This window comes from Longimonas haloalkaliphila (assembly GCF_055379825.1).
In genome coordinates this window covers 2445487-2503157 of the sequence record NZ_AP043948.1, presented here as the reverse complement: position 1 = coordinate 2503157, position 57671 = coordinate 2445487, and the positions used below count along the sequence as shown (strand labels likewise).

Genomic DNA, 57671 nt, shown 5'->3' with positions numbered 1-57671 from the left:
GGCAGCAGCCCCAGGGCAACGGCACGACCGACGACGGCGACGTGCGCGATGCCGACTTCGAAGTCGTGGACGAAGGCGACGATAAGAAGTAGCATCTCGCGACAGCGCGAGGTGCTCTTGAACACAACGGGCGCGCAGCGCTGATCACGGATGATACAACACAGCAGAACAACGTCTCATCGGCCCCTGGGTCGGTGAGACGTTGTTGTTTTAGGGGGATGTAAGCTCCTGACTGAAGACATTACTGCTCTGGCAGGCGCTGGACTTGGTGGGACGTGTAACTCTTTCGTCGTGTCTGCTGGCACACGGCGATGACACAGGCGTTACAAAATGAGCTTGTGCAGGATCTGGCTCACCGAAAGCCAGAAAGAAGATAGGGATTCAGCGTGTCACTCTGTGCTGCTCTTGTGTGTTGACAGACACGCAGCGGAAACGCCATGGTGGAAATCCAACAGCGGATCCGTTATAATTCGTATTGCCAGCAGTACAAAAATAAGCCCCACGCCGCGCATGAGTGGCCCTTCCGCCTCTTCCTCGTCCGACTCCGATACATCGGAGTCTGGCTCCTCTGACAGGACCAACGCTTCTGCATCCCCTGGTGCGCCAAATGAACAGCGTGAAGACACCCGGTTGAGCGAGGCGGTGCGCCGTACCGCACCCCTCAATAACGCCGCGGAGATTGATGCGAGGCAGGCAGAAGATAGACGAAGCGAGGGCCGCAGCGCGTCGCTATGGACCTACAACTGGTCGCGCGTGCAAGCGGTGGCGCTCTACTACATCTATGGGCTGGTTGAGGAGCTGCAGAAAAAAGACATTGTACTCTGGTCGCAGGCCATTGCGTTCAAGGTGCTGATTACGATCGTACCTATCCTGCTGCTTGGCATTGGCCTGCTGGGACGCGTTCTTCGGGGCGACGCTGCATTCAATGCGGTAATCCGGATCGTGCGCGACTTCCTTCCTGAAGGGCAAGAAGAGCAGGTTATCCAGTTTCTGGACCAGCTCCAAGAAATCAGCGGAGCAGTCATTGGAATCGGTGGAATTGGGCTCTTTCTGTCGGCGTTTTCGCTATTTATCACGCTGCGCATTGTAGTGCGTAATGCATTTGCGCAGACATGGCACGAAGAGCGCTCCATTCTCGGGGGCTATCTATTTGATGCCCGTATGGTCTTGCAGGTCGGGATGCTCTTTCTGGCTACCGTGTTCATCTCGTTTATATTTACAACCCGGATGAGCACCTCTATGCTTGCGTCGTTGGGCATCCAGGCACCGTGGCTTATTGGATTCCTCACTGCGCTGACGCAATTTCTGGTAGTGCTTCTTCCTTTCGTCATAACGACAGCAATGTTCTTCCAGCTGTACTATCTCGTGCCGCTTCCGCATCCGCGCAAACGGAGCGCGCTGGTAGGGGCCGTTGTGGCAGCCGGGATGTGGGAGGTTCTTAAGTACGCATTCACATACTACGCTGTGTATGTTGGCCGTTTTGAACAGTACGCCATGGGTGAAGAGAGCTTCTCTGCTCTTGGGAATACGTTCGGTCTAATGGTCGCTTTTGTGTTCTGGGTCTACTTCTCAGGCATGGTGTTCATGCTGGGGGCCGTCGTTGCATCGCTGCACGAGCACCGTCACGTGATGGCCAAACAGCCATACCGTCCGATAAAGCCCCAAGCAAGGTCTCCAAAATCGGAATAGGGGTCAAAACTGGCCCTGCGTCCCGCCACTGCCTCCGCACTCGCTACCATCCCATTATTTTCGTACTGCCATTGCTGCCTGATCTCCTGTCTCTTCGAGTAACTCCTTTTTCATCTATGGCGGATACGGCAGATCGCGCGCTCCGGGACGGCATGCTCCAGCAATGCATTGCCCAACGGTGTATTCCGCTGCTCATGGTGTTCGCGATACTGACACTGGGACTGGCAGGGCCGTCGTATGCCCAGGATCCGCTCTCGATGGTTGATAGCAACACCGAGGTGCGCAGCATCGACTTTCGGTTCGTGGATCAGCAGACGTTTCCCGATGAACGCCTGCTACGGCGGATGGCCACGCAGCAGCCCTCTGTGTGGGATCGGTGGCAGCGCCGCCTCCCGCTGTTGCAGCCAACGCCGCGTTTTTTCGATCCAGTCACGTTCCAGCGCGATATTGCCCGTCTTCGTAGTTTCTACCGCGAAAACGGATTTCCATCACCGCGCATCGACTACCCAGCTACGCAGTTCAACGCCACCGAAAACCGCATCCGGCTCGTGATCACGATCGAAGAGGGAGAGCCGCTTATCATCCAGGATGCCGTTTTTCTGGATGCCGACGGCGAGCGCTACGCGGTCGAGGCGTTCGAGCCTGAGATGCGCGAGGAGTGGCGCGACTTTCAACGTGACATGTCTGTAGAGGTGGGTACCCGGTACACCGACTTCAACCGGCAACGTATCGAAGACGATGTCGTTCGGTGGCTCCGTAATCAGGGCTATGCATTTGCAACACTACGCTCTGAGGTAGAAACCGATACAGAGGCGCGTACCGCCGACCTGCGTTTCTTTGTCGATCCGGGACCGCGCGCCCGGGTTGGCCACATCGAGATTAGCGGTAACGAGACCGTAGAGCGGCGCATCATCGAGCGGAGCCTGGCGCTCCGTGAAGGCGATATCTTCTCAGCCGACAAAATCTCAGAAGGCCAGCGCAATCTGTTCAATCTAAACCTGTTCCGCGTAGCGCTTGCCGACGTACCCGAGCAGCCGCGCGACTCGACCGTCGCTATCCGATACCGGGTGCGAGAAGCCAACATGCGAACCCTGTCAGGCGAGGTCGGATACGGCACCACCGTAGGCACAACCGCTGAGGGGCGTTGGAGCCACCGCAACTTCTTTGGAAATGCACGCTCGTTTACAGCCAGCGTAGTTGCCGAAACAGGATATCCCAACGACGCGCGCTTTCTGCCAAACTTCCTGGCAGGCACCGGTGGAAGCACCGTCACAGAGCGTCGCTTCCGAGGGGGACTGCTCGTGCGCGAGCCGTATGTCTTTTCGCCTGACCTCTCCGCCTCTGTCGAGCCGTTTGGCGAAATCCGTCGAAATCCGCGTCTGCCCGGCGTGTCGCGAAGCGGACTGGGTATCAACGAGACTACCATCGGAATTGAATCGCGGCTCACCTATGAGGTCTTCTCTTTCCGAACCATAACCCTGCGCCACAGCCTGCAGCGGCGCCGCCAGTTTGTGCCTGAAGAACTGCAGTCGGGAGCGGTCGCCGATCCAGAAGATCCTATCGAGACGTTTGGCGATGGCGGGTTCAACCGCAGCGTTTTTACGCTGTCGGCCAACCTGGGCCGCACCGACGACTACGTGAGTCCGAACGTCGGATTTATGGTGCGCCCCACTGCGGAAGTAGCCGGAGCGCTCATTCCCTCGGGCGTGCAGTACGGGAAGCTCTCCGTGGAGCTGGCCGCCTACCAGCCGCTCACGACGTCGGTCGACCTTGCGGCTCGGCTCTTTGCAGGACGGGTGTTTCCATTTGGCGAGAGCCGCGACGCGCTCACTGCCGAGCCCTCGCTCCGTAACTCTGTCTTCCTGAACCGCTTCAACGATGTGCTCTACTACGCAGGAGGTGGCACCGACCTGCGCGGGTGGCCCGCCAACCAGGCCGGGGGCAAGTTCATAAACTCAACGGATGTGGAAGGAACCGCTTCGCTCCTGGCGCCCATCGGAGGCATGTCGAAAGCCGCCGCAAACGTAGAGCTGCGCCTGCCCTTTCCCGGGTTAGGAGATAGCTGGCGCACCGCCGCCTTTGTCGATGCCGCCGTGCTTGGCACCGAAGGGTTCTCGCTCGTCCCGGCCCCGCCTACCAGCGATCTCGACCGCTTCCCAACCGAAACCGACGCGCTGCGTATCAGCATTGGAGCAGGGGTCCGCTACCAGACGCCATTCGGGTTCCTCCGGTTCGACATCGCCATACCCCTCAATCCCGACCCGCTCGACGTGCGCGATCCGCGCGAGGTCAGCGATGCCATAAGCGAGGGCCGTCCACCCACCGATGTCTCGCCCTCGTTCACCCGTCAGTTTCGCTTTCATCTTGGCATCGGACGCACCTTTTAGGGGCGTTCGCACCGCATCCTCCTACCGCTGTCACCGACAGACCCGACCGCACACGCCGTGACCCAATCCAACGCTTCGTCATCGTCAACGCCAAGCGCTGCGCCGCAGTCCAGGCTGCGTACCATCGGGCGCCGCGCCGCGCAGGGACTCGGCGGGGTCGTGGCTCTTGTGCTGCTGCTTGGACTGGGTCTGTTGCTGTTCCTGCAGACCGAGTCTGGCGCCACCCGCGTCGCACAGTGGGCTCTCGACCGCTTCAACCCGGTCGAAGAAACCACGATCACGATCGACCGGGCGTCCGGGTCGTGGCTGGGTGGACTTACGCTCTACGGAGTGGTATTTGAGCGGGATGCGGAGCCGGTGCGCCCCGATGAACATCCCGATGCGATCCCCGATACGCTGCGTACCCATCGGCAAGGGCCCACTTTTGGCGTGGCCGCCCCGCGCGATCAACAGCTGGTCGCTGTGGATACAGTCTCCGTGTCATACCGGCTCACGGCCCTGCTTGGGGGCACGTTGCACCTTACCAATGCCCACCTTGGGGGGCCTGCCGTATACGTGACCCAGGCCCCCGACGCAACCTGGAACTGGGATGCCGTGCTCGCGCAGTTCGCCGCCGACCCTGATGACGAGCCGACCGACCTGCGCATCCAGATAGACCGTGCCGAGGTGTCGCGCGGCTATGCCGAAATCGCGTTCTGGGGCAGCGAGGCCGACTCAACTGCCTTCATTGATCCGCTCACGCTGCGCCTGAGCGATGTCTACATCGGCGAGACAACCCAGGCTACGCTCGACACGCTCCACGTGCGTGGCGAACTGCCCGACGACAGCGCCATGCCCCTCACGCTTGCAGCCAGTGCCACCCTCAGCCCCGACATGCTGACCGTGAACACGCTGCAGCTGGATGCTCCTCGCAGCCGCCTGCGGAGCTACGGCACCCTGCAGTTTGCCGCAGCCCCCTCAGCGGATAAAGCCCCTCCGACAAACGATGCAGGGGCATCGACAGATGCGCCGTCAGGTGCGCTCGATGAGGCAGCATTCGCTATCCATGCCGACTCAATTGCGATCGCCGACATCGCCCCGTTCGTGCCTGCTCTGGCGCCAGCAATCGACGAAGTGCACCGGTTTACGCTGGCCCTCACGCAGCGTGCAGGGCACTGGCAGGCCGAGGGGAACGGACAGGTCAACGATGCTGGTACGTGGCGCCTCAACGCGGAAGCTACCCTCCCGGATGCTGACACCACGCGCCTCCACTACCGGGCCGCCCTCGACATCGACCAGTACGTGACCCGCCTTACCGGAACGCCTACCCGTGTAAATGCCTCGCTTGATGCCGACTTGAGTGGTACCACCCTTCAAACCCTTAGCGGCACCACCCGGCTTTCCGTTCGCGATACACGCTTTGAAACGCTGACGATCGAGACCCTCGACCTGTTGGCTACTACAACCAGCGGAACGGTTGACCTGGAGAGCCAGGGGCGCATCAACGCCACCGAAGTGCAGCTCAGTGGCACCACGACACCGTTCGAGGAGGTACCCGCCTACGACCTGACGGCCCGTGCCGCCGGACTCGACCTGGCCGAGTGGCTTCCTGATACTGAACTAACATCGGCGCTCAATCTCGACCTGACGCTGACCGGTAGCGGAATCGATCTGGCTACCGCCGACCTCTCGACCACGCTTACCCTGCGGCCCTCTACGATAAATGGATTTCCCATTGATGCGCTTACTGCCACCACAACCCTGCAGCGCGAAACCGTACAGTCCGATTTGCAGGTGAGCCTGCCGGGCGGACGCGTCGAAGGGCGCGGACGGGCGGCCCTCGACGAAACGGAGACATTTGCGCTCGAAGCACTGCGCACTACCGACTTCCACCTGAACGCTTTCCTCGATGCGCTCCAGGTCGCTCCCGACCTGCCCGATACACGCATCAGCGGGCGCATATCCGCTGAAGGACAGGGCTTTGACCCGCAGGAAACCGCGCTTTCAGGAAACGCTGAGGTTAGTCGCCTAACGCACGGGCTGGTGCAGATGGATGTGCTACAGGCCGCGCTGTCGTTCGAGTCAGGTGCGCTGCAGGCCGACATAGGTGCTGAAGGCAATATTGGACGTGTACAGACGCAGATGGGAATAGAACCTTTTGCGGAGACGTTCACCTTAGAGCTACGCGATGGACGTCTCAACAACGTAAACATCGGTCCGCTGCTGCAAGACGAAAGCCAGGAGAGCGACCTCAATGGTACGTTCAGTGCGCGCGCAACGCTGGCAGAAGATCGTCCTATGGAAGCGCGACTCCAGACCGACCTGGCCCAGTCGCGCCTCAACGAGCAGGCTATTGAGGCGCTGAGCCTGATCGTGAGTCTTGATAATGATGAGCGGCTCACCTTCGACACGACCCTGCGCGTTCCCGGTGGAGAAACACGCCTGGCGGGTACAGCCCGCCCGTTCGACGAGCGTCCGTCGGTCAACGTAACGGAGGGCACGATTCGCGCGCTCAATGTGGGCGCACTGGCCGGCATTCCCAATCTCGATACCGACTTGAATGGCACGCTCGACTTTCGTGGAGCGGGGCAGTCGCTTGACGTACTCTCGTTTGACGGGCGGCTGGCGCTGTCTGATTCGCGCATCAACGAGGCCAGGCTCAACGAAAGTCAACTTACGCTGCAGGCGGATCAGGGGCAGGTCGAGAGCGACATGCGCGCTCAGTTCGACGTAGGCGAAGCACAGGCGACGCTCAATGCCTCGCTCCCCGACTCCTCGTACACGCTTACCGCCCGCGCGACTCAGTTCGATGGAGCAGCGCTGACCGGGCAGGATACGCTGCAGGCCGATCTGGGGGCGCTGGAGTTTGCCATTGAGGGGAGGGGGTGGACCGCCGAAACGGCATCGTTTACGGCAACGCTCGATGCCGCTGCTGCAGGGTACGGTCCGCTTCTGCTGGAGTCGGCTATGCTGCGATCGTCGTACGACGCCGGACGTGTGCGCATCGATACGCTCAGCGTCAACTCGAATGTGTTTACGGCGACTGCAGGAGGCACCGCTTCGTTCTTAGGCGAGGATGCCGAGGCGAACATCGTGCTCAACGCGAATCTTGTGTCGTTAGAGCCGCTCGAAACGTTCACGCCCCTGCAGACGCTTGCTGCGGACACCGGCTCGCTAACCGGGCGCCTGCGTGGGGAAGCCGGACAGCTGCGTTTCAACGGGCGCCTCAATCTGGAGAACCTGGTTGCCGATGATGCGCGCGTCACCAACTCTGAAGTCATCCTGGCAGGGGCCTTGGCAGAAGACCGCAGCATCGACCGCGTGGAAGGACGCACGCGCCTGCAGTTCGTAGAGTGGACTACGCTTGCGGCCGACGAAGTACGGGCCAACGGTACGTATAGCGCAGCCGAGGGGGCGTCGCTATCCACCAACATACAAGCGAGTGCCGATCAGCGAGCCCGCCTCGACCTGTCCGTTCCATCGTTCGACGAACCCTTCCGGGCCTCGCTCACACGCATGGACCTGGATCTCGGCTCCGACGCGTGGCGACTGCTCCAGCCGGTTTCCATTGCACAAGAGGAGACCGCGATCCGCATCCGCAACTTCCTGCTGATGGCTTCAGACCAGCAGATAGCTGTGGATGGCCGCATCGACCCCGAGGGCGATCAAAGCCTGGTCGCTACGCTCGAAAACGTGAATGCTGGTCCCTTTGCAGAGCTGATGCAGATTGAGGGGCTCGGAGGCCGTGCAAACGCAACGATCGACCTCTCTGGACCCGCCGACGCCCCCATCATAACCATGGGACTTGATACCGACGTTTGCAGTGAAGGGCGTGAGGTGGGAACGCTCAACACAGAGCTGCGCTACGCCGATCTCGCGCTCCACCTTAACGCCAACCTTGAACATGCCGATGGGAGCACACTGACACTCAGTGGCGACTTTCCGATCGACTTGCGCCTTCGTGCCCCCGAACCGGCAGACGTAATGAGCACGCCGGTTGATTTGCAGTTGGACGCCGACGCCTTTGCCGTTGGGTGGATTGATCCCTTTCTGGATCCGGATGTGATGCAAGACCTGAGTGGACGTCTCGACGCTGCGGTCCAGATTGGCGGCACACGTACCGATCCGAATCTGCAGGGGGATGCAACCCTGAGCGCCCTGAGCATTGTGCTTACCGACCTGAACAACCGGTTTACAGAGGGGCGTGCCGTGCTCCGCCTTGAAGATGATCGCATCGAGATTACCGAGTCGTCGATTCGTTCGCCCCGCCGCGGACGCATGTCGGCTACTGGATCGATCGAGCTGGCCGAACTGGGCCTGGGCGAGATGGACTTGCAAATCCGGGCCGATGAGTTCCAGGCGATCAACACGCGCCCGTATCGGCGAGGCACCATTAACGGCGACATGGTGCTTACAGGCACCACCGAGCGTCCACGGCTCACCGGTACCGTGCAGGTCGTGCGTGCCGACATTTTCTTTGATGAGCTGGACGACGCGGCTGCTGCGGATCTTGAAGCCGTCTCGTTGACCGACGAAGACCGCTCTGTACTGGAACGCCGGTTTGGCATCCGCCTGGCCGATGCTGATACAACGGTGTATGACACGTACCAGGCTATGGCGATCGACATGGAGGTGGAGATCCGGCGCGAAACGTGGCTCCGGTCGCGATCGGGGCTTGGCCTGAACATCCAGTTCAATGGAGACCTCGACCTGCGCAAAGAGCATGACGAGGATGTGGAGGTCTTTGGGACGATCGATATTGTGCCGGAGCGCAGCACTGTTGAGCAGTTCGGACAGCTCTTTCGGGTCGATGAGGGTACGCTCACCTTTAACGGACCGGCCGACGATCCGCAGATGTCGTTCACGGCGGTCTACGAGCAGCGAGCGCGCGAAACAAGGGACACAGAGGTGACGATCACGTTGAATGCTGACGGACGCCTGGGAGACCTCGAGATTGGCTTCAGCTCGGAGCCTCCCATGTCAACGTCTAACATTCTGTCCTATCTCGCCACAGGACGTCCGGCCGACAGCTTTCTGGGAGGAGGAGGGGGGGCTGGCAGCGGAGGCGATCTTGCCGCACAGCTGGCGATCGGGCAGGCCTCAAACTTTGTAGAGAACCTTGCTGCAACCCAGTTGGGACTTGACGTGGTGCGCTTGCAGGTGCGTCCTAACGGAATATCGTACCTGACGTTGGGACGTTACATTACGCCGCGTTTCTATGCATCCATAGAGCAGCCGATCGACACGGGCAGCAGCCAGACAGAGGTGCTGGAGCCCGATCTGCTGCTGGAGTACGAACTCACCAACACGTTTATGGCGCGTCTGCTGCGTAGACAGTCAAGCCTGCGGCTTAACTTCCTGTACGAGCGGGCGTATTGATGGGCATACCGGGCACTGGCCTCAGGCCCTCCGTTTAGGTGCTGATTCGTAGGCGAGAACAAGCAGAAGAGCAGACCGCCTTGCGTGAATGGCTGTGCGTTGCTGAAGGTATCTTCATGGCATCGCAGATGCGACTGGTTTACCACTTTTGGAGATCCAGTTCCACGTGCCTCCCCCGAATCTACTGGGCTGTGGGATGAGTCTTTAAACACCAGGCAAAAGCATAAAACAGAACGAGGGAGACGTGGATACGTCCCCCTCATTGTTGGAAATGTTAAATAGGTCTACAAACGAATCTTCGAGTCTGTCACTGCGAGGCGCGTCAGCGACGCGTCGGTCCCAGGCCCCTCGCGATGACAAGGGGTAAACGTATTTTCGCTGACTTATCTTAATTGGCGGAACCGCTGTATTTCGTTCTTAGCAGACAACCGGTACCGTACTAATTTTAAGAGCCTGTTTGGGTTTTGGTTTGTAGGCGAGAGCGAGCGCCGCTGAAGCGAAAATTGGACCCCGATGGCGGTTCGTAGCCGGGGCTACGGGCCGATATCGGGGGCAATTTGCACCAGGGGCATGCCCTTCGGCCCCAGTCCAGCGCCGCCGCTCGGAGCCCAAATTAAGAAATCAAAACAGGTTCTAAGGTGCTAATTTAAGATAGCCTCGCAGCGGCGATAGGTTGACGTTCCCTGGGGCGTGTGTAAGCGTACGACCGACTGCGCTTTGGGCACCCCTGCTTCGTATGTTTCTGTGGGGGCAAGCGAGATGGGGGCGCCTCGGTGCTCGGCCAGCATGAGCCAGGTGCCTGAGTGCACGTCAATGGATGTCGTTTCGTAGACGATCTGGCACTGTGCAGGCATCCGAGCCGAACGCGTACGATACCGGTAGTACGACCATCCCACCAGTCCGAGAGGGAGAAGCCAGCAGATGCCGAGAAGCAGGAGTGAGGCAGCCATGAGTGGTATCAATTGATGCAAAAATGTGGATGTAAACGTGCGCCTCTCTATATCTCAAAGATGATACCAGGGAATCTTTGGCGCACAAGAAGTTTGCTTTTGGCGCATGCTGGTGCATATATGTGCGGTAAAGAGGCAATACACAGGTCAAAAACCCGATTTAAAATGGTAAGTTGTTCGAGCTGACGTCTTAAAAAGGTACAAAAAGAAACGATATGTAACGGAAGGAAAGGAGGTGTACCTCTTATGCCCATGTCATGGAATGGCGACACAGGGCCGGGCCAATTCTACGATGGATGCCATCGCCTGTAAGCGGACTGACGACTGCCTGGTGCTGCTCCAGTCCTGAATTCAGCCTTGAATGATCGGGGTAATCGAGCATTTCCTCTCTATCGAGACCATTTCATGCGCTGCGGATGCGTTCTGTACGTGTCTTGCAGACGGTCCGCAACCGCAGGAAAGATCCAATTTGGAATGCAGGGGCGCTCGCCTTACCTTAGAGGTACTGCTACTCATAGCAGGTCGATAGCTGCCCCGAATTCAACGATATAGCGCGTATGCCCCCTGTTGTATCTCCTGTAACCGGTATCCACCACGTTACGGCCTATGCGAGCAACCCACAGCTCACCATCGATTTCTACCGCGATGTGCTCGGGCTGCGGCTCGTAAAGCAAACGGTCCTCTTCAACAACCCCTCAGAAGCATTTCGGGGGCCGACCATGTACCATTTCTACTTCGCCGACGGACAAGGCACGCCGGGCACCGTCATGACGCTGAAGCCCCACCAGAGCATTCAGCGTGGACAGGTGGGGCGGGGGCAGGCTACAGCCACGTCGTTCACGGTGCCCACCGGCTCGATGCTCTACTGGCAGGAGCGTCTTGAGGCGTACGGCATACGCACCTACCCGCTCACCGAGCGCTTCGGAGAGCCGGTGCTTCGCCTGCAAGACCCTGACGGACAGCCCCTGGAGCTCATCGCGAGCACTTCCGACATTGAGCCGTGGACGGGAGGCGACGTGCCACACGAGCATGGCATTCGTGGATTCCACAGTGTGACACTGCACCCCAACAATGCCCGCGAAGCCATGACGGCACTGCGCACGCTGGGCTACGAAGAGGAAGACACCGAGCCTACGCCGCAAGATGGCGACTGGACGCGCTTTACCGTGCCCACTGCCAGGCATGCATGCCACGTGGACGTATACAACGAGCCCAATATGCACGAGGGGCGATGGGGATACGGTACCGTGCACCACGTGGCTTTTCGAGCGCAAGACGATGCCCACCAGGAAAAAATCCGCGAAGCGCTTCTGGCAGCCGGATATGGACCAACAACTATGAAAGACCGCAACTACTTCCATTCGATCTACTTCCGCACCCCCAGTGGCATTAACATCGAGATTGCGACCGATCCGCCCGGCTTTCTGCACGATGAGCCGGAGGACGCGCTGGGCGAGCAGTTGCAGCTACCTCCGTTCTTGAGACCACGTCGCGCTGAGGTTGAAGCTCAGTTGGCCGACGTTACGCTGTAGCACTCCCTACGAGCCTCTTGGGAGGCTCTCCCGCTGTTAATGCTCCCTCACGGATTTCTCGCTGGTGTATGTCCTCTTCATCAACAGATCGCTTCTCAACGCGCTGGGCCCTCATTCTAAGCGTGCTCGGTATTGCCGTAGGCACCGGTAACATATGGCGCTTCCCACGGATTGCCGCAGAAACCAGCGGGGAAACCGGGGCGGGGGCCTTCCTCGTGGCCTGGATTCTCTTCCTGTTTATGTGGAGCATCCCCCTGATCATTGCTGAGTATGCGATGGGGCGTAAGGGTCGTATGGGGATCGTGGGGTCTTACGCAAAGGTAGCCGGGCGCCACCGCGGATGGATGGGCGGGTTTATCGGGGTGGTAACAACGGCGATCATGTTCTATTACGCAGTGGTGGCGGGGTGGTGCTTATTCTATTTCTGGCAGATGCTCGCCCATCCGCTTCCGCTCTCAAACGAAGCCGCCCAGGAAGGGTGGGAGGCCTTCCAGGCAGGAGGCACGCCTGTGTTCTTTCATGCAATCGCTGTAGGCGTTGGAGCACTCGCCGTGTGGAAGGGCGTATCCTCCATTGAGCGCGTCAATCGTGTTCTCATCCCCACGCTACTCGGGGTGTTACTGCTGGCCCTGGCCCGTACCTTTACGCTACCAGGAGCGTGGGAGGGCATCGCCTTTCTATTTACCCCTGAGTGGGCACTGCTGGGCAACCCGGAGCTCTGGCTGCAGGCCCTCACGCAGAATGCGTGGGATACGGGCGCCGGGTGGGGACTCATTCTTACGTATGGGGCATACATGCAGGCCAAGCACGGGGTTGTCTCCAACGCGTTTATTACGGGGATTGGCAACAACATCGTGTCACTCATCGCGGCCATCATCATTTTCGGGACGGTCTTTGCCGTGCTGGGTACGACCATGTCGCAGAGCGAAGTGCTTAACGTGATGCAGACAAGCGGTCCGGCCGGTACCGGGCTTACCTTTATCTGGATGCCGCAGCTTTTCGAGCAGATGGCATTCGGTCGCCCGCTTGCCATGCTCTTCTTCCTCGGCCTCTCGTTTGCCGCGCTCAGCTCGCTCATCTCGATGATTGAGCTGGCCACGCGCTCCTTCGTTGATGCGGGTGTGACACGCGCCACTGCTGTGAGCTGGGTGGCCGGGCTTGGCTTCGTGTTGGGCATCCCCTCAGCGGTAAGCCTCGACATCTTCGCGAATCAGGATTTCGTATGGGGCGTGGGGCTTCTCATTTCAGGCGCGTTGATTGCCCTGGCTGTGCTTACGTACGGGCCGCGTGCCTTCCGGACTGAAACCATGGGCCACGGCGGCGAGCGCAATCCAGGAGCGGCCTGGGACGTGCTCATTACGTACTTTGTGCCGCTTCAGGCCGTCGTTGTGCTGGGCTGGTGGATCTACCAGTCGATCTTCGTGTTTGCCCCCGATACGTGGTTTAACCCACTCGATCCCTTCAGCATCATGACCTGTCTGGTGCAGTGGACGCTGGCAGCGGTGGTGCTCTGGGCGCTCAATGACCAGTATGTAAACCGCATGTTCGCTCGCGAGTCGTCTCTCTAAGGCGCTGCATCGCTTTTTGGCTTCCTGTTACGTTTGTAGTACATATTTTGCAATACACATGAGATGAGAAAGAACGCGTGTATCGGACGCAAGTGCTGTACGCTACCGAGTGCTTCGTTGTCTGGCACGATACATGCCTTTCAGAGGCGTCCACAGCCACGCTTCATTTGGCTCCCCCTCATTAGCAATCGAGGATGATATGCGACACGTTACACAGGCCGTTAGGAAGGCGGTGCTCGGACTCGTGGCGGTTGTTCTGCTTACAGTAGCTACGACAGGGGCCGTGCACGCTCAGCCTACAGCGAATCCATTGCGCATTGGCGCAACACTACCGAGTCTGGACGCGGGGCTCTACGACGTGCAGGCTGAATCCCGAACAGCGCTCAGCAATGTGCTGGGCTCGCGCGCCACGGTGTTCATCTTCTGGAGCAACGAGTGTCCATGGGTCGATCGCTACGAAGGCCGTGCTCAGGCACTTCACGAGCAGTTTTCGGGGCAGGGTATCCGTTTTGTGCTGGTGAATGCCAACGATGCAGATGCGTTTGCACAAGAAGGGCGTTCTGCAAGCGCCGAACGGGCCCGGTCGCAGGGGTACGGGGGGATGCGCTACCTGCGCGATGACACTGCGGCGCTGGCAACGGCGCTGGGGGCGATACGCACCCCGCACGTTTTTGTCTTTGATGCGAACCGTACACTGGCCTATCAGGGCGCCATCGACGACAGCCCAGGCAGTGCCGACGACATCACCAACCGGTACCTGCACAACGCGCTTGATGCGCTGGCAGCAGGCGCATCGGTGTCTGAGTCTGAAACAAAAGCTTTTGGCTGTATGATCAAACTGCCGCGATAGCGAGGTCGGTTGTGCAGGTGACCTTTGCAGAGTCCAGATGCTCGTAACCGATTCGACACGTCCTGCCGTGCACCTGGATCATTTAAGGACCGGGGCTGTTGTTTCGCATGCTTATACAGAGGCCCGTAGCTCAACTGGTAGAGCAACAGACTCTTAATCTGTGGGTTGGGGGTTCGAGACCCTCCGGGCCTACCACGCCCCCCAGCACTATAGCGCGTAACGACGCCCCGCATCGCCGACTGGCGGTTCGGGGTGTTTTACATTACAGCCATTATCACGGTCATTACGGCATCGTGCACGGTGATGAATGGGGCCACCGCGAGCTGCCTGAACGCGATGTGCGTTCGTTGCGCACCCTGCTATCGCGTATCTGGAAGCGGACCCGGAGGCTGCTGAATGCCTTCGTGGACCGTGCCGTACCGTGTGCACGAGGACCGACGTTTCGCATCCCTCTGAATGTATTTCTGCATGTAGCTGATTATGAGCGATTCGAAAGAGCGCACCGAGCGCCTGCGCGATGAGCCGCGCACCGATATCTCGATGGCCCACCGGATGAAACGGTTTGTGGAAGCGCTGCAACTGCGCATCACGAAACGGCTTGAGAGCTACGAGCCCGATACGCAGTTTCGAGTCGACGAGTGGGAGCGTCCGGGCGGTGGCGGCGGGCGCACGGCGGTGATTGAGGGCGGAGACGTCTTCGAGAAGGGCGGTGTGAACACCTCGGCGGTGCATGGCGAACTGCCCGCGCGCATGGCGAGGGCGCTGGAGGTAGAGCAAGCGCCCTTTTTTGCGACGGGGCTGTCGCTGGTTGTGCATCCGCGCTCGCCGTATGTGCCCACGGTGCATGCGAACTTTCGCTACTTTGCGCTGGGCGACGACCTGCTGGATCCGGATGATCAGTGGTTTGGGGGCGGGGCCGACCTGACGCCGTACTATCCAACCCTACAGGATGCGCAGCACTTCCACCGGGTGTGGAAAGATGTGTGCGACGATCATGATGCCGTTGCGGACTACGAGTCGTTTAAGCAGCAGTGCGACGAGTATTTCTACCTGTCGCATCGGAAAGAGGCGCGTGGCATTGGGGGGATCTTCTACGATTACCTGCGCGGAGAGCCGGAGCGCACCTTCCACTTCAGTCGCGACGCCGGGCGGGCCTTTTTGCGGTCATACCTGCCCATTCTGGAGCGCCATAAGGATCGCTCATATGGTGAGCGGGAGCGGCACTACCAGACGCATCGGCGTGGGCGCTACGTCGAGTTCAACCTGCTGTTTGATCGCGGCACGAAGTTCGGCATTGAAACGGACGGGCGTACCGAGAGCATCCTGATGAGCTTGCCGCCGGAGGTGAATTGGAGCTACGACTGGTCGCCCGAGCCGGACACGCCTGAGACCCGTGCGCAATGGTTCTTCACCGCCCGCGACTGGCTCTCGATGGAAGAAGCGGATGCGCCGAACGTAGTTGAAGCCTGACCGCTTTCATTCAACGGTTAGCATGAACGGATTGGAGTAGACGTTTCGGGAATCGCCACTTACGCCTACGGTCCATGCCATTCGGTAGGTGCCCTCGACCGTGCCGGGTACCCAATCGTCAACAGAGACCTGAAGCTCGAAAGCACCCCGATAGGTGCTTCTGGGCATCACTTCCTGGTCGGGGCACTTGATGAGAATATAGGCTTGCTGATAGGCATCGGTCCACGTGCCGTCGTTCTTAAACTGCAGCTCGGGCGGTGGAAAGGCGCCATCCCCGCATTTCTGGAACGTAACCGACTGCAGCGATGCGTTCGCGAGAGCGTATGAGAGCGAGCCCTGCACCTGGTTTGAGTCGATCGCAACGGTGTAGGTATCTTGTTCTGTCTGCAGGGAAACAGACTCGTCGTTACTACCGAAGAGGTCGCATCCGGCCAACAGAACGAGACCGAGGAGGCTTCCTGTGAGCCCCGGTGTGAGCAGGCGATGCAGCATAGTTGCGGGATAGCTAATCTTGAATACGAATCCATTACGCACTGGAAAGTGTACCGCTTTTGCACCACAGATCCAAGTATATTTGGAAATAAGTTGAAGCGGAAGGGCCCTGTATGTTATTTCTCCAGTGGGGTGCCAAGCGCGTGTGTAAAGGCTGTAACCTCTTGTGGAAATGGTTGATGGACGGGTAGACATCAGCTACACTGCGTTGTTCACAAAAAACGGGCTACCCCACCAGTCCGCTACCCGCCACTCTCTATTCTGGCTTCCCCACCTATGACCGCAACCGCTATATACTGGATCTTCGTTGGCGCATTTTTGCTCAGTATGGTCGGCATCGGCCTGTATCAACTGCGCGGGCTGCGCGCTGTGGCAGACGAAAACGAACGAGCGTTTGACTTCTGGATCGGGGAGGGCAGTGTACCCGGCTGGTGGATGGCGGCCTCGCTCGCAGCGGGGTGGCTCTTGCTCGGATGGATGACCTGGCAGATGTATCTGTGGTACACCTATGGCGTGGGCGCTATCTGGATCTTTACCATTCCGTGGATTCTGTGCACGATTGGGCTGGTATTCGTGCCCAAACTATTTCGGCGCTTTCCTGGGGTGTCGATCCCCGAGATTCTCCGTTTTCGTTTCGACCGGACCACCCAGACGCTGCTGGGGCCGGTGCAGAGCTTTGCGTACTTGACGTGGCTGGCCGCCGAAATTTATGTGCTCAGTGCAGTGCTCTCGCAGCCGCTGCAGGTCGACATTCTCACTATGGCAATCATTGTGAGCATTACGTTCGGGGCCTACGTGTCGCTGGGCGGATTTCGGTCGGTACTGCGCACAGACCTCATTCAGTTTGCCTGTGCCGCGCTCATGCTGGTTACACTGACGGTGTTTGGGCTGATCGAGGCGTCGAAGATTGCCGGCGGATTCGGGGATATTGTAGCGACAATCAACGAGAACCCGCCGCTCTATGCCGACAGCTTCTGGCACTGGGATTCGCCGGGCTACTCGTACATGGCACTGGCTATTCTGATCTACACGCCGGGCTTCATCACGCTACAGGGGGCCTGGCAGCGTGTTATGGCCAGCCGCGACGAGAAAGAGGCTGCTAAGGGCGTCTGGTGGAACGTCGCGTTTAACATCATCATCGTGGTCATCATGCCCACGCTCATCGCCATAGCCGCACTCGTGATCTTCCCGCCGGTTGGGGGCGAAGTGCCGGAAGCTGTTGGCGACTTTGGCTACTTCATCTTCTCGTCGATGATCACCGAGCTCTTTCAGAACCCGATTGTGGTAGGGCTCCTCATCGTGTCGCTCATGGGCATGGCGCTCTCCTCGGTAGACACGTACGTGAACGTGTGCGCAATGAACCTGACGAAAGATGTGCTGGAGCCGCTCGTCTTTGAGCGCTTCGACGTCAGCGGCACGGTGCGTCTGAATATCGGCCGCGTCGTAACTGCCGGATTCATCGGACTGGCGCTGCTCTGGGCCTTTGAGTTTCCGGGACTCTTCGACATGTACTTCCTGTCGAGTGCGCTCCTGACGTCGACGACGGCGGTGGTGGTGGCCAGTGTGGCATCGAAGAAAACAACAACGCTGTCGGCCTACCTTGCGATTATTCTGGGTACGGTAGGGACCTTCGTGTTTTACGCGCTGGGCGCCTACGACATGCTTGGGTGGATGCCCACGTGGCTCACGGATTCGGGGCTTGCATACGGAGCCGTAGCGCTGGTGCTTGCGATCGGAGGCGTCTTCGCTGGCATCCAGTTTGGCACGCCGCCGTCCGAGCATGTGCTCGCACGCTACGAGGGCGACTACTACGCCGGGCGTGAAGAGATGTATGCCCTCAACCGTAAGATGAAGCATGAAGAAGCCAACGGACGGGCACAATCTGAAACTACCAAAGAGGCGTCTTGAACAGATCTCCTGAACAGCCTGCTGAGAGGGCCGGCTTCCTCTGCATGATGCGGGCCATGCATCCCCATACATTTTCGTAACAGCCCCGAGCATTGATTAGGAGAAAGTTCAATGCCCCACTGGAACTGAACTGCTCAAATTAGCGCATAAACACTACGCCGTATCAGACTTCCCCGCTCACGTATAGACACCGCTAATCTATGACCCCCCGCGAATTTCTGAGTGTCTACGAATATGATAAGCGTATTATTCGGGGCACCTACTTTCCGTCGCAGCCTCTGGATATTGAAAAAGGCGACACCGTCGGTGTTGTGCTAATGAATCTGGGCGGCCCAGACACGCTCGAAGACGTAGAGCCGTTTCTCTACAATCTGTTCATGGATCCGGCGATTATCGATATCCCGCTGATTGGGCAGACGTTCATCCGGGACTGGCTCTGTAAGTTCATTGCGTCGCGCCGCTCAAAGTTTGTGCGCGAAGACTATGAGATGATCGGAGGCGGGTCGCCGATTAACCGGCTTACACGTGAGCAGTCGAAAGCGCTGAGCGACCACCTCAATCGCCACTACGGGCAGGCCGCTGATGTCGATTTCAAGACGTATATCGCGATGCGGTACTGGAAGCCGTTCAGCGAAGACGCTGTGCGTGAGATGAAGGAAGATGGCGTCGACAAAGTGGTACTGCTCCCGTTGTATCCGCACTACTCGAAGACGACCACCGGTTCGTCGCTTGTGCTCTGGAAAGCGCTTGAAGAGGAGGGCGAGCTTCCGGAATACCCCACAACGACGGTCTTTGAGTATGCCACCAACCCCAAGTACATTCGGGCTCTCTCTGAGCGGATCGACGAAGGGCTGCAGCGCTTCACACCTGAGGAGCGCGAGGAAGTACACCTGCTGTTTAGCGCGCACGGCACGCCGCTCCGCGAAATGAAGGAGCGCCGCGACCCGTACTGCTGCCTGGTGCACTCGACTGTGAACCAGCTGATGAAGTACCGGGAGCATGATTATCCCTTCCACACTGCCTTTCAGAGCAAGGTCGGGCCCGCGAAATGGCTCACTCCAGCTACCCCCGACAAGCTTGAAGAGCTTGCTGAAGAGCACGATGTGAAAAACGTGCTGGTGATTCCCGTTGCGTTTGTGACGGACCACGTTGAAACGAGCTTTGAGCTTGACATCGAGGTGCGCGAGGAGGCCGAGGAGTTTGGCATCGAGCGTTATGAAGTAACCTCGGGACTCAACAGCCATCCGCTCTTTATTGAGGCGCTGGCCGAGTCGACAATGGCGCAGCTGAACTATCCCATCGACGTAAATACGCTGCGCCATGGAGGCGACGGCGCTCCAACCGGGCAGTACCCGCTGCAGCCCCTTGATGAGTTGCCCCGGTACCCGCAGGAAGAGCGCGATATCCGCTGCCCGAACTGTGAGTGCATCACGGAAGCGCGCTGCTGGACCGACGACATGCAGGCGGCCGTCGGCAGTGTCGAGCCCGCCCAAGACGAAACTGAGACTCCGGCGAGCGACGCATAGAACACGCGCTTCACAGGCTGCTACTTTCTGCTTTCTGGACGTATGACCTGTCGCGACTATGTGCTGCGCACGCTGGCGTCTGTGCCGGTAAACCGCTATGTGCTTGTGCTCGGATGCGAAGCAGGGGACTACACTGCGCCTCTGCTTCGACTCGGGTTTCCGGTACATGCTTGCCACGTGGATCCTGAGGCGATCACGGATACGCGTACTGCAATTGCGCCGCTGATGAAAGACCCGGCGGAGGCTACTGAGTGCGTGCAGCGCTGCACGCTGGCACTTGACGAATACCCCGACTCGGTCTTCGACTGGGTCGTTGCACCGCGTCTTGACCGCGTCTATCCGTCGTCTGAAGTCGATACGGCGTTTGATGCAGTGCAGCGAATCGTTAAACCCGGCGGATGGGCTGTACTCGGGTATGCCCCTGAGCCCGTGCCGGCTGGGGGCGAGGACGGTGCAATGGGGTGGCCCGCTACGCCCGAGGCGCTCATCGGGCGCTGCCAGCAGCACAGCCTGGTCGAAGCAGGCTCGCCCGAAACAGATACGCAATACGACGATCATCTCTACGGACTTTTCCGACGGGCGCGTCCCGCCACGTAGTTAAGGTTCTCTTGACTACTGGGTTGGCTAAGTAGGTCCACGAAAGAATCTTCGAGTCTGTCGCTGCGGGGAGCGTCAGCGACGCACCATTCTTGTCCCTCATAAGCAGGATAAGTCGCGTCTACCTGGCGCATGAGATCGCATCCCAGGAGTACTCGGGCTCCGCCCAGCGCCGCGTCGGTCGCAGGCTTCTTCCTCGCGGTGACAGCGTGTAAACGTATTTTCGCCGACTTAACTTAACGGCATGTGCAGGTTTCTTTTTTCCTTTGCTGATGGCCTTGTGGCAGAATACGCAGTCCTGACATCCCCCAGTCCCTCACGCTGTTCGGGGTTTCCCCTTCGCGAAGGGGGAAATGTCGCGTAGCCACAAAGGGGGATGTGCGCCCCAAAAGGATAATGGAAAACTTGCACACCGCGTTACTTAGTTGCTGGCGTGCGATGGTACCACTATTACCTGATGCATGCCACCAGACTGCGCTTTATGATGGGTCTATCCACATAAGCCATCCGTCGTGGAGTGCTCGTGCGAAGACCGCTCCAAGCGCGCCCGAGAGCGCACCAATGCCAGCGGGCAGCACGGCAAGTACAAGCGCCGGTACGCCGCCAGTAGCCTCGCTTAGAAACGACAGCAGTGCCAGGGTGGGGGCGTCGTATACAAGTAGCGTGTACAGTACGAGCCCGCCCCACCCGAGAGCAACACCTACAGCGCCGATGAGCACGTGCCGTGAGGCCATGGCGGCCGCGCATCCCGCAAGCACCGTAGCAGGCCAGCCTACAAGCAGGTGAAGTCCGACCGAGAGGGCAGCTACCACAGCGATGTAGAAAACCGTTCGCATAGTACAGCAGGACGTGAGCAGGAAAAGGAGCGCAACCGATCAGCTATTCTGATGCTTCGCGGCGAAGCGCTGAATGCGCACGACAGCCTCTTTGATGTCGTCGAGTCCGGTAGCGTAGGAGCAGCGGACATATCCCGCACCGCTCGGGCCAAACGCATCGCCGGGCACGCACGCGACGTGTTCCTCTTCGAGGAGACCCTGCACAAACGCTTCAGAGCTGAGTCCGGTCGATCGGACGTCCGGGAAACAGTAGAAAGCGCCTTCGGGCTCAAAGGTAGGGAGGCCGGCCTCGTTGAGCCCATCGACCAGTACGCGGCGGCGTTCGTCGTACGCCTGGCGCATCTCCTCGACCTCGTCCTGGCACTCAGTGATGGCGGCGTGTGCGGCGATCTGCGACACGGTCGGCGCACTCATGATCATGTACTGATGCACCTTGTAGAGGCCGCGCAGCAGGGGAGCAGGAGCGCAGGCATAGCCGATGCGCCAGCCCGTCATGGCATATCCTTTAGAGAATCCTCCGAGCAAGATCGTGCGCTCACGCAGCCCGTCGATAGAAGGGACGCAGACGTGTCCGCGTTCGTGGGCCTCGCCGTAGACCAGGCGGTCGTAGATCTCGTCAGAGATGACGAGCAGGTCGTGCTGCTGCACCAGTGCGGCAATGTCTTCAAGCGTATCGCGCCGGAGCACGGCCCCTGTCGGGTTGTTGGGATAGCCCAGGAAAAGCGCCTTGGTATCGGGCGTAATGTAGGATTCGAGCGTTTCAGCGGTCACCTGAAAGTTGTTCTCGACGCTCGTGGGCACGTGTACCACGTTCGCATCTGCAAACCGCGCGGTGGGGGCATATGACACGAAGCAGGGCTCGGGAATGAGGATCTCATCGCCAGGATCGAGCACCGAGAGCATGGTGAGCTGCATGGCTTCGCTGACCCCCACGGTTGTCAGAATCTCGTCTTCTACGTCGTACGAGACGCCGTAGCGACTGGAGAGATCATCGGCGATAGCCTGGCGCAGATCAGTCCGCCCAGCGTTGGCCGTGTAGCTGGTTTTTCCGGCATTGAGCGCATCAACGCCGGCCTGCACGGCAGGTTGCGGCGTAACGAAGTCGGGCTCGCCGATGCCGAGCGAGATCACGTCATCCATCGTCGCTGCGATCTCGAAGAAGCGCCGAATGCCACTTGGTGGGGTAGAGCGGACGCGCTCAGAGAGGTACGCTTCCAGATCGGCAGCAACGGTAACATCAGACATACAACATCAGGGGAGTCGAGTGAGCAGAACCAGGATCATGTGATGTACCGCTGCTACGGTAGGGAGATCCGGGCAGCTTGTACTGGGAGAGCGCTGGCGTGTCTGCCACCAAAGGAAAGCTGTTATGGCAAATAAAGGCCGACGCAGGCTATCCGCCGCATGTTATTCGATGCAACCATCTCCCCCTCGGTTGTCTGGCACGTAGCGGGCGCCTGGCGTGATGCGAAGCGCTCTCGGGCATCAGGCATCAACCCGGATCGACAAGAGCGCTTTTCGTGCATAATACGAACACCTCCGTTGAGAACGTACCAGGCATCCGCTATACTGAAAATACGCTTCGTATCCCTTTTGGTACATTTTTGGTATATTGTATTCCGCTTATGGCTGACCTCTTTAAGAACTACATCAATGGAACCTGGCAGGCGGCTACGCCCGGTACTACCTTCGCCAGCCGCAACCCGGCCTCATTCCAAGACGTAATCGGCCACTTCCCTGCATCGGGGCCCGCAGACGTTGACGATGCTGCTGCCGCGGCGCAAGACGCGTTTCCGGACTGGTCGAGCACGCCTGCTCCCGAACGTGGACGCATTCTGAAACGGGTCGGCGACCTGCTCCTGGAGCGGAAGAACGACCTCGCTGATGCCATGACCCGCGAGATGGGGAAGCCCCTCAGCGAAACCCGTGGCGATGTACAGGAGGCCATCGATACGGCCTACTATGCCGCCTCCGAAACGCGGCGCCTGTTCGGGCACACCGTTCCGAGCGAGCTGCCCGACAAGTTCAATATGACCATCCGCCGTCCGGTCGGTGTGTGTGGACTGATCACAGCCTGGAACTTTCCGATCGCGGTGCCTACCTGGAAGATCTTTCCGGCGCTTGCGGCTGGTAACACCATCGTGTTCAAGCCCAGCGAGGAGTCGCCGCACTGTGGCGCGCTGCTCGTTGAAGTGCTCGAAGACGCTGGTGTGCCTGCGGGGGTCATCAACCTTGTGCAAGGCGATGGCACGGTAGGGGGCGCCGTCGTTGAGCATCCCTCTGTTGATGCGGTCTCGTTCACCGGATCGACCGAGGTTGGAAAGAAAATCGGGGCGACCTGCGGACGCCTCAACAAGCCGCTCTCCCTCGAAATGGGAGGTAAGAATCCCATGATCGTTATGGCGGAGGCGGACCTCAACCTCGCGCTCGAAGGCGTGCTCTGGGGCGCATACGGCACGACCGGACAGCGCTGCACGGCCACCAGTCGCCTCATCGTGCATGAGGACGTGCACGACGAGCTGGTCGATCGCATCCAGGAAGCAGCCGAAGGGCTTACGCTCGGCGATGGACGCAAAGAAGGCGTTGATGTAGGGCCGCTCATCAACGAATCGGCGCTCAAGAAGGTACAGTCCTACATGGAGGTTGGCCAGGACGAGGGTGCCACGCTTGTCTTTGGTGGCACCGCGCCCGATAATCCCGATTTGCAAGATGGCTACTTCTTTCAGCCCACGCTCTTCACCGATGTAACGCCGAACATGCGGCTGGCCCAGGAAGAGATCTTCGGCCCTGTGCTTAGCGTGCTCACGGTATCGTCGTACGAGGAGGCTGTTGAGGTTGCCAATAATACCGACTACGGACTCTCCTCCAGCATTTACACCGAAAACGTACGCCATGCCTTCCGCGCTATGCACGATCTGGAAGCCGGTATCACGTATGTTAACGGTCCTACGATTGGCGCCGAAGCGCACATGCCCTTTGGCGGTGTGAAAGACACCGGCAACGGCCACCGCGACGGCGGCTGGGAGGTCTTTGATTTCTACACCGAAACCAAAACAGTCTACGTCGACTACTCTGGTCAGCTGCAGAAAGCGCAGATGGACAACGCTCCGGATGCGTAAAAACGGGCTTTGAGGCTGATGAGAGGGGTATTGCGTTCAGTCGAAAGAGGCTATATATTCTGTTCGAGTCTGACGTAAATCCCCCAAATCAGTAAATAGCACATGAAAGGCCCGTGCGTATGATACAGTTCGGCGCAGGAAACGCACCTGTAGGCGTTGGTGGATTGCAGCATCGACCCTTTCCAGACGCTCGCCGGTGCGCGGGATCCTGCGCCTGACCCTGTAGGCCCCAGCGCTGTGTATCGGCTTTTGAGAAGCGGGGCACGGAATACGGGATGTGCATTTCGGCGCTCCCCCCGGCACCCGTAATCTGTACAGCCGGAGCCGCTCCGCTCTGTTAGACCTGCACAAAAGAACATTGAGGGGTATATTGCCCCTTACCGGAGTGAGGATGGGAAGGAGCCTACGCTCCGCTCGAAGCCCTGAGCTTAAATCTTGACCCAGGCCCCCGTCCAGATGACATCATTTAACGAGGGGCGTTTTCTACTCGAAGTTTGACCTGTGACACGGCACTACACCGCGGCAGGGGCGCGCTGCTCCATGAGCACATCCAGAATCTGCAGGGCGGCCTCGGCGATGACGGTGCCCGGCCCGAAGATGCCCGCGACGCCCTGTTCGTAGAGAAAATCGTAGTCGGCATGGGGGATGACGCCGCCGACGATCACCAGAATGTCGTCGCGCCCGTAGTCGCGGAGCGCCTCGATGACCTGCGGCACGAGCGTCTTGTGTCCGCCCGCAAGACTCGACACACCCAGCACGTGCACATCGTTTTCGACGGCCTGGCGCGCCGCCTCTTCGGGCGTCTGGAAGAGCGGACCGATGTCCACGTCGAAGCCGAGATCTGCAAACGAGGTAGCAATGACCTTGGCCCCGCGGTCGTGTCCATCCTGGCCCATTTTGGCTACGAGGATGCGCGGGCGGCGCCCGGTGGCGTCGGCGAAGGCATCGGCGCGATTCTGTGCCTGCTGAAAGGCGTCGCTGGTCTGCGCCTCGGATGCGTACACACCGCTTACGGTCTGCGAGGTGGCGGTGTGGCGTCCGTAGACGTCTTCGAGCGCCTGCGAGATTTCGCCGAGGGTGGCGCGGGCGCGGGCGGCGTCTACCGCGCGGCCCAGCAGATTGCCCGCGCCCGTCTCCGCGGTATCGCGCAGCGCGTTGAGGGCGCTCCGCACCGCGGCATCGTCCCGCGTATCCCGAAGTTCCTGTAGCCGTTGCACTTGCTGCCGCCGCACGGCCTCGTTGTCGACCTCCAGCGTGTCGATCGGCTCCTCCGCATCCCGCTGAAACCGGTTGACGCCCACGACCACATCGCGTCCGGTGTCGATGCGTCCTTGCTTGCGAGCGGCGGCCTCTTCGATGCGCAGCTTCGGCAGGCCCTGCTCGATGGCCTGCGTCATGCCGCCCTCGTTCTCGACCTCCTGAATGAGCGCCCAGGCCCGCTCGGCCAGATCGGCAGTGAGGCGCTCCACGTAGTACGAGCCGCCCCACGGGTCAATGGCCCGCGTGATGTCGGTTTCTTCTTGCAGGTAAAGCTGTGTGTTGCGGGCGATGCGTGCAGCAAACGCGCTGGGCAGAGCAATGGCCTCGTCGAGCGCGTTGGTGTGCAGCGACTGTGTGCCGCCCAGCGCCGCAGCCAGCGCTTCGATGGTAGTGCGCATCACGTTGTTGAACGGATCCTGCTCGGCCAGGCTGTAGCCGGAGGTCTGGCAGTGCGTGCGAAGCGCCATTGACTTCTCGTTCTCCGGACCAAACTGCTGCACGAGCTGCGCCCACAGCAGGCGTCCGGCACGCATCTTGGCGATCTCCATGAAGTGGTTCATCCCAATCGCCCAGAAAAACGACACGCGCGGCGCAAACGCGTCGATGTCGAGTCCGGCGTTGAGCCCGGTGCGCAGGTATTCCAGTCCGTCAGCGAGCGTATAGGCGAGCTCCAGATCGGCGGGGGCCCCTGCCTCATGCATGTGGTATCCGCTCACCGAGATCGCGTTGAAGCGCGGCATCTCCTCAGCGCAATAGGCGAAGATATCGCCCACGATGTTCATAGACGGCTCGGGCGGGTAGATGTACGTATTCCGCACCATAAACTCCTTCAAGATGTCGTTCTGGATGGTGCCTGCCAGTTGCTCCGAATCCACGCCTTGCTCTTCGGCAGCCACAATGTAGAACGCCATCACGGGCAGCACCGCTCCGTTCATGGTCATGGAGACGGACATCTCATCCAGCGGGATGCCCTGAAACAGCACCTTCATGTCCTCGACGCTGTCAATCGCTACGCCCGCTTTGCCCACATCGCCACGCACGCGGTCGTGGTCGGAGTCGTAGCCGCGATGGGTGGCCAGGTCGAAGGCCACGCTGAGTCCTTTCTGGCCGGATGCGAGGGCCTTGCGGTAGAACTGGTTGGACTCCTCAGCCGTCGAGAAGCCCGCGTACTGGCGGATGGTCCACGGACGAAAGGTATACATGGAGGCGTAGGGGCCGCGCAAGTACGGCGGGATGCCTGCGGCATAGCCGAGATGGTCCGCATCCGCCAGGTCAGATTCCTTGTAGGCAGGCTGTACGTCAATCTGCTCGGGGGCCGTCCAGGGTTCAGGCGTATCTTCGGGAGCAGCAGGTTCGGGCGGCGTGTACGCACGCTGGGTAAAATCGGGGCGCATAGCAGGTTGGGTTGAGACAAGTGAGGCGTCCACTGGAATCGCTTCCTATACCGACAACCACGGCAAACGTGCCGGACCTGCGGATCCGTTTCTGTGCGAGGCATCGCCGGGCGTGCCGGAGATCCTTCGACTCCTGCCGACGGCATCCGCTCAAGGTGACGAGATGGAGGATCGTCTCCACCAATAAAAAGCGTTATGGTAAGCAGATGGCGACGCAGAAGGCAGATACCTGTCAGACCATTTTTCCAATGGACCGGACCGCTCGGCACATTGGCGGGTTCAGCACGTGTTGAAAATATGCGCTGTTCTCTTCATAAAAACCAGATAGCGATCATGCGTGTTGCCCGTCTGCTCACGCCCGGTGGCCCCGTATCGGGCCGGTACGATGACGGAACGCTCACTACCGATCACGGCACATATGAAGTGGGGCGCGACGGACGCCTCCTTCCGCCGTGTACGCCGTCGGCGCTCTACTGTGTGGGGCGCAACTATGCGGCTACGCTCGACCAGATGGACTACGAGCGCCCCGACGCGCCCGACTTCTTCATTAAGCCGCCGGTGAGTGCCATTGCGCACGAACAGCCGATTCCGTATCCAGCGTGGACGGGCCAGCTCACGTATGCGGGCGAACTGGTGGCGGTCATCGACGTACGGTGCCGGAACGTGGCGCCTCGCGAGGTGCCGGAGGTGGTGCGCGGCTACACGATCATGAACGATGTGGATGCGCTCGACCAACCCGGGCGCACTGCCCGCAAGGCGTTCACCGGATCGGCCCCGCTGGGTCCGTGGATCGAAACCGACCTGGCCCCGACCGCGCTGTCGATGCACACGTACGTAAACGACGAAAAACGCCAGGAAGCGAGCACCGACCTGATGCTGTTCGATCCGTTTGAGATCGTCGCGTTTCTGTCGGAGCGTTTTACCCTGCAGCCGGGTGATGCGATTGCGTTCGGCAGCCCCGCCAACCCGGGCGACATTGAGCCAGGCGACACGGTGGCGATCACATATGAGGGCGTCGGGACGCTGCGGAATACGGTAGCGGCCTCGATCTGACGGAGAACACCGCAGACGATGTCCGCATCGCGTTTGCGAATGCGCATCAAAAGAGGTACAGAAGAAAGGAAAGTAGGCTATCTCATGCGCCTGGATGCACGTTCGATCTAACTCAATTTTGCTACATTCATGTCGTACATGCTTCCGGGAGGTGTCCTCCTGCTCATCGCTCTGTTAACAGGGGCGATTGGAAAAACATCGCTCTGGCACAGCCCGCGTCCGAGATCCGTTTATGTAGCGCTTGCTGCAGGGGGACTGGGGCTGGGCCTGATTGGCTTTGGGTTGAGCACATGGAGTTTTGACGCGATCGAAGAAATTCGGCAGGTGGAGCGGACGCCGCGCACCAGTGTGGCTTCGGTGATCACCGGCGAGGTGAATCTTCGAGGAGCCGTTATTGCAGGAAATGAACTCCACGCATCCCCAGAAACCAATACGCCCAGCGTGTACTACCGGCATGTTATTGAGCGGCGCAGCGACGACAGCTGGACGGTCGTGCGCTCAACGTCGCGAGCAGCCAGTTTTGTGCTGGAGGATGCGACAGGCCAGATTCCGGTTCAGGTACGCAATGCCGAAATTAACGCTCCGATGCGCCATCGACATCAATCCGGCAACCGGCGGTACACCGAGTACCGTATCGAGCCGGGCGATACCGTCTTCATGTTCGGGTACGCCCAGCAGCACGACACAGGATACACGGTAGGATTTGAACGGGAGGGAGCGTACCGTCCGCTGATCTCCACGGGCACGGCGCTCCAGTTTCGCCACGGGCGGGCCGTGAGCAGCAGTCTGCTGGTGCTGGCAGGGACAACGGCATTTCTCTTTGGAGCCTTCGCGTTCTTTATGTTCATCAGGGTGCACAACGCCGCGGCGTACATGATCGGGGTTACAACCGTGATGGTTACGGTGCTCTGCGTACAGGGCGTTCTGATGCTGCACAACGACCTGACCCGTGCACATGAAGCAACGACTCGGGTGCTGGCCGAGGGCGAGCGCGCCATTCTCGCGATCTTACACCGCCACGAGATACCAGCCGCCCGGCTGTCCGATGTAGGATCGATGCAGGAACCCCGGTATGAAGCCCTGTCGGAGGCGGAGCGCCAGCGCATCATGGGGGTGCGCGTGCGGATGGCACAGACGGCTGCGCGCACGGCCAGGCACCACAGCCGCATCCCCGAGCGCTTCATTGCGCGTGCTTCAAACGTTCCTGTACCGCCAGCGATAGCCCTGCCGTCTGACGAGGAGGACCGCTTCGCGGAAGGCGTGGAGGCGGCCCCGGTGCGCTTCACTGGAATGTATGCGTTCCTGATGCTAATTATAGGCGGTGGGGGACTGTTTTTCGGCACCGCACGGGGATTCAAGCAGGTGGCCCGCAAGCGAAGAATCGAGAACATACCCACGTCGCCTGTGGGGGGAGCGGTGTACGGACTCGTTGAGCTGCAGGGCCGGGCTGTTTCCGTTGGGTGGCAAGCGCCGCTCAAAGGGCCCCGGTCGGGGGCTGACTGCCTGCACTACACTCTGAAAGTGGAAAAGTACAATGCAAGCGACAATAAGTGGGTCACTGTGCGAACGAACCGCCGTCAGATCGACTTTGGCTGTGTAGATGATACCGGGACTATGCTCATCGCATCGGAAGGGGCCGAGTTCTCCTGTCGCCGAACGATGACGGAGGTAGATTCGACCGGCAGCGATAAGTTTCGGTTTACTGAGTCGTCGATCCAGTTCGGAGACGATGTGTACGTCATGGGGATGGCGCAGGTTAACCCGGAAACACACGATACGCTATTCATCGGTGCCGCTGACGACACGCCCTTCATCGTAAGTGGCCTATCGGCAGATGAGCTTAAGACGAAAGCCGTTGTCAAGGGATTCTCTTCTCTCAATATCGGCATCGTAACTGCGATGGCGACGGGCATCGGACTCGCCGGGCTGCTGATGGCGGTTGGGCCGGCCTTGTACGCGACCATGGCCGGGCTGTCGGCCAGCTATCTGTTTCTGATGCTTGGCCTCATGTACTACAACGACCTGGTGTTCTTGCGGCAGCGCGCAGAGCGCAACACCGCCAACATTGACGTGGCGTTGCAGAAGCGATATGATCTGATCGGAAACCTAACATCAGCGGTGGAGCGTGCACTCGGCCACGAACAGACGCTGCAAGAGATGGTTGCCCGTGTGCGGCAGCTTCACGAGACAGACGGCGGCGCGGATGTCCAGCAAACAGAGCTACAGGCTGGGGATGCGGCACGTCAGCAGCTTCGCATCGCAGTGGAGAGCACCCCCGATCTTCGGGCCCATGAGTCGGTTCGTGCTCTTATGGAGGCGCTGGAAGCGGTCGAGAACGACATCTCGTTTATGCGCACCGGCTACAACGACACGGCTGAACGCTACAACATGCGCATTCGGCACTTTCCGGAGGTTCTGATTGCGCTCCCGTTTGGATTTCAGTCGTTGCCGTTTATTGCAGAAGAAGCGCGGTGGTCTGCTCCTCACGAAGCGGTGGCGGCTACGCAGAAGCTGCAGCAGGAGTAGTGCTGCGTCGATTCGTATTGTGACGTTCATCCTGAAACCATCTAGCTGAGCCTGTCACGGTGAGTGCAGCGTAGAGCCGGGAGTCGACCCATCTTCTCGGCGTTTAGCGAAAGCCGTTCGGAACGGCACAGCCCCATACGCATTTCGGTTCGACCCTGCGGGATCCTCATGTGGCGATATACATCTGCCCGGCAGGTACTCAATAGATATGTGGTTGGGCGACGTCTCCCCACAACACTGTACCAGAACCCGATGCTGCTGGAGGTAGATAAAAGAGGTAGATAAAAAGGGTGCTACAGCGTAGAAACCAAAGCCAATGAGTAGGTATCGATGTGGTGATATACGGTGGGTATCGACTGAACACCCGGCATCCTCCAGCACCGAAAGAATACCCTTTGCAACCCATTAGTGCCCAGAAAACAAATAGGGCTCGGTTACGCTCCCACGCTGCCCATGATGCAGCCAGAACACTACAGACAGTCCCCAAGCACCATGTGGGCCACCGGTATATATCGTGATATGGGGGCAGGGTGCACAGGCGTCTGAGCGTGAATGCGTAACAAACCGACTATAGTAGAGGATGGCGGTGGACACTGTCTGGGGTAATGGGTATCTTTGCATCTGTGAAAGCAAACCCACTGCTGATACGTTCGCACTCAGATGCTGAGAGCCGCGTCGGCATGAGGGCTGTTTCTGTTTCGCTACGACCAATCAAAATACTCAAGAGGTATTTCCTTTGGCGCAAGACGATCTGCGACGTGAATTAGGCTTCTGGGACGCGCTCACTATTGGAGCGGGTACCATGATTGGAGCTGGGATCTTCCTGTTGGCTGGTGTGGCGCTTGAACTGACGGGGCCAGCAGCGATTTTTCGTATCTGGCGGCTGGACTTGTGTGTATGATTACGGCTTCCAGCGCTGCTGAACTCGCTACGGGCATGCCGACCTCGGGGGGCGATTACTTCTTCGTGTCGCGCTCGCTGGGCCCCGCACTTGGTGCCATATCGGGGGTTGGTATCTGGCTTAGCCTCACCTTTGCTATTGCGTTTTACCTGTTCGGGCTCGGCGAGTACCTTTCGCAGTTTGCCCCCATTACGCCGTTCTGGGGGGCGTTTATCGGTGGGGTATTGCTTACGGCCCTGAATGCGTACGGTGCAAAAGAGTCGGGGCGTGCGCAGGTGGTCGTGGTACTTACGCTGTTTGTCATTCTCGGCGGTTTCTGCCTGCTCGGGTTGTTCTACATTGATGTCGACAACTTCGAGCCGTTTTTCCCCTTTGGCACAGCGCCGGTTGCGTCGACGACTGCGCTGGTGTTTGTCTCGTTTCTCGGATTCGTCAAAATTGCAGCGGTAGCGGAAGAGATTAAGGATCCTGCTAAGAACCTGCCTCGGGCCTTAATTGGCTCCGTTGCGCTGGTAACAGTGCTATATGTCGTTATCCTCCTCATCATCGGAGGCGTCTTTACGCAAGAGACGATCGGCGATGTCCGCGATCCGCTTACGCAGGCTGCCCGTCTGATGCTGGGGCCAGTGGGAGCGGGCGTTATCATCTTTGCGGGGCTACTGGCAACGGTTTCGTCGGCCAATGCAAGCATTCTGGCCTCGTCGCGTATCAACCTGGCGATGGCCCGCGACCGCATGGTGCCGAACTGGTTGAGCGCGATTCATGAGACGCTCATGACGCCCTACCGTGCTATTTTGCTGACGGGCGTTCTTGCGCTTTTGTTTCTCCTGTTAGAGAGCCTGGAAGACCTGGCCAAGATTGCCAGTGTGCTGCAGCTGTATAGCTACGCTGCGCTCAACATCGGGTGTATTACGCTGCGCGTGGCGAAGCCCGACTGGTATGAGCCGTCATTCCGGACGCCGTTCTTTCCCTTTATTCAGATCTTTGCTGCGCTGGCCTGTGTGGGTATCATCCTGTATTCAGGACCGTTTGCGCAGATCGCCGTCGTTGTTCTGATCGTTGTGAGTCTGGCGTGGTATGCGGTGTGGGGGCGTAGCCGCGTTGAGATCGACCATGCTGTGCCCGAGTTCAAAGCCGAATGGAATGAGCACGGTTGGAGCGCGCTCATGCGTCCGACTCCCGAACTGAAAGTTGGACTGCCCGAGGCGGTGCTTCCAGGCGAGCGTTCCATCAATGCTATTGAGCCGCGCCGCGTTGCCGTGGCGCTGGCCAACCCCGATACCGAGGCCGATCTACTCAAGATGGGCCGCTACATTGCTACGGGACGCGATAAAGGGGGACACGTAACCGGACTGCACCTTGTGCGGGTGCCGTTGCAGACGCCGCTCAAAGAAGCGCGTGAGCAGTTTGCCGAGCGTCCTTCGCTGGAGCAGACAATTACTGAGCTATCTGCGCAGGCCGAAAGCGAGATCGCTGAAAATGGAAGCGACAGCCGCCCCTACCTGCAGACGAAGATCGAGTCATCGATCGATGTGGCCCACGATGTGTTTGGAGGGCTAATTAACGAAACCATGCGCAACGAGGCCGACCTGTTGCTGATGGGGTGGCGTGGCGGATTCAATGTAAGCAACATCTACAACAGTCCATCGCAGCGCATTATTCGGGATCTGCCCGCTGATGTCGCCTTTCTGAAGGATCGTGGCTTCGGGCAGATGAAAAAGATTCTGCTGCCATGGGGCGGCGGGCTGCACGCGCGTCTCGGACTCGAAATCGGTGTGCGGATTGCGCAAGCTACCAACGCCGATCTGCACGTGCTGCGCGTGGTGCGTGAAGGGGTCGACCTGGAAAGCGAAAGAACATCGCTGCAGCGCACCGTGCGTAACGAGATCGGTGACGACGACGCGATTGTCTACCAGGTGGAGCATGCCGATAGCGTGACCGGTGGCATCGAGCGCGCTATGGCCCAGCACGACTTCGACCTTACGATCATCGGGGCCTCGCGGGAGTGGTCGTTCCGACAGGTGCTCTTCGGGTCGATTCCTGACGTGGTGGCCGACCAGGCCGATTCGTCGGTGCTGATGGTGCGGCGTTACGTGCCGGATACGCTGCCAACCAAGGCAACCGAGGGCTTTAAGCGACTGAAAGAGCGATTGGGGATGACCAGTTCGCCGGAGGCCGATACAGCCGGTAAAGGAAGGTAGCCGCCGCGGCGGCTGCTTCCAGTAGGCCATAAAACAGCGATCTCACGATTGTGTATGTGCTCTTTTACTTGAGTCAAGGTGGTTATGGAACGTGTACTCGTGGCGATTGACGACTCAGAACACGCCCGCGAGGCGCTCGACCATGCGTTGACGCATTTTCCGGATGCCGCTCTGCACGTGCTGAACGTTGCACAGGTCGATAGCTTCTTTTTCGACGAACCAGGCGATCCGGTAGAGCATGCCCGCTCAGCATCCACGGCGGTATTGGCTAAAGCCGAAAACCGTGCCAATGCTCATGGAGGAACTGTCTCGGTGCATACGGAATGGGGGCATGCAGCAAAAATGATCTGCGCATTTGCCGATGAGCATGAGGTCGATCATATCGTAATGGGCAGTCGGGGCAAGGGAGGAATCAAGCGGGTCATCTTAGGAAGCACTGCAGAGATGGTGATACGCCGTGCCCCCTGCCCGGTAACGGTAGTCCGATGACCCTCGTATGAAGGAGGAACGCCGACGTAGCACACGGGTGCGACCGGCACCCCGACCCGGTTTGGATGTGCAGCGCGGCATGAGCGGTATGTATCCAGCCGAGAGCGTGCATAAGGTGTGACAACACGGCATCCATCTGCACGACAGCTATCTACGGCTACCCGTGTTGTATCACGTGTTATATCACGATTGACTGGTCGTTTGCTCTCTTGATCAAACGAACGCCAAGCGAGAGCGGAACGTGGCTGAACCGTTCCCCCTATTCTCTTCGAAGTCCCCTTTACGTAACGGTATGAGTACCCCTTCTGCAGAAGACATGGCATCCAACAAGACGCCCCATGAAGACCCACCGCCCGATTCCAGGAAGCCGGAGGTCTCCCAAGTTGTAGTTACCGAGAGTCCAGGCGATACCGAGCGGTCGGCGCATGGAGCACCGGCGGTGGGCGCTACGGTGCGCGATCGATTTGGAACCGACGAGATCTTCCAGCGCATTATCGTGGCGGCCGACGAAGAAATCGGCATGCCCGCTCGCGAGCTTTTCTTTAGTGCATTGGCAGGGGGCCTTGCGATTACGCTCACGGTGCTGCTGTACGCTTCGCTCACGGCCTCTACAGGAGGCGACCCGATTCTGAGCGGGATCTTGTATCCGGTAGGATTTATCTACATTATTCTTGGGGGGTACAACCTGTATACCGAAGACACCCTGCCACCCGTAGCACTCGTGCTCGAACGGTTGGCCAGCTTACCCGCGCTGTTGCGGGTATGGGGGATTGTGCTGGCCGGAAACCTAATTGGGGGCGGATTGGGAGCGCTCGTACTTGCCACCACCGGGGTCTTTTCGCCCGAGGCGGCTACCGCGGCTACAGAGATTTCAATGAAGGGGATCGAAACGCCGTTTTCGGACCTCTTCTTTAAAGCCCTCATTGCTGGGTTCATTGTCGCTGGCGTGGTGTGGCTCAATTTCAGTGCGCGCGATGTCATTGCCCGGTTTGTGCTTACCTACATGGCCTTCCTCTGCATTCCTTATGGGGAGCTCTTCCACGTGGTGGTGTCGTTCACGGAGCTTATGTTTCTCGTCTTTTCCGGGCACGCTGTGTTCTGGAGCGGGTTGTCTGGCTTCATTGTACCTGTCGTGCTTGGTAACACGGTGGGCGGTGTAATACTGGTTACCGTGGTGAACTACTTCCAGACCACCGAGCGTCGCGTCGAGTCGGCCCGGAAGGATGGAAGAGAGCGGCAGCTTAGCATTCGGGAGTGGATGTTTGGTGGGTTTGTCGGGCGCTCCTTTGTGCCAGCGCGCGAAAAAATGCAAAATCGAGATTAAGTACCCTCAACAATGGTTTTGGGGATTGCCGGTTGGTTTCCCCTCCATCCTACCTGTCCTCCCCGAGGAGGCTAGTCTATGCACACAACCTGGAATAGCTGTGGGCGTCGAATATAGGCTGGTGTTCATTTTTGCCTTGATGCAAAAACGAACCAAAAAAATCAAGGCTGGAAGAACTGGGCCTGACTGCGCCCTTCGGTCCGCTAAAATTGATCAAACTCACTCGCAGGCTCGCTCAAACAGGATCAATTTTCGATCGCGTCCCTCCAGGCTTCGTCCGGGCGGCCCACTTCTTCGAGGCCGGGAGGGCTTCATACCGCGGGAAGGCATGAATCCTGTAAACTAAATCCCCCAAACAGATTATCTGAATGCCGATTCAATGGCACGGACCATCCAGTCGATATAGCAAAGGGGGAAATGATTGAACAAGTGGTGAAGCAAACAAACCTCTTGCTAACAAAATATCAGAGAGAAAGTTATGTGCAAGGACTAAGTGGTGCTCTCGCTAAGTGGGTGTGTTGTCAGGAAAGAGGACCGACCCGTATCCCCCGAGAGTCCGGGCTGCACTCCACAGCGCGGAGATCTCTTCCTGCTTCTGCGGACGCTTCTTCCATCGGTAGGGATGACAGTGGGCATTCCAGTAGGCCAACGCCTCCCAGAGCGCTTCTCTGAGTTCCTCGACGGTTTCAAATCGGCGTCCCTTCAGCGCCAGGCTTCTCAACTGCTTCCACCATGGTTCGATGAGGTTTAGCCACGAGGCATACTTCGGAATAAATTGCACCTGGACCTCTGGCCAGGCCAGCAAGGCCACCTTTGTCTCTCTGCTATGGTGCGTACTCAGGTTGTCTTCGACGACGAGCCATCGATCCGAGGGAAAGACCTCAATCATTCGTTCCAAGAGTGCGCTATGACTCTTCGAGTCGCGCTTTCCGCTGACGACCATGGCTGCTTCTCCGGTAGTCGGCTCGAAGGCGCCGTGCACCCAGAGTGTGCCTCGCCGCCCGTAATCCGGCTCAAAGGTGGCTCGCTGTGGTCCTCGTTTCCATTCGGCACCAGGATAGGTCTTGGCCGAGAGGGGGCCGAGTTCGTCGATGCAGATCACGCGCGTTCTCGGGGGCGGACGGACGTAGGCTGCGATGATGGCCCCCTTTTTTCTGCAAAGCGCTCATCGTGCTTTTCCGCTTCATGGAACCAGCTTTGTTGGCGTTTCCAGCGCAGGCCCTCCGCCTCCACGTATTCCCATATTGTAGAGGTCGCCAACGGTATTCCCTCTCGCTCGAAGAAGGCCGTCTGCAGACGCTCCAGGGTCCACATCGCAAAGGGAAGACCGAGCGAGCGAGGCTTCTGGAGCGCCAGATCTAAGAGCTTCGAGCGCACCGCTTCGCCGTGGATCGGCGGGCGCCCCGATCGAGGCCGGTCGTCCAGGGCCTCCAGGCCGCCGTCGTTAAACCGGCGGACCCACTTTGGCCCGCTTGGCGCGCTGCGATATCCAGCGCGGAGGCCTGCCTCTTTCGCGCTCAGGGTTGGGTCCTCCAGCATCGCCGCCAGAACCTGGGCCCGTTGCACTAAGCGGGCCGGCTGGACCCGGGAGGCGGCCATGTGTCGAATCTCTGTGGCTTCCGAAGTGGAGACCGGGCGGAGGGAGAGTCGGTTCGGCATCGTTGATTCTCATGGAAGGCGGAACGGAAATGCTCGTCCTACGCCTCCGCCGAAAAAAGGTCCGACTTGGCGAGAAGACCACTAAGTGAGTCGGCGAAAATACGTTTACACCTTGTCATCGCGAGGAGGGAGCCTGCGACCGACGTGGCGATCTCATGCATCAGTTGAAGCGGTTTATCCTGCTTATAAGGCACAAGATTGCACCCCAAGAGCACTTCCTCGCTACGCTCACAGCGCCACGTCGCTGGCGCTCCTCGCAATGACATACTCAAGATTCTTTTGTGGCCCTACTTAACAACGCCAGGGCGCCCATGATACCGGTTTGAAACGCACAAAACCCCACCTTCATGCCTGTCTTTGCTCAGGGCGATCCCAAAATTTTGATGCGGCGTTGAAAATGACCCAACACGGTATACAGGTACTGGGAGATATAAGGATCGCTACAGCAGCCGGCTGTAGTTGCGTGCCGGACAGTTAGATCTTTTATTGCTACTACCAACTTTTCAGCAAGCATTGCACATACATGTCGATGCGCTGGGTACGAACCCACACTGATGAATACGGATAGGCTAAAAGGAAAGTGGTCCTAAGAGAAGCCTCACCCCGCGCGGGATCAACCAGCGAACCGGCGAAACCATAGCGTGCGGGGTACACCGGCTTTCATTTGACGAAGATCTTCGAAGATGGAACGGTGAAGGGGCAACGCGATCTACCTTCGTATCCGCCTAACCAATTACATAATAGTGTCTTTTTATGGCAGAGACAGAAGATGCAGCGGGAGCAGCCGAAGTGCCAGCAGAGTCCGCCTCGGTGGAGAACGAAGCGGTTGGTGAGGATGTGGAGCCGTCTGCTGAATCGGATATTATGTCGCAGGGCACCAAGTATGGCACCTTTGCCGGGGTGTTTGTGCCTACGCTACTCACGATTCTCGGCGTCATTATGTATCTGCGTACCGGCTGGGTGGTCGGGAACGCGGGGCTTGTGGGCGGACTGCTGGTGATTGGGCTGGCGTTTGGCATTGTGACGGCGACGGGGCTGTCGATGTCGTCGATTACCACGAACATCCGGATTGGGGCGGGCGGGGCGTACTCAATTATTTCGCAGTCGCTGGGCCTGGAGGTGGGCGGGGCTGTGGGCATTCCGCTGTACCTGGCCCAGGCGCTGGCGGTAACGATGTACATTTTCGGCTTTCGGGAGGGCTGGCTGTGGGTCTTTCCCGAGCACCCGGCGCTAATGGTTGACCTGATTGCGTTTGCGCTGATCTTTGGCATTGCGTACATCAGCGCGAGCCTGGCCTTTCGGGTGCAATATGTCATTCTGGCGATTATCATTGCCTCGCTCGTTTCGGTGGCGATGGCGGCGGCCACCGGGTCGATGGCGGTGCCGTTTGAAGACATCCAACTGTTCGGCGACTTCCCCGGTGCGCCCGAGGATGACTTCCCGGGCGTGTCGTTCTGGGTCGTGTTTGCGGTGTTCTTCCCGGCGGCTACCGGGATTATGGCGGGGGCGAATATGTCGGGCGAACTGAAGAACCCGCGCACGAGCATCCCGCTTGGTACCATGAGCGCCATCGGGATCAGTTTTGTGATCTACGTACTGGTTGCCATCTGGCTACTCCGCTCGGCTCCGACCGAAGAGCTGGTCACCAACTACACAGTCATGATCGATATGGCGTACTGGGGTCCGCCGGTGGTAGCCGGACTGCTGGGGGCTACGTTCTCGTCGGCGCTGGCCTCGGCGGTGGGGGCACCGCGTATCTTGCAGGCGCTAGGTAACCACGATATCCTGCCTGCAAGCGGCTGGATGTCACGCCGCACCGACGCAGGGGAGCCGCGTAACGCAATGCTGATTACCGGAGGCATTGTTCTGGCGGCGCTTATGGTGCGCGACCTGAATGCGATTGCGCCGCTCATCACGATGTTCTTCCTTATCACCTACACCATGATTAACGTGGTGGTGTTTGTGGAGCAGACACTGGGGCTGGTTAGCTTTCGCCCGATTCTGCGGCTGCCGCGTGTGGTGTCGTTTGCTGGGGCGGCCGGGTGCCTGCTGGCTATGTTTATTGTAAACCCGACGTTCGGACTGGCGGCCATGGCTATCGTCGTCGTATTTTATGGCGTGCTGGTACGCCGCACCCTCGATCACTCCATGGCCGACGTGCGTAGCGGACTGTTCGTTTCGCTTGCCGAGTGGGCTGCCAAAAACGTGAAAGACCTGACCTCGCGCCAGGAGCGAGCCTGGAAGCCCAACATTCTGGTGCCTATTCGCGATGCGGATACGCTGCGCGGGTCATTCCTCTTTGTGCAGGATCTGGCTGCTCCGAAGGGTGCAGTAAACCTGCTGGGGCTGGATAGCGAGGACGCCTCGGAAGATCTCGTGCGCCAGGTGGAAGATCTTACGTCGGCCTTTCGGAAGCGCGGCGTGTTTGCCTCCTCGGCTGTGGTCTCTGCCGAACGGTTCGCTCCCAGTCTGACCGCCAGCATCCAGACCATGCAGGGGGCCTTCTTTAAACCAAATATTCTCTTCCTGCCCTTGCCGGACGACGACGAGCGCGAAGACGACTACGCTCACCTGGTCCATACAGCCAGCGACCAGCAGATGGGCACGTGCATCTACGCGCCGCACCGCCGGGCTGGACTCGGGCAGCGCGAAACCGTGAACGTCTGGATCAACGATCGGAGTCCCGACTGGAAGGTGTCGATGGACATCGGCAATCTGGATCTGCTACTGCTTCTTGGATACAAGCTCAAGCGTAACTGGAAGGCAGAGATGCGCCTGCTAACAGTCGTCGACACGGAAGAGCAGGCCGAAGAAGCACGTGTCTTCTTGCACACGCTTATCGATCTGGCCCGCATGCCGGAGGCCACTGTGGTGGTGCATGTGGGTGAGTTTGAGCCCTATCTGGCAGAGGCCCCCCGTGGCGATGTGAACATCTTCGGGCTGATGGATCCGCCTAACTTTGGTCGGATGCGCGAGATTGTGTCCCGGACCCGCACCAGTGGCCTGTTCGTGCTTGATTCTGGGCAGGAGAGTGCGCTGGCGTAGGGGCGTATAGACAGATGGAGAGGTGGACGGGGGGAGGTCGCTTATAAAGGAATCGGTAGAGGATAGACGTTAAATGATAAGGCGGTGGGCGACCGTAGTTTTGTTCAAACCCCCTGTGTCTTCGACATCTCCCCCTTGGCTAAGGGGGAGAACCCCGACACGAGCCCGTGGGGCGACTGATGGAGCGAAGCGGAATAAGGGAGGGGGGCAGATTGCGATGATGTAAACCACATGTCGACCCCTTAACATCTTACCGCTACCAAGGAATCATCTTCTGGCATCTCGTCTCTTCCTGTCTTAGAGCCTGTTTTGATTTCTTAATTTGGGCTTCGAGCGGCGGCGCTGGACTGGGGCCGAAGGGCATGCCCCTGGTGCAAATGGCCCCCAATGTCGGCCCGTAGCCCCGGCTACGAACCGCCATCGGGGTCCAATTTTCGCCTCAGCGGCGCTCGCTCTCGCCTACAAACCAAAACCCAAACAGGCTCTTAGGCACGGTGTAGACCCCAGACAAACCTCTTCATGGTCCTTGCATCTCTGTAGCGATGATCGTATAGTAAAGTGTGTGTACCTACACATCCTGTCATTTCATCGATACTATTGAGGTAGGCTGTACTGTATGTCGTCTTCCAGCTCTTCTACGTCCGAATCAACGACTCCCGAGGCCACGCCATCCGAGGAGACCAGATCATCCGTGACTACGAGGCTGCGCCTACAGGCGTGGCAGGTAGCAGCAGGGGTACTGCTGCTGGCGGTTGGCGGACTCATTCTGTATGGCTTCTGGCCCCGCATCACGGGCGAGACCGCTGCCGATGATCGTCCCGAAACCGAAGACGTGGCGTCGTCGGCCGCGCAGGTCGATGTGGTTGAAGTCGAGCGCATGGATTTCCCCGTGCGCACGGAGGCAACCGGACGGCTTCGGCCCTGGCGCGAGGCTACCGTTAGTGCTGAGCGCGGCGGGGTGGTGCGTGAGCGTGTCATAGAGGAGGGGCAACGCATTGGCGAAGGGGCGCTTCTCGCGCGTATCGACGACCGCGACGAGCGGATCGAACTGGCTGAGGCGGAAGCCGATCTCATACAGGCGCGTGCCGAATACGCTGTAAATACCCGCGAAGCGGGGGTTCGGCAGGTGGCGGATACAAGCGCAGTTGCCGACCTGCGCGAAGCACTCCGCGAGGCCGAAGCGGCATTTGACCGTGGCGACGCCTCGCGCGCTGAGGTACAGGCGCTGCGCCGCGAGCTGGAGCTTGCGCAGATGCGCGCGGGGCTCGACCGCAGTGCGGTGCAGGCCGCTACGTACGGACTCACCCAGGCGGAGCAGCGTGTGGAGCGTGCCCGCCTGCAGCTGGAACGCACCCGCATCACGGCTCCGTTCGCCGGGCGCGTGGCTGATCTGGAGGTAGAAGCCGGACAGCGCGTTGCCGCTGGCGAGATGATCGCACGCATCCTTGACGATCGACGCATGAAAGTGACCGTCAACGTGCTTGAGGAAGACCTCGTGCGCATCAATGAGGGCGCCACCGCGCAGGTGCACGTCCCGGCCCTCAACGGCAACAACGGTCCCGTTGAGGGCACGGTCTACTCGGTCAACCCGCGCGTTGACCAAGAGCGCGGCACGGGGCGCGTTACCGTGCGCATCCCCAATCCCGAAGGCCAGCTGCTTGCCGGACTTTTCGCGACCGTTCGCCTCGAAACCCACCGCTTGAGCGGTCGCTTCGTGGTGCCTACCGATGCGGTGCTCGTACGGCAGGGGCGCGACCTGGTCTTTGTCGTGCGTAACGAACGTGCGCAGTGGACCTATGTCGAAGTGGGAGCCCGCTCTGGTGACTTTGTCGAGGTCGTAGATGGATTGCAGGAAGGCGATCGTGTTGCGATAGATGGGCATTTCGCCCTGGCGCACGATGCGCCTGTGGAAGCCAGTGATCCGGTTCCTCTCACAATGCCTTGAACGCTCGCATCCCTCTTGCGCCCCCTTGTGCCCCGACGCGCCTCCACGCTATGCACGCGTCTGAGTTGGTGCATAGGGAGGCATGGCCTGCTCGTTAACCGATACGTTTCCCTCTCATGAGATCGTTTATCCGCCTCTGTCTGAATCGTCCTGTAGGCGTTACGGCTGCGTGTATTCTGGTTGCGGTGCTTGCCACAGCAGCGATCGTGCGGCTGCCGGTAGCGCTGCTGCCCGACCTGGGCTACCCGGCGCTCACGGTCTGGACACCGTATCCGGATGTACCGCCCGACCGTGTGGAGCGGAGCGTTACCGAGCGCATTGAGGGCGCTGTGTCGGGCACACAGGGGCTGCAGCGTGTTACAGGGCGCAGCCAGCTGGGGGGGAGCCTTGTAGAGCTGCGCTTCGGGTGGAACGCAAACCTTGAACTGGCGCTGCTGGAGGTGCGCGAGCAGATCGACCGGCTGGGCAACGCGCTCCCCGATGAAGCCGAGCGCCCGGTGGTGCTACGGGTCGACCCGAGCGAGCGGCCCATCATGATGCTGGCTCTTCGCGGGGCAGCACGCGACGACACAGAAACCCGCGCTGTGGCCGACGACCGGGGCGACTGGCAGGACCTCTCGCAGCTCCGGCAGATCGGGCGCGAGGTGGTGGCGCGGCGCCTGGAGCAGCTGGCGGGGGTGGCACGCGTACGGGTCACGGGCGGGCACGAGCGGCAAGTAGATGTGAACATCGATCCTGACCGCATGGCCCGGTACGGCATCAGTGTGGGCGACGTAGGACGGGCGCTGCAGCAGGCGAACGCTGCGCTCTCGGGCGGACAGATTCGGCGTGGCCCCTTCCGATATGCCGTTGAGGTCAGCGGCGAGTTTGAGTCGGACACCGATATCGCCGAAACGGTCGTTACGCGTGCCGGGCCCACGCCCATTCGGGTACGTGATATTGCCGAGGTGCGGCCTTCGGTGGAAGAGCGGCGCGGGCTCGTTCGCCTGGATGGCCGCGAATCGCTCTTGCTGTTGGTTGAGCGCACCCCCGACGCCAACACGGTACAGGCCGCCGAAGCCGTACGCACGGCACTGGCGCCGCTTGAGTCCGAGCTGTCTGGCGTGGCGCTCGACGTGGTGGTCGACGAAAGCGTCTTCATCGAAGAAGCCATCGGCGGCGTCACGCAAGCGGTGCTGGTAGGCGGACTGCTCGCTATTCTTGTGCTCTTCGGCTTTCTGCGCCGCTGGCGTGTGGTGGCGGCGATCGGCGTGGTGGTGCCGCTCTCGCTGGGCCTAACGCTCATCGGCTTCGACCTGCTTGGCGTGTCGTTCAACCTGATTGCGCTCAGTGGATTGGCGCTCGGGGTGGGGTTGCTGGTCGACAATGCAATTATCGTCGTCGAAAACATCGCACGCCTCCGCGAGGCCGGACGCAGCGCCATGGAGGCGGCCTACGAAGGCACAGCCGAGGTAGCGGGAGCTATTGCTGCGAGCACCCTCACTACCATCGCGGTCTTCCTGCCCATCACGCTCGTTGAAGGGCTGGCCGGGCGCCTCTTCCGCGATCAGTCGCTGGCCGTTGTGGTGGCGCTGCTGGCATCGCTTCTTGTTGCGCTGGCAGTGGTGCCCGTCATCATGAGCCGCGACCAAAATACCGAGGCCAAGGGCCTGGGCCTGGGCTTGCAAGGCCTGCTGGGGGGATACGAACGCGGACTGCAGTGGTGTCTGGATCGTCCCCAATCCGTACTGATGGGCGCGCTGGTCGTCTGTGTGGGGGCGGGCGCGCTGGCGTTCATCCTGCCCCGTGAGGTTGTGCCGTCGGCCGATCAGGGGCGGGTACAGGCGCATCTCACGCTTGCATCGGGGGCCGACCTGCCGTTGGTGAGCGAGCGTGCGGCCCGCCTCGAAACCGCGGCTCGCGATATGGGGCTGGCGCGCCACGTGCTGGCCGATCTCGGCGAGCGCACCACCGCCCGCCTCGAACTCGACCCACGACCGCCCTACGAGGGCGATCTCACGTTCATTCTTGCCGACGACGTGTCGGCCCCTGCTGCTACCGCCCGGCTCGAAGCGCTCGACCTACCGGGCGACATGACTGTAGATGTGCAGCCCGCGCAGACGCAGCTTGAGGCGCTGCTTGTGGCCGGGGGCGCTGAGCTTACTATCGACCTGGTGGCCGACGAGCAGCGCCCCCAGCCCGCAGTCATTGAGGCGGCGATTGCGGCGCTGCAGCAGCAAGAGGCGCTTGCGGGCGTGCAGCGCGCCGAAGCGCAGGACGTGCCCGGGTACCGGCTGGATCTGCGGCGCGACAACATGGCGCGCTTCGGGGTGTCGTCGGCGCAGATCAGCGATCAGCTGGAGGCCGGGGCCCGCGGACGCCGGGCCAGCGAGCTGCGCCAGATTGGGGAAGAGATCCCCATCATGGTGCGTACCCGGCAGGCTACGACCATCGACGACCTGCTGGGGCGCCTCATACCCACAGCGAACGGACTCCTGCCGCTGCATCTCTTTGTGGAGGCGGAGCGCATCGCTCTGCCTGCGGCCCTCACGCGTATCGACCAGACGCCGGTAGCCCGCGTCACGGCCGGTGTTGCGTCGGGCTACGACCTGCGGCGCGCGCTCAACGCAATCGACACGGCGCTCACGCCCGTCCTGGCCGACGTGCCGCGCGCTCGCCACACGGTTGGCGGAGCCAGTACGGCGTTTCAGGAGGGGCTTACCGCGGTGGGGTGGAGCCTGCTGCTGAGCCTGCTGCTGGTCTACCTGATCCTGACCGCGCAGTTTGAGCGCCTGCTGCAGCCGTTCGTCATCCTGGCGGCAGTGCCGCTGGCGGCGGCCGGCGTGGTCGCGGTGCTGGGTGTAACCGGGCAGACCATCAATCTGATGAGCATGACCGGATGTGTGGTGCTGGTCGGGATCGTGGTAAACGACGCGATCATCAAGGTCGACTTCATCAATCAGCGGCTGGCCCGGGGCATGGACCTGCGCGCCGCAATCACCGCGGCAGGGAAGGCGCGCGTGCGCCCCATCCTCATGACGACCGTTACGACCACGCTGGGGCTGCTTCCGCTTGCGCTGGGCTTCGGGGCGGGGGCCGAGCTGCGCGCGCCGCTGGCCATCGCCATTGTGGGGGGGCTGCTTAGCGCAACAGTACTTACGCTGTTTGTGGTGCCCGTGCTGGCGCAGAGCGTGGCACGGATTGCTGGTACGGCCCGGTAGCCACTGGTAGATACTGGTAGACCGAAGCGCGAAGGACATCCTGAACGCCCATTCATTTACACCGAGCGGCATTCCTTCCTGTACAGGTGCCTGAGCATACGCAGTAGAACGAACGGTTCTCGATACACGTCCATCCCTGACCTATGCATACGCGCATCGCATCCTTCTTAAACCGGCCGGTTGCCATTATGGCGTGGGCCATTGCGCTGCTTCTGGCAGGCAGCTGGGCGGCAACCAACGTGCCGCTGGAGTGGGTGCCGCAGGTGGAGCTGCCGGTGGTGCGGGTGAGTGCGTCGTGGCCGGGGGCGTCGCCGCGCGCGATGGAGCAGCACGTGACGGCGCCGATCGAGCGGGCAGGGCAGGCCGTGGAGGGCACCGCCCGGGTGCAGAGCCTGTCGCGCGAGGGGAGTACGGTGGTGACGCTTGAGGTGGGTGAGGAGGTTGACCTGGGGGCGTACGTGGCGCGGCTCAACGAGCAGCTGGCGCTGGTGCGCCGCGACCTGCCCGACCGCGTTACGCCGCGCCTCACCAAGCAGATTCCGGAGGAGCTACGCGACGAACAGGGCTTTATAACGCTACAGCTCATCGGTCCACAGACCCCGGGCACGCTGCGCCGGTGGGCCGACGACCAGCTTGCGCCACAGCTTAGCGGAATTTCAGGAGTGGCTGACGTGGTGGTGCAGGGGGGCACCGAGCGGGAGGTGCTCGTTACGCTCGACCCCGACCGGCTGGCGGCCTACGGACTCGAAGCGGGGGCCACGCAGGCGCGCCTCGCCGATGCGCTCACCGACCGGGTGTACGGACGGCTACGCGGGGGCGGCGAGTCGGCCCTGCTGCTGAGTCCGGCCGAGGAGTCGGTGGCGGCGCTGCGCCAGGTGATAGTGCGCGGGGCCCGTGACGTGTCGGGCGGACAGGTTACGCCCATCCGTCTCGGCGACATTGCGCAGGTGCAGCGCGGCCCGGCTCCGCGCCGCTCCATCAGCCGGATTGACGGGCAGCCCGTGGTTACGCTCACGCTCGATCGGGCCCCCGCCAGTCACATGCTGGAGGTGGCGCGCAGCGTGCAGACGCAGCTACGCGAGATGGAGCCGCTCTTGCCCGAAGGAGCACGCCTGGTTGTGGCCGACGACCGCAGCGAGTCGGTCCGGGCCGAGCTACGCGACCTGCAATGGCGGGGCGGGCTCGGACTCGTGCTCGTGGCGCTGGTGCTGCTGATGATGCTGCGCAGCGTGCGGTCTGTTGGCATCGTGCTGTTTAGCGTGGCGGTGGCGCTGGCGGTGGGGATCGCGCTGATGGGCCCGCTTGGTCTTACGCTGAACCTGCTCACGCTGGCCGGACTCGTGCTGGTGTTCGGCATTCTGGTCGACAACAGCGTTGTAATGGTCGAGCAGCTGATGCTGCAGCGCGACCGCCTGTCGGTACGGGGGCTTTCGGGCATGGCGCTGGAGGTGGAGGCGACCCGTGCTTCCTTAAAAGCGGTGTGGCTGCCGCTGGTAGGAGGCACATGTACCACAATGGCCGTGATGGCGCCCCTCGTCTACCTGAGCGGCGAACTGCGTACGCTCTTCCTGCCGTTTGGCATCCTCACTGCGGTTACCCTGGCCGCCTCGCTGGTTACGGCGGCGCTCGTGGTGCCTGTGATGGGACGCTGGCTACCGCCGCCCGAGCCGTCGTGGCGCCTGCCTGCGTGGATGCGGGCGGTGCTTCGGTGGCCGTTCTGGAGCGCAGCACGCCTGCCCGCCACCACCAGCATTGCGCTGCTGCTCCTGCTTGGCACGCCGCTCTGGCTACTGCCGACCCAGATTGAACCCGGCGACGACGAAACTAGTCCGCAAGCCCGTCTGGCGGGGGTCTATAACGCCACCGTTGGAAGCGACCTTGTGCAGGAGGCCCGCGACTGGCTCGACCCCGCACTTGGCGGGGTGGCGCGCATCTTCTTCGAAACGACCGACTTTGGCGATCAGTGGAGCTTCGATACCCGCCCCAGCGTGCGGGTGAGCCTGGGGTTTCCGCCAGGCAACCCCATCCACCGGGCCGACTCGCTGATGCAGCGCTTCGAGCAGGTGGCCCTGGCCTCCGAATCTGTCGAACGCACTATCACTCGCATCAGCGAGCGCTCGGCGACCATGCAGGTGCAGTTCTACGAGCCTGCCCTACAGACCGCCGAGCCCTACATCGTGCGCGAGGAGCTCATCCAGCAGGCCGTCTTGTTGGCCGGCATTCGCGTGTCGGTGGGCGGACTGCTGCCGCAGGGCTACTTCAGCGGGGTGGGGGGAATGGCCTCGGGCTTTACCGTCGAAGCGCGCGGGTCGAACTACGACGATCTCGAAGCCCTCACCGAACGCTTCGCCGACCGCCTTCGGGCAGGCAGCCGCCGTGTCGCTTCTGTCAATACAAATGCTGGACGCGGCTTCGGGCGCCGTACGCCCCGCGAGGTGCTGCATCTGGACTGGCGTGCCGACGCCACTGCCCGCACTGGACTCCGCGCACAGCACATCGCACGGGAGCTTCGGCCCGTGCTCTCTACCCGCTTCCCGTCGCTCTTCGCCGACCTCGACGGCGACGTGCGCCTGCCCCTACGCATCGTGGTCGACGGCGCCGAGGAGATCGACATCCATACCTTTATGGACCGCCCGCTGTCCGTGACCGACTCGACGCAGGTGAAGCTCAAAAGCGTGAGTGCCTACGAGGTAGAAGAGGTGCCCAGTCACATTGAGCGCGAAGACCAGCAGTACAAGCGCTACGTGCGCATCGATTTTCGGGGGCCGAGCCGCATGGGCAACGAGTACGTGAACAGCGTCATGGAGGGCTTTCAGACACCGCCCGGCTACCGGCTCGAACGCAGCCAGAGCTTCTTCTTTACCGAAGAGACACAGCAGGCCTTTGGGTGGGTGCTGGCCGCTACGGTGCTGCTCATCCTGCTCGTTACCGCTATCGTCTTCGAGTCTTGGCGGCTGCCCGCGCTCATCCTGCTAAGCCTGCCGCTGGCCGCTATCGGGCTGGCCGCCGGGTTCTGGTGGTCCGACATCGCTTTTGCGGAAGGTGCCTTCATCGGTACGGTGCTGCTCGTGGGCATCGCCGCCAACGATGCAATCCTGCTGGTCGACCGCTACCGCCAGCTCCGCGAGGCGCGTCCACACGGGCGCCCCTCGGTACTCGTGCGGCTGGCGGTGCGCGAGCGCCTGCGTCCGATGTGGACGACCACGATCTCGACTTGCGTTGCGATGCTCCCGCTGCTTGTCTTTCCTGCCGACAACGACTTCTGGATGGGGCTGGCCGTCACCGTCACGGGCGGACTTCTCGCGGCCACGCTGCTTGCTCCGCTGGCCACCGTCGCGCTTGTGGCGCTGCCCGAGCGCTGGCGGCGCAATCCGTCCGCATAGCGAGCCTGCGCGTATGGGCCGGCATCCAGCAGCAATGGTTTAGAGGAAAGCGGGCGAACATGCTCGGGCAGACAGACAGATGCGACCCAGGACCGGAGGGCGGGCTCCCGTAGCTTTTGATCGCGCAGGTGTACCCTCTCGGACTCCCCCTCGGACTCCCCCTCGGACTCCCCCTCTGACACATATTGCCGTTATTGCAATAAAATATACTCAGGTGGCGGTGCCGTGCACCCGAAACACATCCGCCACCTGAGTAGGGGATAGTTCCGGCGAATGCCCTTGAACGGCTCTTCCGGCTTTGTCGTCCGCTAACCATTTCAGCATGATCGCAGCCTGATCACAACCTGCTTCGGTCCCCCAGTCTGCTGCGCTTCGCCGGGCGTGTGGAACGCAGCAGGGGAGTAGTTCATGCAAGTTCCTTGCTTATTTGTATTCAGATCGCCTATTCCCATGCCCCAGGTTGCCCTATCTTCGCATCTGGTAGATACGCTCAATGCACTGCCCGAGCGCGAGCACAAGCGGGTCTTGGATACGCTGGAGAAGATCCACTATGACCACTTTGATAGCGGGCTGCGCGTCAAGAAGCTCCAGTCGCGGCCCGACGTAGCCGTCTGGGAGGCGCGCGTGAGCGACGCCGCACGCTTGCTCTTCACGTACGGACGCCACGCCGACCGCCGCAACGAAAAGCCGGTGCTTACGGCGCACTGCTGGACGGTCGTCTTCGACCACGACGATGTGCCCCGTGTACTGCGCCGCAAGGAGTTCGACGTGCCCGACGCGATGCAGTGGATTCTCGCCGACGAGCTCGACGCGTGCACCTGGACGGCCCCCACGCCCGACAACCCCGCTGCCAGCCTCGATGCAATCGAACGCGACTTTCCGGAAACGAACCGGTGGGATGCGTATGCGGCTCTCTCATCTGAGTATGAAGCGGTGCTCAGCGCGCCGCCCGAGAACCTGCCGTGGTACCTCGAAAACCATGTCGCCTTCGAGGCCTGGGCCGATGCCGAAGAGATTCCCGCCGAGCTGATCCTGTCGGATGAGCAGGTGCAGCTGCTGCACGAGCCGCTTCCCACATTCCTGAACGGTCCGGCAGGCAGCGGAAAGACGACGCTGGCCCTCTACCGCCTGCTGGTGATGCAGGAGACCGACCCTGAGGCTGATCTGGCCTTCGTGACGCACAACCCGCGCCTCGTGTCGCACGCGAAGGATCTCTACAACGCGCTGCCCACGCGCCCCGAGGATGCCAATCCGGTCGATTTCCGGACCTACCAGTCGCTGGCCGCCGAAACGCTCGACCTGAACGTGCGCAGCTTGCAGTACTGCCAGGCCAACCCCGAACAGCTGCGCTTCTTCTTGAGCCGTCATCCGCTGAGCAGCGCCGAAAAGCAGCTGTTCGCGACCGATATCCGTGCGGTCGTGAAGGGGATGCTGCCCATCCAGGCCACGCCTGCCCGGGCCGAAGACGTATGCACGCTACTCCCACGCACCGTCTACTGCCGCGACATGCCCGATACGTGGTCGGCAGTGCCGCGCCGCAAGCGCGCCGAGGTGCATCGCCTGGCCGAGCAGTACCATGCGTCGCTGCAGGAGCGCAACCGCCTCGATGACCAGGACATCGCCACGCGGGCGCTGCGCCGCCTGCTCGACGGTACCAAGCCGCGCCGCTACGACGCGTTGGTGCTCGACGAGGTGCAAGACCTGACCGAGAAGCAGCTGCGGGTGGCGCTGGCTACGCTCAAAGAGGGATGCGAGCAGCAGATGCTCCTGGCGGGCGATCCGACGCAGGTGCTGGGCGGGTCGGGCTTCGGGTGGCGCATGCCGCGCGCGATCTTCCACGAGCGCCGCTGGGAGGCCCCCAAGCCCTACACGCTCACGCGATCATACCGCGCCAGTGCACCCACGCTGCGCCTCCCCCAGGCCCTGGCCGACCTGCTCAAAGAGGAGGGAGGCGACGTGGTCGCCCTCGACCCTGAGCAGGCGCGTCCGCTTGGGCCGCCCCCCATGCGCACTGCCCCCGACCCCGCGATCGACGAGGCGCTCTCGCAGGCGCACCCCGAGGTGCTGATCCTGACCGAGAGCGAGCCAGAGGCCGAGGAGCTTCGAGAGCGCTGGGGCCATCCGCTGGTATGGACGGTCGCCGACGCGAAGGGGCTGGAGGCGGATCACGTCGTGCTCTACCAGCTGGACGACCGCCTCGTGCATCGTCCGGGAGCGGCACCGGCGGAGCGCAAGGCCGCGCGCCAGCAGAACCGGCAGACGCTGCGCACGCACTATGTGGCCGCCACGCGGGCACGGCGTAGCGTAACCGTCGTGGCTGATCCGCACCCGGCGGGATCGCTGTGGGAGGCCGAGGCCGTGTCGCGCACCGTGGGCACGATTGATGCCTTTCGGGCGCCCTGGGAGGGCGACCCCTCGCAAGAAGAATGGCGCAAGCGAGCTGGCTACTACCGCGACCGCGAGCACTGGCTCGCCGCGGCCGAATGCTATCGCAAAGCTGAAGCACCCACGTGGGCTGCGATCTGCGAGTGGATGAGCACGCAGCGCACCCCCGACGCGGGAGTGTCATCCGAGCAGGTGGCAAGGTGGACCTCCGAGAGCGCGCTTTCCGAGTCGCAGGCCCGGTTTCTACTCGACTATAACGCCGCGTGCAACGACCGTTCGTCCCGCATCCACCTGTTGCATGCGGCAGGCCGGACCGCCGAGGCGGACGCGCTGCAGGCCGAACACGACGCGGCGACCGGACGCTGGGCCCGTGCTGCGGATTACTACCGCGACCACGACCGGCTCTCTGAAGCGGCGCGGCTCTACGAGCAGGCCGAGGCGTGGCACGCGGCGGCTACATGCTACCAGAGCCTGGAGCGCTGGGCGGCGGCGGCGCGCTGCTACGAGCACGAAACGCAGTGGCACGACGCAGCGCGCTGCTGGCGCTCCGACAAGGCATGGGAGAAGGCCGCGCGGTGCTTCACCGAGGCGCGGGCCTGGACCGATGCGGCTACCTGCTATCGCGAGATAGGCGCGTGGGCCGAGGCCGCCGACTGCTATCAGAAAGCGGGCGACCAGGCTGCTGCTGCGCAGTGCTACCGCACGATTGGCGCCTGGCCCGATGCCGCCGCGTGCTACCGGGCCGCCGATCGCGAAGACGACGCGGCTGCCATGCAGGCTGAACACGACGCGGAGGAGGGGCGCTTTGTAGCGGCAGCCGATTACTTTCGGGCGCAGGACCGGCTCACCCGGGCGGCCCCGCTTTACGAGGACGCCGAGCAGTGGACCGATGCTGCAACGTGCTGGAGAGACGCCGAGGTGTGGTCCGATGCGGCGGCCTGCTTTGAACGGGCAGCGGCGTGGGCAGCGGCGGCCGCGTGTCACGAGCAGGCCCGGGCCTGGCCCGACGCCGCTGCGTGCTATGAACGCGCCGAGGCGTTTGCGGATGCGGGGCGCTGCCATCGCCTGCTCGAAGACTGGGCAAGCGCCGCCCGCTGCTATGACGATGCTGGGGCTGATATCTGGGCAACGACCTGCCGTGTGCTTGATGAGCACGACGATTCGGCCGAGGTACTCAGCACCATCCGGATGCAGGCGGAAGCGTTGCCTACCGACATTGCCCGGTTCTTGATTGACCAGGGGCTTGACAGCGATGTGGAAGAAGAGATCTTGGTCACATGGCTGCGCCGGTGGGCGGGGCAGGAGGTCAACGGTGCGGCCGTTGCCGAGATCGACGGACAGGATACGGCGCTCTCGTACACCGGTGGCGGCTGGTACGAGATGACCATGTGGGACCCCGAGGAGGGGCTGACCCACGAGAAGGTACAGGGCACCGACCAGCTGCCCGAGGCCCTGCAACAGCAGGCCGCCGAGGCCCGTCGCCCTGAGAACCTGTCGAAAAAAGGATAGGCAGAGTCAAGGCGCGAGACCAGCACGCTGAACTACAGGTTGCAACTCTTTGAAGCTGTTATTGCAAGAAAACTTTGCTTGCAAATTGCTGCTGGTAGGCGGGATGTAATAAAGCTACGGAATGGTTGCCGGTGAACTTTCGGGGTACAACGGGTTGCGCCAAATTGGAGCACCAGTTGCGCCCGATAGGTCGACTTCTAACACCATCTTGTGGCTATTATACCAGCCATTTGCAGCCACCAGCCGTGCAGCCCATGGCACATGAAGAGGAAGACGCTCCCGAAGCGGCCCAGCGCGCCGCCGCATTCCTTAGCTGGAAGGAGGGGCGACTCGTTCTTGGTCGCTGCCTCATCATCGTCATGCTGGGTCTGCTTGCGCTCGCAGCGAGCGGAGACTCCTACAGTCGTTCGGCTTTCCCCGACCGTCAGGTCGTCATCGCATCGGATACGCTATCCCGAGGTACGCTGTCGGGTGAAGCGCGCACAGCGGCAGATGCCCAGCATACGCCTCCGGTCGCGTTTACCTCGTTTCGCATGCGAAACTGGACCGTCGACGATGGCCTTCTGGGCCGCGCCTCCGGCGTCGCCCAGACGCCCGACGGATACCTCTGGGGGGTCACCGATCAGGGGCTGTTCCGGTTCGACGGCGCCCGCTTTGTTGGATTCACCACGGGAACCGTCCCCACCTTCCGCTCAGATGACCTCTCCTCAGTCGACGTCTTGCCCTCGGGCGATCTCTGGATCGGTGCCAAAGATCAGTGGGCGTACCGGCTGCGTGCAGGTACGTGGACGGCCCACCGCGTCCCAGATGTAGACTGGGTTTTTGGGATTGTGCAAGACGGCGACGGCACGGTCTGGGCTTCAGGGTCTCGCCGTACGCTCGCGCGTTTCGACAGCACCGGCTGGGTGCCTCTCGTGCAGAAGAAGCGAGACGTTTGGGCCCCGCTCGCCGTGGATGCTGACGGCGTGCCCTGGACGTATCTCGACACCACCGACGCGCCAGGGCGGCGCTCCTCCTTCCTCTCCCGGTATGGCGGAGTCGTGGCGCGGTGGGATGGCACACGGTTTACACCGGTAGCAGACGAACGCCTCTTCGGGTTCGAGCAGACCCAGCACGGCCCACTCTTTCATCGTCCGGTGGATGCAGATCCTGCATCGCTCGCAGAGATGCTGGGCCTGCGCATCCAACTTACGGATGCCGACGGAACGTACCGTGGTGCGTATCCTGTGACGGACGTCCCGCGCTCGGCACACCTCATTGACCGAGCCGGGCGGGTCTGGACGGAACCCATCATCAGCGACGGGACCCTTACCGTGTTTGATGGGGACGTGGCGGTTGTACGTATCCGGCCCGAAGGTGCCCGGTGGATCGAGCGCTTGTACGAAGACCGACAGGGGAACGTGTGGGTGCTTTCGTCGGGCGGCGGCCTGCTTCAAGTGACGCCCGAACCGTTCCGGCGGTTTAGCTCGGACGAGGGCGCCCCGCTATCCGCAGAGTCGGCTATCGCGACGGCCACGGGCGAGGTGCTGGTCAGTGCTCGGGGCAGTGCCGAAAATGCGGCCCTTTTTGTGGCAGGCGGCGCGTCCTGGTCTACCAGCATCGTTCGTCCCGGTGCTGCAGCGTTACCGCTTGATGACCCAGACCGCGTTCCAACCGTGGGCATGGTTACCGAAGACGGCCACGGACGGCGGTTTGGGACGCACGTGAACCGGCTTGTGCGGCTGAACGGCGATCGGGGCACGAATTTCTGGGAGAGCCCAAGCCATCATACTCTGCAGGTCCCCTTTCCCGATCCCGCCCACCCCAATGCCCTGTGGGTAGGGGCTGGCCCGGAGCAGGTCGTGCGCGTAGATACTGAGACGCTCCTCGCAACCGACTCGATTCGCATCCCGCTTCCTGTGTCGGGCCCCTCCTGGACCATGGATGTGCACCGAACCCCCGACGGGCGGCTCTGGATTGCGTCCCGGGGCGGGCTCGTCGTAGTTGAAAATGGGGTCGCACGCCCGGTGGAAGCGCTGGCAGGCGTACCGGTGCGCGACTTGATCACTGGGCCCGACGGATCGCTCTGGGCTGCAACCGAAACCCGCGGACTGGTGCGCCTCCGCAATGGTGCGCTCGACGTGGTGGGCCTCGAGGCCGGGCTTCCTACCACGCATCTCATATCCATCATCCTCGACGACCTTGGCTTTGCCTGGATAAACGGCCGGTCGCTGCTCTACCGCGTTCGCACGGCAGATCTCGAGCGAGCCTTCGATGCGACAACGCCCGTCTCTATCGACGTGGTTACCCTTCGCCCCTCCGACGGACCTCTCGGGTCGTCCCTCTTCTTTTCCCGACCCGCCCGGGCTACCGATGGCAGCCTGTGGATCCCGTCCATTCAGGGCGTCACGCGCATCGATCCCGCCGCTTATGCGCATCAGTTTGAGAGGCCCGCCCGCGTGGTGGTGGAAGCCATCCAGACGGATGCGGAGGAGCACGTGTCGGCATCGAGCACGTCCCACATCCGGCTGCCTCGGGGCGAGCGGTCGCTTTCGGTGGCCTACACGGCGCTCGACTTCACCGCACCGGACCTGCTTCGCTTCCGCACGCAACTCGTGGGCCTCGACGCGACGTGGCGCGACCAGGGCACCGCACGATCTGCGGTCTATGGCGGTCTTGCGTCCGGCACGTACACGTTCCGGGTGCAGGCACGCAACGGCGGCGGCGTGTGGAGCGACCCGGTGGAGGCCACCCTGGTAGTCCCGGCGTATTTCTACGAAACAGGCTGGTTCGCCTTTCTGTGCATTCTCGGACTGCTGGCCGCCCTCGGAGGGGGGCTGCATCTCCGCGAGCAAACGCAACAGCGGCGACGGCAGCATCTCGAAGCGGTGGTGGACGAGCGGACCCGGCAGCTTCAATCCGAAAAGGAAACCGTAGCCTCTCAGGCCCGGCGTCTGCAAACACTCGACGCGGCCAAAAGCGCCTTCTTCTCCAACGTCAGTCATGAGTTCAGGACCCCGCTCACGCTAATCCTCGGCCCCCTCGACGATCTCAAATCCGGTCTCTATGGCGCCCTGTCTACACCGATGGCGCTACAGATCGATCTCGCGCGCCGCAACGCCCGCCGGATGCTGACGCTCATCAATCAGATTCTGGATGTGGCGCGCCTGGAGACCGGACGTATGCAGCTTCAGGTCCGCCCGTTTGAGCTCTGTCTCTTCGTTGAAGGCATTGCCGATCTCTTTGAGGCACTGGCTACGCGCCAATCGATCGATCTGAACGTGGACCGGCCGCTGCATCCCGTTGAGGTGGTGGCCGACCCGATGCAACTGGAGAAAGTCGTCGTAAACCTGCTTTCGAATGCGCTCAAGTTCACCCCGACGGGCGGCGTCCTGCGCGTTGCCATAACCGCCCGGCACGGCATCGCCCGCATATCTGTGCAGGATAGCGGTCCGGGCATCCCGGCAGATGACATCCCCCACATCTTCGACCGATTCTACCGGGTGGGCGGCGCCACGCAGATGCATCCGGGCACCGGAATCGGGCTGGCCCTCGCCAAAGAGATCATGGACCTCCACGAGGGGACGCTCGCTGTGGAAAGTGAAACGGGGGCCGGGAGCACATTTACCCTGACGCTTCCCCGAAGAACGGCCCATCTCGCCCCGACTCAAACCGCTCAACCGGCCGATTCCTGGACCCCGGAAGCCACGCACACTTTCGTCGACCTTGCCCCTGATGGCTCTGGCGATACCGCCGTGCCAGAAGAGCCTATTTTGGCGGAGGGCGACCCGGATTCCGACCGGACTACGATCCTCGTGGTGGAGGATCACCCCGAGGTGCGTGCCTACATTCGCCGTCATCTCGAACAGGCTTCGGGCCCAGACGCCCCCTACCGCATCCTCGAAGCAGCTGACGGCGAGGCTGGTCTGGCGCTTGCCAAAGCGCGCCTGCCCGACATCGTGCTGTCCGACATCATGATGCCTACCCTAAACGGAATGGAGCTGTGCCGCGCGCTTAAGTCCGACCCCGAAACCGACTTCATCCCTGTTATTCTTCTTACCGCAAAGGCCGCGCCCGAAGACAAGATCGAGGGCCTCGGCGAACTGGCCGATGCCTACCTCACCAAACCGTTTGACGTCGCCGAACTCCAGGCGCACATCGCAAACTTAATTGCAGTGCGGACGCGGCTGCGCGAGCGCTTTCAGCAGGAAGGTATGGCCCTTCGTGCCGGCGAAGAGACGGACTTCTCTACGCGGCTTTCCGAACTCGATGCCGTGGCTTCGACGACCGACGTGTTTCTCGCCCGGGTGCGCCAGACCGTCACCTCGCACATCAGCGACGACACGTTTTCGGTGCAGCGCCTGGCCGATGACGTGGGCGTGAGCCGCGGGCACCTCCATCGGCAGCTGAAGGCGCTGGCGGACCTGACGCCCACCGACCTGATTCGGACGATGCGCCTGGAGCAGGCAGCCCATCTGCTCGCGTGCCGAGCGGGCACCGTCAGCGAGATTGCGTACGCCGTGGGATTCAAAAGCATCGGGCACTTCTCGGACAGCTTCATGCAGGCGTACGGATGCCGCCCTTCGGCCTATGCGGGAACGGGCCACGAAGGCAGCGACGAGCCCGCAAACCGGTAGCCAGCCCCCACGGCGCGGCGCAATGAGGCCCGTGATGCGATGCAATCCATACGGTGAGGTCACAATCTCTTCTGTCCACGTCACATGCGACCTGTACAGAAAAGGTCATGACGTGCGCAGAACGTGATTGTAACATGAAGAGCGTATGTTGCGCTGTGCCTGTCTCCTTGGAGGTCTGGGCACGTTCACTTGCTCTCCATTTACAGCCTCTTTCTGTTATGAACTGGTTCACGTATCGCTCTTACCATATTCGCCATCGCCGTTCGCATCGCCTGTTTTCCGGCGCTGCTCTCATTCGCGTTCGACAGCCAGTGCGCCCCGTACCTCGATCCGTTCAAGCCGTGCGCCGGGCCCAACGCGCCGCCTGCCTGCGCAACCATGTATCGCGGGTGCGCCGCCTGAAAATCACAGGCCGCATCACGCTGGCGATGTCGGCAGCGGCTTTTATCCTGGCGGTGCTTCTGGCTTCCGTCCAACCCTCGAACCCCCTGGAGCGCGC

The 57671-nt window shown here is 61.1% G+C and carries 30 protein-coding genes, 1 tRNA gene and 1 pseudogene (2 of these 32 only partly in view); 25 read left to right on the top strand and 7 right to left on the bottom strand.

Features of this window, described 5'->3' with window-relative positions; translation table 11 throughout:
* From dnaK to ACZ48V_RS09695, 4 genes are all read left to right on the top strand, one after another.
* A protein-coding gene (gene dnaK, locus ACZ48V_RS09710; RefSeq protein WP_464538616.1) for a molecular chaperone DnaK crosses the window boundary here: on the top strand, positions 1-92 show its final stretch. It extends 1858 nt beyond the left edge of the window; 92 of the gene's 1950 nt are visible here — the last part of the coding sequence; its start codon lies beyond the left edge, outside the window; it ends in the stop codon at positions 90-92.
* A gap of 418 nt (positions 93-510) precedes the next feature.
* On the top strand, positions 511-1689 hold the full coding sequence (locus ACZ48V_RS09705) for a YihY/virulence factor BrkB family protein (RefSeq protein ID WP_464538615.1): 1179 nt from the start codon (positions 511-513) through the stop codon (positions 1687-1689).
* Positions 1690-1883: 194 nt separating this feature from the next.
* Positions 1884-4076 carry a BamA/OMP85 family outer membrane protein gene (locus tag ACZ48V_RS09700; protein WP_464538613.1) on the top strand — a complete coding sequence of 731 codons (2193 nt, stop codon included), beginning with the start codon at positions 1884-1886 and terminating at the stop codon, positions 4074-4076.
* A gap of 57 nt (positions 4077-4133) precedes the next feature.
* Positions 4134-9434, top strand: a complete 5301-nt coding sequence (locus ACZ48V_RS09695) for a translocation/assembly module TamB domain-containing protein (RefSeq protein WP_464538611.1) — start codon at positions 4134-4136, stop codon at positions 9432-9434.
* Between the two features lie 641 nt (positions 9435-10075).
* On the opposite strand, the gene ACZ48V_RS09690 is transcribed toward ACZ48V_RS09695, so the two are convergent.
* The gene (locus tag ACZ48V_RS09690; RefSeq protein ID WP_464538609.1) at positions 10076-10384 is read right to left on the bottom strand and encodes a hypothetical protein; all 309 of its coding nucleotides are present in this window, start codon (positions 10382-10384) and stop codon (positions 10076-10078) included.
* A gap of 557 nt (positions 10385-10941) precedes the next feature.
* Between ACZ48V_RS09690 and ACZ48V_RS09685 the strand changes: the two genes are divergently transcribed.
* From ACZ48V_RS09685 to hemF, 5 genes are all read left to right on the top strand, one after another.
* Complete coding sequence (locus tag ACZ48V_RS09685; RefSeq protein ID WP_464538607.1) at positions 10942-11916, top strand: ring-cleaving dioxygenase; 975 nt, start codon at positions 10942-10944, stop codon at positions 11914-11916.
* A gap of 68 nt (positions 11917-11984) precedes the next feature.
* A complete protein-coding gene (locus ACZ48V_RS09680) occupies positions 11985-13484 on the top strand; it encodes a sodium-dependent transporter (protein WP_464538605.1) in 1500 nt (499 codons plus the stop codon).
* 199 nt (positions 13485-13683) lie between these two features.
* Entirely contained in the window at positions 13684-14334 is a 651-nt protein-coding gene (locus ACZ48V_RS09675) for a redoxin domain-containing protein (RefSeq protein WP_464538603.1), read from the top strand.
* A 119-nt stretch (positions 14335-14453) separates the two neighbouring features.
* Positions 14454-14529 (top strand) — tRNA-Lys (locus ACZ48V_RS09670).
* A 285-nt stretch (positions 14530-14814) separates the two neighbouring features.
* Positions 14815-15804, top strand: a complete 990-nt coding sequence (gene hemF / locus ACZ48V_RS09665) for an oxygen-dependent coproporphyrinogen oxidase (RefSeq protein ID WP_464538601.1) — start codon at positions 14815-14817, stop codon at positions 15802-15804.
* 6 nt (positions 15805-15810) lie between these two features.
* Here hemF and ACZ48V_RS09660 read toward each other — a convergent pair whose 3' ends face one another.
* Positions 15811-16296 (bottom strand): hypothetical protein, encoded by a 486-nt coding sequence (locus ACZ48V_RS09660; RefSeq protein ID WP_464538600.1) that lies wholly within the window; start codon positions 16294-16296, stop codon positions 15811-15813.
* A 276-nt stretch (positions 16297-16572) separates the two neighbouring features.
* Here ACZ48V_RS09660 and ACZ48V_RS09655 point away from each other — a divergent pair, with 276 nt between their 5' ends.
* The 3 genes from ACZ48V_RS09655 to ACZ48V_RS09645 all read left to right on the top strand — a co-directional run bounded on the left by ACZ48V_RS09655 (position 16573) and on the right by ACZ48V_RS09645 (position 20327).
* On the top strand, positions 16573-18204 hold the full coding sequence (locus ACZ48V_RS09655; RefSeq protein ID WP_464538598.1) for a sodium:solute symporter family protein: 1632 nt from the start codon (positions 16573-16575) through the stop codon (positions 18202-18204).
* Between the two features lie 200 nt (positions 18205-18404).
* Positions 18405-19730 (top strand): ferrochelatase, encoded by a 1326-nt coding sequence (gene hemH, locus ACZ48V_RS09650; RefSeq protein WP_464538596.1) that lies wholly within the window; start codon positions 18405-18407, stop codon positions 19728-19730.
* Positions 19731-19772: 42 nt separating this feature from the next.
* Positions 19773-20327, top strand: coding sequence for a methyltransferase domain-containing protein (locus tag ACZ48V_RS09645; RefSeq protein ID WP_464538595.1), 555 nt, complete (start codon positions 19773-19775; stop codon positions 20325-20327).
* Positions 20328-20806: 479 nt separating this feature from the next.
* On the opposite strand, the gene ACZ48V_RS09640 is transcribed toward ACZ48V_RS09645, so the two are convergent.
* The gene (locus ACZ48V_RS09640; protein WP_464538593.1) at positions 20807-21163 is read right to left on the bottom strand and encodes a hypothetical protein; all 357 of its coding nucleotides are present in this window, start codon (positions 21161-21163) and stop codon (positions 20807-20809) included.
* Between the two features lie 39 nt (positions 21164-21202).
* Entirely contained in the window at positions 21203-22408 is a 1206-nt protein-coding gene (locus ACZ48V_RS09635) for a pyridoxal phosphate-dependent aminotransferase (protein WP_464538591.1), read from the bottom strand.
* A 380-nt stretch (positions 22409-22788) separates the two neighbouring features.
* On the opposite strand from ACZ48V_RS09635, the gene ACZ48V_RS09630 reads away from it, so the two are divergent.
* Positions 22789-24282, top strand: coding sequence for an aldehyde dehydrogenase family protein (locus ACZ48V_RS09630; protein ID WP_464538589.1), 1494 nt, complete (start codon positions 22789-22791; stop codon positions 24280-24282).
* Between the two features lie 512 nt (positions 24283-24794).
* On the opposite strand, the gene scpA is transcribed toward ACZ48V_RS09630, so the two are convergent.
* Entirely contained in the window at positions 24795-26936 is a 2142-nt protein-coding gene (gene scpA, locus ACZ48V_RS09625; protein ID WP_464538587.1) for a methylmalonyl-CoA mutase, read from the bottom strand.
* Positions 26937-27269: 333 nt separating this feature from the next.
* On the opposite strand from scpA, the gene ACZ48V_RS09620 reads away from it, so the two are divergent.
* From ACZ48V_RS09620 to ACZ48V_RS09600, 5 genes and pseudogenes are all read left to right on the top strand, one after another.
* Positions 27270-27989, top strand: a complete 720-nt coding sequence (locus tag ACZ48V_RS09620) for a fumarylacetoacetate hydrolase family protein (protein ID WP_464538585.1) — start codon at positions 27270-27272, stop codon at positions 27987-27989.
* Between the two features lie 129 nt (positions 27990-28118).
* Positions 28119-30515 carry a LemA family protein gene (locus ACZ48V_RS09615; protein ID WP_464538583.1) on the top strand — a complete coding sequence of 799 codons (2397 nt, stop codon included), beginning with the start codon at positions 28119-28121 and terminating at the stop codon, positions 30513-30515.
* Between the two features lie 897 nt (positions 30516-31412).
* Entirely contained in the window at positions 31413-33617 is a 2205-nt protein-coding gene (locus ACZ48V_RS09610) for an amino acid permease (protein WP_464538581.1), read from the top strand.
* An 84-nt stretch (positions 33618-33701) separates the two neighbouring features.
* Positions 33702-34106 (top strand): universal stress protein, encoded by a 405-nt coding sequence (locus ACZ48V_RS09605; protein WP_464538579.1) that lies wholly within the window; start codon positions 33702-33704, stop codon positions 34104-34106.
* A gap of 292 nt (positions 34107-34398) precedes the next feature.
* Positions 34399-35400: pseudogene (locus tag ACZ48V_RS09600) on the top strand (formate/nitrite transporter family protein); the annotation flags it as partial.
* Positions 35401-35935: 535 nt separating this feature from the next.
* On the opposite strand, the gene ACZ48V_RS09595 reads toward ACZ48V_RS09600, so the two are convergent.
* Both ACZ48V_RS09595 and ACZ48V_RS09590 read right to left on the bottom strand, forming a co-directional pair.
* On the bottom strand, positions 35936-36532 hold the full coding sequence (locus ACZ48V_RS09595; protein ID WP_464538577.1) for an IS630 family transposase: 597 nt from the start codon (positions 36530-36532) through the stop codon (positions 35936-35938).
* Positions 36529-37089 (bottom strand): helix-turn-helix domain-containing protein, encoded by a 561-nt coding sequence (locus ACZ48V_RS09590; RefSeq protein ID WP_464538575.1) that lies wholly within the window; start codon positions 37087-37089, stop codon positions 36529-36531. Before ACZ48V_RS09590 ends, ACZ48V_RS09595 begins: the two co-directional genes overlap by 4 nt.
* Before the next feature lie 753 nt (positions 37090-37842).
* Between ACZ48V_RS09590 and ACZ48V_RS09585 the strand changes: the two genes are divergently transcribed.
* The 7 genes from ACZ48V_RS09585 to ACZ48V_RS09555 all read left to right on the top strand — a co-directional run.
* Positions 37843-40134, top strand: a complete 2292-nt coding sequence (locus ACZ48V_RS09585; protein ID WP_464538573.1) for an amino acid permease — start codon at positions 37843-37845, stop codon at positions 40132-40134.
* A gap of 616 nt (positions 40135-40750) precedes the next feature.
* Positions 40751-42079, top strand: a complete 1329-nt coding sequence (locus ACZ48V_RS09580) for an efflux RND transporter periplasmic adaptor subunit (protein ID WP_464538571.1) — start codon at positions 40751-40753, stop codon at positions 42077-42079.
* A 116-nt stretch (positions 42080-42195) separates the two neighbouring features.
* On the top strand, positions 42196-45279 hold the full coding sequence (locus ACZ48V_RS09575) for an efflux RND transporter permease subunit (RefSeq protein ID WP_464538569.1): 3084 nt from the start codon (positions 42196-42198) through the stop codon (positions 45277-45279).
* A gap of 143 nt (positions 45280-45422) precedes the next feature.
* Positions 45423-48662: an efflux RND transporter permease subunit gene (locus tag ACZ48V_RS09570; RefSeq protein ID WP_464538567.1), complete on the top strand. Its 3240-nt coding sequence runs from the start codon at positions 45423-45425 to the stop codon at positions 48660-48662.
* A 450-nt stretch (positions 48663-49112) separates the two neighbouring features.
* Positions 49113-52556, top strand: coding sequence for a UvrD-helicase domain-containing protein (locus ACZ48V_RS09565; protein WP_464538565.1), 3444 nt, complete (start codon positions 49113-49115; stop codon positions 52554-52556).
* A gap of 254 nt (positions 52557-52810) precedes the next feature.
* Positions 52811-57172: an ATP-binding protein gene (locus tag ACZ48V_RS09560; protein WP_464538563.1), complete on the top strand. Its 4362-nt coding sequence runs from the start codon at positions 52811-52813 to the stop codon at positions 57170-57172.
* Between the two features lie 218 nt (positions 57173-57390).
* Positions 57391-57671, top strand: the 5' portion of a protein-coding gene (locus ACZ48V_RS09555; RefSeq protein WP_464538561.1) for a hypothetical protein. Its footprint extends 106 nt past the window's final position; only the first 281 of its 387 coding nucleotides appear in the window; the start codon lies at positions 57391-57393; its stop codon lies off the right edge, out of view.

Coding starts and splice junctions, on each gene's coding strand:
- ACZ48V_RS09705 (WP_464538615.1), top strand. CDS start 511: ATGAGTGGCCCTTCCGCCTCTTCCTCGTCCGACTCCGATACATCGGAG.
- ACZ48V_RS09700 (WP_464538613.1), top strand. CDS start 1,884: ATGGTGTTCGCGATACTGACACTGGGACTGGCAGGGCCGTCGTATGCC.
- ACZ48V_RS09690 (WP_464538609.1), bottom strand. CDS start 10,384: ATGGCTGCCTCACTCCTGCTTCTCGGCATCTGCTGGCTTCTCCCTCTC.
- ACZ48V_RS09685 (WP_464538607.1), top strand. CDS start 10,942: ATGCCCCCTGTTGTATCTCCTGTAACCGGTATCCACCACGTTACGGCC.
- ACZ48V_RS09680 (WP_464538605.1), top strand. CDS start 11,985: ATGTCCTCTTCATCAACAGATCGCTTCTCAACGCGCTGGGCCCTCATT.
- ACZ48V_RS09675 (WP_464538603.1), top strand. CDS start 13,684: ATGCGACACGTTACACAGGCCGTTAGGAAGGCGGTGCTCGGACTCGTG.
- hemF (WP_464538601.1), top strand. CDS start 14,815: ATGAGCGATTCGAAAGAGCGCACCGAGCGCCTGCGCGATGAGCCGCGC.
- ACZ48V_RS09660 (WP_464538600.1), bottom strand. CDS start 16,296: ATGCTGCATCGCCTGCTCACACCGGGGCTCACAGGAAGCCTCCTCGGT.
- ACZ48V_RS09655 (WP_464538598.1), top strand. CDS start 16,573: ATGACCGCAACCGCTATATACTGGATCTTCGTTGGCGCATTTTTGCTC.
- hemH (WP_464538596.1), top strand. CDS start 18,405: ATGACCCCCCGCGAATTTCTGAGTGTCTACGAATATGATAAGCGTATT.
- ACZ48V_RS09645 (WP_464538595.1), top strand. CDS start 19,773: ATGACCTGTCGCGACTATGTGCTGCGCACGCTGGCGTCTGTGCCGGTA.
- ACZ48V_RS09640 (WP_464538593.1), bottom strand. CDS start 21,163: ATGCGAACGGTTTTCTACATCGCTGTGGTAGCTGCCCTCTCGGTCGGA.
- ACZ48V_RS09635 (WP_464538591.1), bottom strand. CDS start 22,408: ATGTCTGATGTTACCGTTGCTGCCGATCTGGAAGCGTACCTCTCTGAG.
- ACZ48V_RS09630 (WP_464538589.1), top strand. CDS start 22,789: ATGGCTGACCTCTTTAAGAACTACATCAATGGAACCTGGCAGGCGGCT.
- scpA (WP_464538587.1), bottom strand. CDS start 26,936: ATGCGCCCCGATTTTACCCAGCGTGCGTACACGCCGCCCGAACCTGCT.
- ACZ48V_RS09620 (WP_464538585.1), top strand. CDS start 27,270: ATGCGTGTTGCCCGTCTGCTCACGCCCGGTGGCCCCGTATCGGGCCGG.
- ACZ48V_RS09615 (WP_464538583.1), top strand. CDS start 28,119: ATGTCGTACATGCTTCCGGGAGGTGTCCTCCTGCTCATCGCTCTGTTA.
- ACZ48V_RS09610 (WP_464538581.1), top strand. CDS start 31,413: ATGATTACGGCTTCCAGCGCTGCTGAACTCGCTACGGGCATGCCGACC.
- ACZ48V_RS09605 (WP_464538579.1), top strand. CDS start 33,702: ATGGAACGTGTACTCGTGGCGATTGACGACTCAGAACACGCCCGCGAG.
- ACZ48V_RS09590 (WP_464538575.1), bottom strand. CDS start 37,089: ATGCCGAACCGACTCTCCCTCCGCCCGGTCTCCACTTCGGAAGCCACA.
- ACZ48V_RS09585 (WP_464538573.1), top strand. CDS start 37,843: ATGGCAGAGACAGAAGATGCAGCGGGAGCAGCCGAAGTGCCAGCAGAG.
- ACZ48V_RS09580 (WP_464538571.1), top strand. CDS start 40,751: ATGTCGTCTTCCAGCTCTTCTACGTCCGAATCAACGACTCCCGAGGCC.
- ACZ48V_RS09575 (WP_464538569.1), top strand. CDS start 42,196: ATGAGATCGTTTATCCGCCTCTGTCTGAATCGTCCTGTAGGCGTTACG.
- ACZ48V_RS09570 (WP_464538567.1), top strand. CDS start 45,423: ATGCATACGCGCATCGCATCCTTCTTAAACCGGCCGGTTGCCATTATG.
- ACZ48V_RS09565 (WP_464538565.1), top strand. CDS start 49,113: ATGCCCCAGGTTGCCCTATCTTCGCATCTGGTAGATACGCTCAATGCA.
- ACZ48V_RS09560 (WP_464538563.1), top strand. CDS start 52,811: ATGGCACATGAAGAGGAAGACGCTCCCGAAGCGGCCCAGCGCGCCGCC.